Raw genomic sequence first — 57,671 nt, forward strand, 5'->3', positions numbered from 1 at the left:
GAGGGCGCTAATGGTATTCAATTAAAGCGTAACTTTGAAGGTTCAGAATCGTTATACATTCCAACAGTATATAGTGATTATAGCCGCAGTAATGTACTGGTTATGGAGCGTATTTACGGTATTCCGGTTTCGGACACTGAAGCGTTGATGGCACAAAACACCAACATGAAGTTATTAGCAGAACGCGGAGTAGAAGTGTTTTTTACTCAAGTATTCCGCGACAGTTTTTTTCATGCTGACATGCACCCGGGTAATATTTTTGTGTCACGCGAAAACCCGCATAATCCTAAATATATTGGTATAGATTGCGGTATTGTTGGAACTCTTAACAAAGAAGATAAACGCTATTTAGCTGAAAATTTCATTGCCTTTTTTAACCGCGACTACCGCCAAGTAGCACAGCTACATGTTGATTCAGGCTGGGTACCACCTGATACCAGCATTGAAGAGTTTGAATTTGCTATTCGCACCGTGTGCGAGCCTATTTTTAATAAACCACTAGCTGAAATATCATTTGGTCATGTATTGGTTAACTTATTTAATACCGCACGTCGTTTTAATATGCAGGTTCAACCGCAACTCGTATTATTACAAAAAACCTTGTTGTATGTTGAGGGCTTAGGTCGTCAGCTATACCCACAACTGGACTTGTGGAAAACAGCAAAACCATTTTTAGAAGACTGGGTTAAACAACAAGTGGGCCCGCTGTCTGTGCTAAAGCAAATGTATGCAAACTTACCGTTTTGGGCAGAAAAAATGCCTGAACTACCCGATTTAATTTATCAAAATTTAAAGCGAGCACCACACTCTCACGCACCTGAAATTAAGGTTTCACATAAACCATTGGTTTTAGGACTGTTTAGTAGTGCTGCGATGATTGTTTCAGCTTTATTTTATTTACAACACAACTTAATCGCTGCTGGCGTTGTCTTAAGCTGTGCTGTTATTGGCTTTATAGCGGCTTGGCGCCGCTCATAAACTAAGTGCTATTTGCCACTTTGGGCGTATAATCAGCACTTAACCTTATTATTTTATGGCTTAAAAGCAGGAGAAAACCATGGGTTTTGGTGGTATTAGTATTTGGCAATTATTAATTGTACTTGCAATCATTGTACTTTTATTTGGTACAAAAAAACTACGCGGTATGGGTGGTGATTTAGGTGGCGCAGTTAAAGGCTTTAAAAAAGCTATGTCTGATGACCAAAATGCTGAAAAACAAGCTAGCGAAGATAAAACTGAACAGATCCAAAAATCATCAGAATCAACACCAATCGATTCAAGTACAACTAGCAAAACTAAAGATAACGACAAGGTTTAACTAGCATGGGAATGTGGGAGCTTGTTGTGGTATTTATTGTCGGCTTGGTAGTACTAGGGCCGGAACGCTTACCTGTTGCTATTAGAACCGTAAGCCGCTGGGTTAAAACAGCCAAAGCAATGGCTAACTCAGTAAAAGCTGAAGTGAGTGAGGAGCTTCGTGTGCATGAACTACACGAAAATCTAAAAAAAGCAGAGCAACAAGGTCTTAAAGATTTAAGCCCTGACCTACAACACTCTGTTTCTGAGCTACAACAAGCGGCGCAATCAGTCACCCATAGCTATAAAAAAAGTCAAACGCCAGCATCAAATAGCCAACAAACAGATGACTCAAAGTGAACATAGCACTCTCTTTTTTTCATGCACTTAATACACGGTATAAAACACAATGACTGAGGAAGTAAAATCAGGGTTTGTCGCTCATTTAATTGAATTGCGTGACCGGCTAATTAAATCGTTATTAAGTATTTTAGTGATTTTTATTGGCTTAATTTACTTTGCAAACGATATTTATACCTTTGTAGCCGCTCCGTTAGTTGCTCATTTACCTAGTACAGCCACTATGATTGCAACGGATGTTACTGCACCGTTTTTTGCCCCTTTTAAGCTTACGTTGTTTGTTGCTTTATTTGCTGCCATTCCTTGGATTTTGCATCAAATTTGGGGGTTTATAGCCCCGGGTTTATATCAACATGAAAAGAAAATGCTGATGCCCATATTGGCTTCCAGTATTATCTTATTTTATAGTGGCATTGCTTTTTGTTACTTTGTGGTGCTACCTATAATTTTAGGGTTTTTCACCAGTGTAGGGCCGCAAATGATGACACTTGCGCCCGATATAAGTAGTTATTTAGGCTTTGTGCTCAAGCTGTTTTTCGCTTTTGGCATTGCATTTGAAATCCCAGTTGCAATTATGTTGCTCTGCTGGAGCGGTGCAACAACCACACAAAGTCTAAAAGAAAAGCGTCCCTATATAGTGGTTGGCGTATTTGTAGTGGCAATGTTTTTAACGCCACCTGATGTGCTCTCACAAACCCTATTGGCACTACCTATGCTGCTTTTATTTGAGCTTGGTTTAATTTTAGCTAAATTTTATACCGCAAAACCACAACAAGAATCTGAGGAATAATATGAACAAGCATTTACTTTCTTTACTCGCTTTAGTCAGCGTACCGGTTTTAGCCGCTACTCCTATTAATGAGCAAGCTTTGCAAGCCTGTAGTTTTATTGAAAACGACTTTAATCGTTTACTCTGCTACGACAACACCATTGCCGGAAAGTCATTAACACAACCAGCACAAAGCCAGCTAAGCAAATCGGCGCAAACAAATGTAAAAGCTGAAACTCCCGCTGCAACAGCCCCTGTGGCCACTAAAGCAAAAGAGTTTGGTTTAGAGCATAAAGAAATTGCGGAAAATGGTGAAGAGTCTATTACATCAATGATTTCATCTGTTAAAAAAGCACCTTATGGTGAGCTAATCATTACCTTAGAAAATAACCAGCAATGGCGTCAAATTGGTTCAGATAGCTTAAGATTAGACGAAGGCGATACTGTTATTATTAGCCGTGGCGTATTCAACTCTTTTTTACTTAAAAAAGCAGATCAAAACCGTTCAATTCGTGTAAAACGTACTCAGTAATGCAATACACGTTAATTGATGCTGGCGTAAATTTAACTAATCATCAATTTGATGGTCAGCATCAAGAGGTGCTCGCCAGAGCAAAAGATGCGGGCGTAAACCAGATGCTGATTATTGGCTGTGATATAACCTCCAGTGAAGAATCATTAGCACTTGCTGCGCACTATAATCAATATGCTACCGCTGGTATTCACCCTCATGACGCTAAAACAGCAACCCCTGAGCTTGAGCAACAACTTACTCAGCTCGCTCAAAATGAGCAGGTTATTGCCATAGGTGAATGCGGACTAGATTACAATCGCGACTTTTCCCCAAGAGATATACAACGTGCTGTTTTGCGTCGTCAGCTTGCATTAGCTGAAAAACTCAACTTGCCTGTTTATTTGCATGAACGTGATGCCAGTGAGGATATGCTCACTATTTTAAAAGAATTTACTGTTCGCGGTGTACTGCACTGCTTTACAGGTAATGCACAAGCACTCTCAGGTTACTTAAACTTAGGACTTTATATTGGTATTACCGGCTGGGTATGTGACGAAAGACGTGGCGAGGAGTTACAACAACTTATACCGAGTATTCCTATTGAACGTTTATTAATAGAAACCGATTCGCCTTTTTTAATTCCTCGTACAGTTAAACCAAAGCCTAAATCAAGACGAAACGAGCCAGCACTGCTGCATTATGTGTGTGACACGCTTGCTCAGCTTTATGGCATTCCGGCATCTGAAGTGGCAAAGCATACTCGTGAAAACTTTAATCGCTTATTTGGATTAGAGAAAAAATAATGCGCATCTTTAGCACCTTGCTGGCATTCATCATGGTGTTTTTTACATCCTGTTTCCCTGCAAGTGCAATCGATATAAATAGCGAATTTAGTTCAAAAAAAATAGAGTCTATTCATTATTCATTTACCCCAAATTCATTAGAAGATGCACAACAAAGCAACTTACAACAATGGCAGTTACTTAATAACAAACCGCTTAATTTAGGTCTTGAAACTCGCCCTGTGTGGATTCAATTTCAACTAAATAATTATCTTAATAAGCCAACAGAGCCAATTTTATCGTTAGATAACCCACTTCTAAACAATGTATACCTGTACCACTTTATGGGTGAGAAGCAACTAAAATCGGAACATCTTGGTGATGCTCTTCCTTTATCTAATAGAGCGATTAAAAGTGAGTCTTTGTTGGTTAAATTAACACTTCCTGCTAACAGCGAAACCACCGTTTATCTTAACGTTAATAATAATGCGGGAATCGGGCTTCGCGTCCCCCTCACCTTATGGCAACAAGATGCATTATTAGCCCATAAAAGTATGCTTAACTTGCACTATGGATTACTGATTGGATTTATTTTTTCTTTGGCTATCAGTAGTCTGGTTTTATTTGCCTTTACACGTAAACATTATTTTGCCTATGCCGGTGTTATTACACTGATGCTTAGCCTATTTTTAGCGTATTTAGGCGGGTTTGGGTTTCGTTATGCCCCCCCAAGCATAGCAGCCTTGCAACAGTTAATGCTGCCTATTTTGCTAATGCTGATCACGGTATTGTTTCTTCCTTTACAGCGCCATGTTTGCATACCCATTAAATCCAACTTAGTTAAAGGGCAAACAATAATTACCACCTTATATGCATTGGTTATTGTACTTATAGGGTTGCTGCCTACTCCAAGCGTGGCTTTGTTTGCTATTTTAAGCATTCCTGTCATTTTAAGTTATCATGTTGTCACAACATTATTTTACCTACGAAAAAACCCCACGAGCCCCAATAAATCTCTATTTATGGCACTCGGGTTCTTTTTAATTGTAGTCATTCATTTTTCCGTTGCGTTAACAGGCCTGTATACAGTCACTAGATCCAGCTTAATACTCACCTTCGCAGCCTCATTAAGCTGCTCATTTTGTTTAAGCTACACCGTCATAAAATTATTTATATTACAACGCGATGAGCAAGTCACAACACAACAGGCATTGATTGCAAAAAGTGCAGCGCAAGACGCGTTGTTAAATGAGCGGATTGAATTACAAGAGCGCACTCGTCATGAACTTGAAAACCAAGTTGATGAGCGCACCTTTGAGTTACAAGTCACGCTTAGGGAACTTGAAGATAAAAACCGTGAGCTTGAACAACTCAATATGGAAGATGCTCTAACAGGGGTAAAAAACAGACGCTTCTTTGATAAAAAAATAATCATGGAAATTCGCCGTTCACGCCGTGAGCAAACACCCTTGAGCATCATTATGCTTGATATAGATAAGTTTAAAGTAATCAACGATACGTATGGCCACTTAACCGGCGATCAGGTAATTCGAGCAGTCTGTGATGTTATTAAACAACAATTAAAACGTCCTCTTGATGAAGTGGCGCGTTATGGTGGTGAAGAATTTGTCGTCCTACTACCCAATACTAATAATCAAGGTGCGTTAGCTATTGCCGAGCAAATACGGTGCGCAATAGAAAAAAACACTGTCAGTGTTGCAGGTACTACGATTAAATACACCATTAGTGCCGGTGTTTATACTCATATTGCCGATGATGTTCATAACCCTGAAATATTTACTGAGCGTGCCGATAAGGCACTCTATCTAGCAAAACAACATGGCCGCAATCAAGTGGTTAATTTTCCAATCTCACAGTAGGAGCGTATAACTTATGGCCCAATCTGGACTAGACCTTTTCCCATATACTCGCATGCGTAGAATGCGCCGTAATGATTTCTCTCGTCGCCTTATGGCTGAAAACCAGCTGAGTGTTAATGATCTTATTTATCCTGTTTTTGTGCTTGAAGGTAAAAACCGTCGTGAAAGCATTGAATCGATGCCCGGCATTGAACGTTTATCAATTGATTTACTGCTAGAAGAAGCTAAAGAATTAGTTGATTTAGGCGTCCCTGCGCTCGCTATTTTCCCTGTTACGCCTGCAGATAAAAAGTCTCTACTCGCTGAAGAAGCGTATAACGATGATGGCTTAGCACAAAGAACTGTTCGCGCATTAAAAGAAACCTTTCCAGAGCTTGGCGTGATCACCGATGTTGCACTTGACCCATTTACTGTGCATGGTCAAGACGGCATTATTGATGATGCAGGTTATGTAATTAATGACGTCACTACCGAAATTTTAGTTAAGCAGGCGCTATCACACGCACATGCAGGTGCTGATGTTGTTGCCCCATCAGACATGATGGATGGGCGTATTGGTGCAATTCGTGAAGCCCTTGAAGCCGATGGCTTTATTCACACTCGCATTATGGCCTATTCAGCAAAGTATGCATCAAGCTACTATGGCCCATTTAGAGATGCTGTCGGTTCAGCAGGAAACTTAAAAGGCGCTGATAAAAAAACTTACCAAATGGATCCTGCCAACTCTGATGAAGCTATTCGTGAAGTAGCTCTTGATTTGCAAGAAGGCGCCGATATGGTAATGGTTAAGCCAGGTATGCCTTATTTAGACATTGTACGCCGCGTTAAAGATGAATTTGGTGTACCAACATTTGCTTATCAGGTAAGTGGTGAGTACGCGATGCATAAAGCCGCTATTGATAACGGCTGGCTGAGTGAGGAAGCCACTATTATGGAATCTTTATTAGCATTTAAACGTGCAGGTGCTGATGGCATTCTGACTTACTTTGCAAAGCAGGCAGCCCGCTATTTAAATAAGTAATAAAAGCATATTGATATAAAGGGCTTTATTGCCCTTTTTTTATGTTTAAGAACAACACATAGTTGGCATTTATGCAGCGTTACCCCCTATTTTTATAGATAGTAATCACACTACACAGGCTCTGTCTTACCTAAAACCAAACACACAACTGTACGTTCTACCTCAAAAAATAACAAAACTTAATATTGTTAACATTCTGTATTCTATTTGTAATCATTTTTCATTACACTAAGCGTCCCATTTGGGGAAACAAAAACACGGGAAAAAATAATAATGTTGAAAACAAAAATAACGCCATTGGCGCTTGTGTTAGCAAGCCTCAGTGCACCCGCTACCGCTAACCTCGTTATATCAGAATACGTAGAGGGCAGTAGCTATAATAAAGCAGTAGAACTATTTAATAATTCGACAACCCCACTGTCATTGGATGGCTACACCCTAAGTCTCTATTCAAATGGCAATACAGAGGCAAACAATACGCTCGATTTAACCGGTGAACTTGCTGCTAATAGCACGTATGTCATTGTTAATGGTAATGCTTCAGTTGAATTAAAAGAAAAAGCAGATCAACTCAGCGCCGTCACTAACTTTAATGGTGATGACGCACTGGTACTTACGCAAGGCTCAACCGTTATTGACAGCTTTGGTCAACGCGGTGTAGATCCAGGTTCATTTTGGTCTGAAGGTGGCGTACAAACGCAAAATAAAACACTGCGTCGTAAAGAAACTCAATTAAACGGACGCACTGATGCCGATGGCGCTTTTAATCCAAGTGAGCTATGGCTGCAATTTGATCAAGATGATTTTAGTGATCTAGGTATCTTTGCAGGGAATTCGTCACCTAATCCAGATCCTGAGCCAGAACCTGAAGATCCTTTACTATGTGGCGCTGATAAAACATTAATTAGCAGTATTCAAGGTGAAGGCGCAAGCAGTCCACTGGTTAACACTGTGGTTGAATTTGAAGGCGTTGTGACGGCTGATTTCCAAGCAGATGATCAGCTCAAAGGCTTTTTTGTAAATTCACTTAATAGTGATGAAGATGCAAATCCCCTTACTTCTGAAGGTGTATTTGTTTACTTTACCAATACTGATGTTAATGTTGGCGACCATGTTCGCGTACAAGGTACTGTTGAAGAGTACTTTGATGCCACCCAAATTGGTAATGTTAGCCAAGTTGCTATTTGTGATACCGGCCTTTCAGCTTATCCGACTAAAATCACTTTACCCGTTATCGATCAAAGTGAGTTAGAAGCATTTGAAGGTATGTTGGTGACCCTAGAGCAGCCATTAGTTGTCACGAATAACTATGGTTTAGGTCGTTACGGTGAATTAGAGCTTGCCACCGAACGTTTATATCAAGGGACACAAGTTGCACTTCCTGGTGCGGCAGCAAATGCGGTTGAAGCGCAAAATCTAACTAAAAAAATACTCGTAGATGATGGCTCAACTCGTCAAAATCGCGACCCTATTGCTTACCCTGTACCTGGATTATCAGCAGAGAATACGCTGCGTACTGGCGATACAGTAAATACCGTTACTGGCGCCCTAGCGTACAGTTTTAGCACTTACCGTATTCACCCAACGGTCACACCTCAGTTTATAGCAACGAATCCGCGTACCGATGCACCAGAGTTAAACCCTGACGCTGATTTACGTGTTGCCAGCTTTAACGTACTTAACTACTTTAATGGCGACGGCCAAGGCGGCGGTTTCCCAACTAGCCGAGGCGCTGACTCAGAAGTAGAATTAATTCGTCAGCAGGCCAAACTAGTTAGTGCTATCAGTGCTATGCAAGCTGATGTGATTGGCTTAATGGAAATTGAAAATGACGGCTTTGGCGAATTTAGCGCAGTTGCAAGCTTAGTAAATGCACTTAATGATGCCGACAGTCAAAATCAATATGCATTTGTGGACTTTGGCGTTGATAAAATCGGCACCGACGCTATTACTACCGCGCTTATTTATCGTGCTGATAAAGTACAGCAAGTAGGAACAGCAGCGATTACAACTGACGCGCCTTTTGACTACAGCAATCGCGCACCTATTGCGCAAAGCTTTAAGTCTTTAGAGACAGAAGAAGTCTTTACTGTTGCCGTTGCTCACTTAAAATCTAAAGGTGGTTGTGGAAGTGCAACTGGTGGAAACGCTGATCAAAATGACGGCCAAGCATGTTGGAACGAAATTCGAACTGCTGGCGCCAATGCATTTGCTGATTGGTTAAATAGCAAACCAACAGGGGTTGATGATGAAGATATCATTCTTGTTGGCGACATGAACGCCTATGCAATGGAAGATCCTATCCGTGCATTTGCTGATAAAGGCCTTAAAAATGTGGTTGCTGAGCTAGATGGCAACACTTTAGGTTACTCTTATAGCTTTTCTGGCCGAGCGGGTAGTTTAGATCACGCCCTAGTTAGTCCAAGCTTATTAAATAAAGTAGTCAGTGCAACCGATTGGCACATTAATGCCGATGAGCCTATCTCGCTTGATTATAACGTTGAGTTTAAATCTGACGCACAACAATCAACCTTATATGCTCAAGGTCCTTACAGAGCGTCAGATCATGACCCTGTTATTGTCGATATTCGCTCGACCATTATCGCGCCACCTGAGCCAGAACCTGAAGTAATTATTGGCGAAATTAATAATATTGGCGGGTGGTTTTGGTGGAAAAGCTACAGCTTTGAAATCCCACAAGGTTATGACGAGCTAACGGTTAGCCTTGACGGTGGCTGGGGTGATGCAAACTTATTTGTACGCCATAAAAGAAACCCGACTCTTTTCAGAAAAGATTGCGCCTCAATAAGCTTCGGTAATAGCGAAAGCTGTTCATTTACCAACCCTAAAGAAGGTAAGTGGCGAGTGCGTGTAAACGGCGCCATTCCTTTTGGTAATGTTAAATTAACGTACAAAGCAACAAAGTATGCTGATTAAGCTTAATTAGTCGGTTAACAATTAGGTATTGTGACCTAAAATATCTATATAGTTACTCAAAAGCCGCTTTCGCGGCTTTTTTATTTTTTATACAAATGTAATTCAGACAAGCTTCAGCAAACATTGCTTACTATCTATGCAAACCTTGATATGGCCTTTATCAAATTTCACACCTTTCATTTATTGTTTAATAAATACAAAGTGTGAAGCTGCGTTACTACACCTGCGCTAAAACGATAATTGCCCAGTCCTGCTAACCCATATAAAAACCATTGAGATAGACGTTACTCTCGCTGTAAATATATTTTTATAAAGGATTCAAAATGAAAGAACGCATTCACCTTATATCAACTTGTCAAAGGGCTTTTAAACCTTTGGTAGGGATGTTGATAGTTTTTTCACTGTGGGGAACGAACAACGCCATTGCAGCAACCTCATTAGAAGCGGCAATACCACAAGGCAGCTTATTTGATGTGATAAGTGCGCGTGCTAAAAAGCTTGCTGAGCAAGATTACATTGCACCTAAAAACATACAAATAGAGGCGCTTAATAGTATTGATTATCAAGACTACCGCTCAATCCGCTTCAAACACGATCAATCGGTATGGAAAGATGAAGGGCTTTATGAGCTGCAACTATTTCACCCAGGTTTTTTATATAAAACCCCAGTCAAAATCAATATCGTTGATCAAGATGCCAAGCTTAGCCGTCTCCCATTTAGCACAGACTTTTATCAATATGATGGAACAGCAGCACACCTAAAAGATGAAATAGCGAAAAGTGTTGAAGGTACACAGTTAGGGCATGCTGGTTTTAGATTGCACTACCCACTAAATAACGATGACTATAAAGATGAAATTATGGTGTTTCAGGGCGCTTCTTATTTTCGCCTAGTTGGACCTAATCAAGTTTATGGCTTATCAGCACGCGGATTGGCAATTGATACCGCACAAACATCTGGTGAAGAGTTTCCTTCATTCAAAGAGTTTTGGTTAGTAAAACCAACACCAGAGCAAACTAATATTACTATTTTTGCTTTACTCGATAGCCCATCGGTAGCGGGAGCCTACAAGTTTGAAATAGACCCAAACACACAGACACGAGTTAACGTCGACATGCAAATTTTTGCGCGTAAAGATGTTAAAAAGCTAGGTATAGCGCCATTAACGAGCATGTTTTATCACGGTGAAAATAGCACTAAGTTTTTTGATGATTACCGCCCTGAAGTACATGATTCAGATGGTTTGCTCACGCAGTCACAAGAGAGTAATTGGGTGTGGCGTCCGCTTAATAATCCATCCCAACTCAGTGTAACCTCTTTTTCATATGAGAATCCAAAAGGCTTTGGCCTTGTGCAGCGTGACCGTGACTTTAATAACTACTTTGATATAGAAGCGCATTACCATGACCGCCCTAGCCTTTGGATAGAACCACAAGGTGAATGGGGTAATGGCCGTGTTGAGCTAGTAGAAATTCCAACAGATACTGAAACAAACGATAATATTGTAAGTTATTGGGTTCCTGAAAAGCCGTTCAAAGCAGGAGAGGCATTAAAGTTTAGCTATAAGATGACGACGTTTAATGATTATCTAAGCCAAAATAATTTGGCCAATGTAGCTAGAACGCGTATTGGTAGTGCCGCATTACCTGGTGAAGATAATCCACCGCCAAAAAGCCATCGTCAATTTACTGTTGACTTTACCGGCCCTGATATCAATCAGTTATCAGCAAAATTAGCACTTAGCGCAGATCTTCAGCTGACTACCGGTGAAGCCCGCGATATTACAGTGCAAAAATTACCAAAATCATTAGGTTGGCGTGTTGCTTTTAAAGTCGCTCCCCAAGGTAGTGATCCTGTAGATATGCGTTTATCGCTAAAGCTACGTAATAAAGAAGTGAGCGAGGTATGGAGCTATGTTTGGTATCCAAATGACATCAAGTAAACAAAGCGCAGGCACGCCGATGCCTTTTAAAACACTCCGTGTGTGGTTATTTGCTATCGCTGCTATTGGTCTTTCAGGCTATGGCATTTCAATTATGTTTGAAATTTTAAACTCAAATGGCATGACCTTGCTTGAGTATGCACTTCTTGCTTTATTTTCTATTACTTTTGCGTGGATAGTCACCGCATTTTGTAGTGGTTGTATTGGTTTTATATTGCAGCTATTTCGGATAGATCCACTCACACTTAAAAAAATAAAGCCGGTCTCTATTAACAGTGAAGCACTATCACAGCAAAAAACAGCTGTGGTTATGCCTATATATAACGAAGATACGCACAGAGTGATTGCAGGCTTTGAAGTCAGTTTACAATCATTAAAAGCAACCGGGCAATTAAAACACTTTGATTTTTATTTACTAAGCGATACACAAGACGCAACTATTGCTAGTAATGAATTAAGTGCATGGCATGCGTTATGTGAGCGCTTAGGTGATACTGCAAAGCAGGTATTTTATCGTCGCCGTGAAGATAACAAACATCGTAAAGTAGGTAACTTAACCGACTTTTGTGAGCGCTGGGGTAGCCAATACGAGCATATGATTGTATTGGATGCCGATAGTGTGATGACGGGTCAATGCATGCTAGAACTCACTACCAGTATGCTAAATAATCCACAAGCGGGATTGATTCAGACTATCCCTATTCCTGTGCGCCAAGATACCTTTTTTGGACGCTTTTTACAGTTCGCTTCAATTCTTTATAGTCCAATGTTAGCTACCGGCTCTGCTTTTTGGCAAACCGATAAAGCCAATTACTGGGGCCATAATGCCATTATTCGCGTCAAAGCATTTATTGATTGCTGTGGCTTGCCAACACTAAAAGGTAAAGCGCCTTTTGGTGGTGAAATTTTAAGTCATGATTTTGTGGAAGCCTCTTTATTACATAGCGCGAATTGGGACGTATTATTACTTGCCGATATTGAAGGCAGTTACGAGGAAGTTCCGAGCAACATATTAGATTATGCTGTACGCGATAGACGCTGGGTTCAAGGTAATATTCAACACCTTGGCTTATTATCATCAGCAAAATTAAAGCTAATGAGTAAGCTGCATTTTTTACTGGGTGCAACCGCGTATATATCATCACTCATTTGGTTATCTATGCTGGCGTTAAGTACCATAGATGCGGTAACACGCGCTTTAAATAGCGATGTCTATTTTAATCGCGCCTATCAACTATTTCCAACTTGGCAAATAGCCAAAACAGAACTCATTGACTCATTACTTTACCTAACTATCATTATTTTATTATTGCCTAAACTCATGGGCGTGATTGTTACCTTAGTACACCGTAAGCAGCGCTTTGGTGGTGCATTAAAACTTACTTTAGGGTCTATAATTGAAACCGTATTTGCCATTATTGTGGCACCATTAATGATGGTTTTTCATGCATATTTTGTAGTCTGTGTATTTTTAGGTAAAAAAGTAAAATGGGACGCTCAACCGCGTGAAGGCAGAATGGTGCCATGGAAAGAAGCGTTTAGTTATACATTGCTTTCTTCGCTGATTGCCATTGTATGGGGTAGCGTTGCTTATTACTTTACGCCAGTCTTTTTTTGGTGGTTATCTCCTATTTTATTAGGGCTCATACTCGCTGCACCTATTGTGCGCTATTCAAGTAGTATCAAGCTAGGCGTTAAGCTCAGACAATGGGGGATTTTTCTCTGCCCGAGTGAAGTCGATAATGATGTAACATTAGCGGCACTTAAAGTACACCTCAAAGAGATAACCGTTCCACCTGCAGGGCGTTATTCAACAGCAATACCGCTGTTACCACAAGAACATAAAGTAACCATGCCTATTCAGAGCTTTAGTAGTGAATCACATCGTAAGAAGTTTAAAGCACTCATTACAAAAACAGCTAATAAGCTAAATTAATACCAATTCGCTTAATTAAGTCAGCTATTTTGAAGATTGGTATAGTCATAATAAATAAAAAAGGAGCAACTAACTGTTGCTCCTTTTTTATGACCGCACGCTTTAATTTTCGAGCTTAATAACCTTCAGACAATAAAAAACCCGCAACAAGTGCGGGTTTTTTTAAAGAGTTAAAGTGCTAATTACTTAGCTGCTTTTTTCTCTTTTTCTGCAGCGATTACTGTGTCAGCTACGTTTTGTGGACATGGTGCGTAGTGTGAGAACTCCATAGAGAACTGACCACGACCTGATGTCATTGTACGTAGTGAACCGATGTAACCGAACATTTCTGATAACGGTACGTCTGCTTTAATGCGAACGCCAGTTAAACCAGCTTCTTGGTCGCTTAACATACCACGACGACGGTTAAGGTCACCGATTACGTCACCTACGTGATCTTCTGGCGTGAACACGTCAACTTTCATGATTGGCTCAAGAAGTTGTGCACCCGCTTTAGGGATAGACTGACGGAAAGCGCCTTTAGCTGCGATTTCGAATGCGATTGCTGATGAATCCACGGCGTGGAAGCCACCGTCGAAAAGTTCAACTTCAACGTCAAGTACTGGGAAGCCAGCTAGAACACCTTCGTTCATCATTGACTTAAAGCCTTTCTCAACTGCAGGCCAGAATTCTTTAGGTACGTTACCACCAACAACTGAAGATGTGAACGTGAAACCAGAACCCACTTCGCCAGGCTTGATACGGTAATCGATTTTACCGAATTGACCAGAACCACCAGATTGTTTCTTATGCGTGTAGCTATCTTCGATTTCACGAGTGATAGTTTCACGGTAAGCAACCTGTGGTTGACCAACGATAAGGTCTACACCGTAAGTACGCTTAAGGATATCTACTTTGATATCTAAGTGAAGCTCACCCATACCTTTAAGGATAGTTTCACCTGAATCTTCATCAGTTTCAACTTGGAAAGATGGATCTTCTGCAACCATTTTACCGATAGCAACACCCATTTTCTCATTACCGCCTTTATCTTTAGGCTGTACAGCAATCGAGATTACTGGAGTTGGGAATACCATTGGCTCAAGTGTTACTGGGTGCTTAGGATCACAAAGAGTGTGACCAGTTTGCACGTTCTTCATACCAACGATAGCGATGATATCGCCCGCTTGCGCTGAAGTAAGCTCTTTACGCTCATCTGCTTGCATCTCAACCATACGGCCAACACGCTCAGTTTTACCAGTAAATGCATTAAGGATAGTGTCACCCTTGTTAAGCACACCAGAGTAGATACGTACGAATGTTAATGCACCGAAACGGTCATCCATGATCTTAAATGCTAACGCTTTGAAAGGTTCGTCAGCAGATACGATTGCATGCTCGCCGTTTTCGTTACCTTCTTCATCCATAAGAGGTTGAGGATCAACTTCTGTAGGAGCAGGTAGGTAATCTACTACTGCGTCAAGTACAAGTTGCATACCTTTGTTTTTGAATGCAGAACCACAGAATGTAGGGAAGAACGCAAGGTCACGAGTACCTTTACGGATACAACGCTTGATGTCTTCGATTGAAGGGATTTCACCTTCCATGTACGCTTCCATTAGGTCATCGTCTTGCTCTACAGCAGTTTCGATAAGCATTTCATGGTATTCATCAGTTTTCTCTACCATGTCTGCAGGAACGTCTTCAATAGTGTAGTTTTCTGGAAGACCTGTCTCATCCCAGATGTATGCTTTTTTGTTTAAAACATCAACAACACCACAGAACTCATCTTCGATACCGATTGGTAAAGTCATGATAAGTGGAGTAGCACCAAGTACTTTTTGTACTTGCGCTGTTACACGGAAAAAATCAGCACCCATACGGTCTAATTTGTTTACGAAGATGATACGTGCAACACCTGACTCATTCGCGTAGCGCCAGTTAGTTTCTGATTGTGGCTCAACACCACCAGAACCACAGAATACACCCACACCGCCATCTAATACTTTAAGTGAACGGTAAACTTCAACGGTGAAGTCAACGTGTCCAGGAGTATCGATAACGTTAAAACGGTGATCTTTCCAGAAACAGCTTACTGCCGCAGACTGGATAGTAATACCGCGCTCAGCTTCTTGATCCATGAAATCGGTAGTCGATTCACCATCATGAACCTCACCTGTTTTGTGGATAGTACCTGTAAGCTTTAGGATACGCTCAGTAGTTGTGGTTTTACCCGCATCAACGTGCGCGAAAATACCAATGTTTCTGTACTTCGATAAATCTGCCATTAATTTTACTCTTAATAAAGTCGATAAATTATTCGGCGGGAGTATAGCATTACTTAAAGCGAACATCACCATAGAAGTCGCTTAAAATGCAATCAATTTATAAAAAACTTGCTTTAAAGATATTTTGAGGTATGAGATGGGCTTAAAAGAGGCATATTATAAACTGTATTTAAACGACTTAAGTCTTTATTAGCGTCATTGTTGAACATCAAAAGCGCAACTGAGTAATGGCATGAAGCAAATACAATTATTTTGCCCCATGCAAATCGTTAGTAAAATCACTCAAAACTCATAGTTTTGACTTTGTCGCTAATAACTAAATTACCCGCAGTTTTGGCTTTGATTTCATCAATAGTCACACCGGGTGCACATTCTAATAAATGAAAAGCGCCATCTTTTATTTCTAATAGAGCCAAATCAGTAATTACTTTATTGATACAACCAACACCGGTTAACGGTAGGTTGCATTTATTCAGTAGCTTTGATTCACCGTGTTTATTAGCATGGGTCATAGTGCAAATAATGTTTTTTGCCCCCGCCACTAAATCCATCGCCCCGCCCATACCTTTGACCAATTTATTAGGGATCATCCAACTGGCAATGTTACCGCTTTGGTCCACTTCAAACGCACCCAGCACGGTTAAATCAACATGCCCACCGCGGATCATGGCAAAGCTTTCAGCAGAATTAAAAATAGCGGCACCCGTAGCTGCGGTTACTGTTTCTTTTCCTGCGTTGATCATATCGGCATCTACATTTTCAGCGCTAGGATAGGGCCCCATGCCCAGTAACCCATTTTCTGATTGCAGCATTACCTCAATGCCCTTAGGCACATAATTGGCCACCAATGTAGGTATCCCTATTCCTAAGTTAACGTAGTAGCCATCTTGTAATTCCATTGCCACGCGTTTTGCTATTTGCTCTCGTGTTAATGCCATTATGTGCTCCTTAGGACTTTGCCGCTCGAGTGGTGGTTTTTTCAATACGCTTTTCAAACTCACCTTTAATAACGCGATCGATATAAATACCTGGTGTATGAATTTGGCTTGGCTCAAGCTCTCCGGGCTCGACAATTTCTTCAACCTCTAATACGGTAATTTTACCAGCGGTGGCTGCCATAGGATTAAAGTTCATCGCTGTATGACGATAAATACAGTTACCATAGCGATCTGCCTTCCATGCTTTAACAATGGCAAAGTCACCGATTATACTGGGCTCTAATAAATATTCGCGCCCCTTGATTGAACGGGTTTCTCTACCTTCAGCCACAGGCGTACCGACACCCGTTGCGGTATAAAACGCTGGAATTCCGGCGCCGCCTGCGCGCATTTTTTCGGCTAGCGTCCCTTGTGGCGTTAGTTCAACATCTAACTCGCCACTAAGTAATTGTTGCTCGAAAAGTGCGTTTTCACCGACGTAAGAAGCGACCATTTTACTAATTTGTTTATCTTCAAGTAGTAATCCAAGCCCAAAACCATCAACACCACAATTATTAGATACTACGGTTAAATTACGTGTCCCTTGACGTTTAATTTGTGCAATCAAGCCTTCAGGAATACCACACAAACCAAAACCACCAGCAATCACGGTCATGCCATCTTCAAGCCCTGTCATAGCGTCACTGTAGCTTTTTACTACTTTATCAAAACCTGCCATTGGCTCCTCCTATTGTGCAGTCCAACCGCCATCAATAGCGATTGCTTGAGCGGTAATGTTGCGTGCAACATCTGCCATTAAAAAACTCACGGTATGCAAGATTTCGTCTAAGCCGATAAATGCCTTTTTCGGCATGGGTGCCAGCATAATGGTGTCAATTACTTGTTGCTCAGAAATACCATGCTCTTTGGCTTGTGCGGCAATTTGCTGCTCCACTAATGGCGTTTTTACATACGCTGGGCACACTGTATTAATAGTAATATTGGCATCCCCTGTTTCTAATGCCATGGTTTTAGCAAAGCCAATTAAGCCATGCTTCGCGGCGATATAAGCAGATTTATACTTAGAGGCCACCATGGCGTGAATAGAACCTATATTAATGATGCGGCCAAAATCTTGCTCACGCATGCGTGGCAGTACCGCTTTACTCATCATTGCGGGACCTACCAACATCACTTGCTGTAAAAGCAGCCACTTATCTGCAGGAAAGTCTTCTAATTTCGCTACATGCTGTATTCCTGCATTATTAATTAATACATCCACAGGTAGCGTAAAGGTGCTAAAAAAATCTTCAATCGCTTGGCTATCTGCCACATTCAATGCATAGCCCTGAGCGTTACCGCCCTGATTAACTATTTTTTGCGCGGCTTGTTGAGCTACCTGTTCATTAAGGTCGGTCACAATAATGCTATGCCCAGCTCGGGCTAGCTGCTCAGCAATGTGTAGCCCTATACCACTAGCCGCGCCGGTGATTAATACGTTTTTACTCATACTGCTACTCCTCTAAAAATTCACTGATCAGCTGCGCTTTAGGCGAGATTGAAAAAATTCCATCGAGATGCCCCCAGCCGCCTTCAATTTCAGAAAGCTGAACCTCTTTCCCCAGCGACTTCATTGACTCATATACAGTGCGCATATTTTCAGGGCGTAGCAGTAAATCATTGGTTGCAGGCAATAACAGTGTTTTAGCGCTAATTTTTTTAAGTGCTGCGCTTAAGTTGCCTTCCATACCGGCAGTAAACAGTTGTGATGCCCGTACCAAATACAATACATGATTTGCATCTTGGGTTTTTGCACGCGCCATTGCACGCTGTGCTAGTACTTGGTTTAACTTAGGCAAGGTACGAATGTCTTTTAACGCGCCTTCATCAAGTACGTTAAAGTCAGGGAAGCTAGCGTTATAAATAATTGGATGCATCGCATCTTGAGTAATATTTAGCATGGTTGCGGCAAGTCCATCTAATGGGCGCTCCTTGTCGTAGTAATTACCTTGCTGCCAGTTTTTATCTAAACGAATGGGGAGTGCCCATTTTTCAAGCGCAGCGACAGTCCATGCATCCATGGTTGCTGCACCAATAACATGGATTAGGCGTTCAACCTGATCTGGATAACGCGTTGCCCACTCTAGCGCCTGAAAAGAGCCCATAGATGCGCCCATCACGGCATGTAATTTAGTAATACCCAAACTCTCTAATAAGCGTTTTTGTACGTTAACAAAATCAGTAATAGTAACCACTGGAAAATCCAAGCCATAAGGTTTACCTGTCGCAGGGTTAATTGATGCAGGCCCCGTAGTGATTACGTGTGGGTCATGCCAATTAGCATTGACTAAGGTGTCAGAGCTGATCACAAAATACTTGTTAGTATCTATGGCTTTTCCTGGGCCAATTAACGCATCCCAGTATCCTGCTACGGCGTCGTCGGCTGAATATTTACCTGCTGCATGAGAGGTTCCTGAAAAATAATGAGTGATCAAGATTACATTATCTTTGGCTTTGTTAAGCTCACCATAACTTTCCCAACCAATATCAACCTGTGGCAACGTTGTGCCAGAAACCGTTGTGAAGTTTTCTGTGCTGAAATGTTGCTTTTCTACTAGTAACGGCTCAGCTTTATCAGCGCCAGACACCGTACTACTAAATAAAAACAGCAACCCTATTATTAATATTGTTTTCATTGCAATTCCTTAAAAAGTGATGAATAAGCTCAGCGCAAGAGCCACCCCAACCAATGGGATAACCACCGTCAATGCGGCTAATGGCCAATAAGCGCGTTGATGTGTTTCTTTACAAATGGCACGTATAGTTGTGACCACGTAACCATTATGTGGCAAGCTGTCTAATGCACCAGAACTAATAGCAACCACTCTGTGTAATTGCTCTGGATTAACCCCCATATCCAAATATCCAGGAGCTACAAGCGGTAGTGCAATCGCTTGCCCGCCGGATGCTGAACCCGTTAATCCGGCTATTACGCTCACGGCAACAGCAGCCCCCACTAACTCATTACCAGGCATATGAGTCATAGCATCAACAGCAGCAATAAACGCCGGTGATACTTTAGCCACTGCGCCAAACCCTACTACAGCAGCAGTGTTACCTATAGCAACTAAGGCGCCAGTGGTACCCATATTGATGGCATTTGCCATGTTATGAAAATACTTATAATTGATGACCACAATACTTAAAACACCACCAAGCAACGCCACAATTAGTGCGGTTTGTTGTAAAACATCATGCAACATAAATGATAAGAGTAGCACCACCAGCAAAGGAATTACGCCGGTGATTGGATGAGGGCGTTCACGCTCTAAAATAATTGGGTCATCGTCTCTTGCAGCAAAACGCTCACCTTTGGCAACCGCCTTTTTAATCATTTTATTTAGCCAAAAGTAACCGACTGTTGCCATAAAAATGGCCACCACTAAGCTTACCTCCCATGCCGCATAGGGTGAGGTACCTAAATGCTTTACGGGTATCCAATTTTGAATTTCAGGCGAGCCCGCAGAGGTCATAGTAAACGTCACTGAGCCAAACGCTAACGTTGCAGGTATAAAGCGCCGCGGCAAATCGGCATCTTTAAATAAACTGAGCGCCATCGGGTAAACCGAAAACGCCACAATAAATACACTGACTCCGCCATAAGTCAGCACGGCACAAGCAATCACCACCGCCAGCACCGCATGCTTCATACCTAACTTGCCAACAATGTAACTGGCTACGCTGTCTGCTGCACCAGTATCTTCCATAAATTTACCGAACAACGAGCCCAGTAAAAACATAAAAAACCATGCACTTAAAAATCCAGCAAAGCCATCCATGTACGCGTTAATAAAATTACTGTCGGCAGTCACCGGGAATATAGCCATCCCGCTTGTTAGTGCCACCAACAATGCACATATTGGCGCGGCAATAAATAAATTGACCCCGCGCAAAGTTAAAATTATCAGCAGTATTAAACCGCCTAACAGCCCTATCATGCTCAGCATAGACATTCCTATAATTATTGTTATTACCCAGATGAGGTGACATCGCAGTAACTGTCGTTAGTTTTATCGCTCAGCGCAAATAAAGACATAGCACTAAGGTACTATACGTTATAAAACTTACACAAAAACCATATAAGTCAAGGTGTTAAGCTTTTATAGCACTATGGTACTAATTCATTTTTTAACACTATCTTCTACATTAAGTGCAGGTGACATGAGCAAACAAATAATCAACTAATAACAACAGGAACACACCAATGATAAAGCTCAAACAAAATATCACACCCGTTACACTCGCTGTTTCACTCGCCTTATTAAGTGCAACAAGTGTGGCAGCTGAACAAGCGCCTAAAGTAAAAAAAGCAGAGTTAGAGCGAATAGAAGTAACCGCTCGCAAAACCGTTGAAAACTTACAAGAAGTTCCGGTTGCCGTAACCTCAATTGGCGCACAAGAATTAGCAGAAAACGGCATCAGCGTAATGACTGAAGTACAGCAGTTTTCACCCAACACTACGCTACAATCAAGCCGAGGCACTAACTCTACCATCACTGCGTTTATTCGCGGTGTAGGTCAGCAAGACCCGCTTTGGGGCTATGAACCTGGCGTAGGTATTTACATTGATGATGTATACATCGCCCGCCCGCAAGGTGCCGTGCTCGACTTACTTGATGTACAACAAATTGAGGTGTTACGTGGCCCACAAGGTACGCTATATGGCAAAAACACTATTGGTGGTGCAGTTAAGTATGTCACCAAAGAAATGAGCGGAGATGCAACGCTAAATATTCAAGGCACCGTAGGCAGCTACAGCCAAAAAGATTTAAAAGTCACTGGGCAGCTCCCGCTTATTGACGAAAAACTCTATGTTGGTTTTGGTTTTGCCACATTGAACCGTGATGGCTATGGTGAATTTTTAACGTCAGCGCTTGATAATCAAGACCGCGAAAACTATAACAAAGATGTTACCGCAGCACGGGTTACGTTAGAGTACACCCCTACAGATGACTTATTCTTTCGTTTAGCGTGGGATAAAACCGATGATGACTCTAACGCGAAAGGCGGGTATCGCTTACTTCCAAGCTTGTTAACGAATGCGCCTGTACCCGATAGCGTGTATGACTCTTATACTAGTTTACCTACATGGAACAAAGTAGAGCTTGAAGGTATGAGCTTAACTGCTCGTTGGGATATGAGTGCAAACACGAGTATTAAATACGTTGCAGCAACAAGAGAGAGCTATTCACCAACTAACATCGACTTTGATAATACCTCTTTACCTATTTTTGATGTTCCAGCCATTTATGACGATGAACAAACCACGCATGAGTTGCAGCTAAATCACAGTGGCGATAACTATAAAATGGTCTCAGGGCTTTATTACTATGATGGCGAATCGTGTGGCCAGTTTGAAGCAATATTAGGTGTGCTTGGTCAAAGTTTAGGTGCCCCAGGACTTACGCGTGAAGTAAGCGGTTGCAGCAATTCCACCAGTAAAGCGGCTTATATACAAGGAAGCTACGACTTTGATGAAAAATGGTCAATGACACTTGGCGCGCGCTATACCAAAGACAGCAAAGAAGCGATTGTAAATAATGGTCTTATTTTTGACATTGTTTACCCTGAATCAGGTTGGATCCCGGGTTATGTTCGCCCAGAAGGACAACTCGTGCCTACGGTACTAGATGACAGCGAAGATTGGTCACGCTTTACACCTCGTGCGGGTGTTGAATATCAATATAATAACGACATCATGTTTTTTGCTAGTTACTCGCAAGGGTTTAAGTCAGGGACATTTAATCCACGAGCTACAACAGCAGAACCTGCAGCAAGGCCCGAAGTGGTTGACTCTATTGAGTTAGGCATGAAAAGCGAATGGAATGATAATTTACGCGCAAATTTAACTGTATTCACACTTGATCATAAAGACCGTCAGTACATATCGGTATTACCCGGTGACAGCGCCGCCGATTTAAACCAGCGCTTAGGTAATATTGGCGAGTCTAAGTCTGATGGCGTTGAATTAGAACTTAGCTATGTTGCAAACGATGCACTAACTTTCGACGCGTCAATAGGTTACATCGACAGTAGTTTTGAAAATGTAATTGATACCAATCCTGATACCGGTGAAACATTTGATAAATCAGACCGTTTTAGTGTTTCAAACACCCCAGATCTAACTTTCAACTTAGGTGCTACCTATCGTTTATACACTGATATGGGCGACTTTGTTATAAACGGTAATTACTATCACCGAGGTGATTACGCACTGTTCGAAGAAGATAGCCTCTTAACACAAGACGCCTACGGATTATTAAATATTGGTGTTACTTGGTATAGCGCAGATGGCCATTGGACTGCGGGTATTTATGGTAAAAATCTAACCGATGAAGAATACATGATTGGTGGTTATCAGTTCGTGGCTCCTGACCCATCAGATCCAACTGATACCAGCAAATACACACCGGGTCTTGGTGGCGATAATACCTTAATTGGTTATTACGGTGACCCCCGCACAATATCACTCACTGTGGGCTATCGTTTTTAAAATTTAATTTAAGCGTTAAGGTTTGTCTGTATATCCCCACAGACAAACCTTGTTTCACATCGCAAAATCACATATAACTTAATGCATTGGAGACTATTTGAAATGGCTTGTGCTGTGAATACCATAATTGCTGATGACCACCCTTTATTCAGAAGTGCGCTACGTCAAGCAGCAGCGACTTCTGTACCAGAACAATATATAAAAGAAACCAGCGATATCGATGGGTTATTTAGCTTATTAAAATCACACCCCGAGATAGAGCTGATATTTTTAGATTTAACAATTCCTGGCGCCAATGGTTTACAAGCGCTCTCGCAACTAAGAAATCAATACCCTGATATATTAATTATTATGGTATCGGCTAACGAAACTCCCACTATCATAAAACAAGCCATGAGCTTAGGTGCTGCAGGCTATATTCCAAAGTCATCATCCCTTGATGTGATCAGTGAAGCCATTGAACATGTACTCAATGGAGATTCTTGGTTGCCAACAGATATTGACTTAACTGATGTGGTTGTTAATGACGAACAGAGCAATTTTGCCCGCAACCTAGAAAAACTCACTCCACAGCAATACCGTGTACTCGCGATGATAGCCGACGGGCTCTTGAACAAACAAATTGCCTTTGAAATGTCGATTCAAGAAACCACCATAAAACAACATGTATCGGCCATTTTGCGAAAGCTGAATGTGTATAACCGTACCCAAGCAGGCATTTTGTTTAATCAGCTATCTCAAGTTGGTAAGTTAGAGGCGAGCTAATATAAATTAATACACTTTAAGTATTTCTTTATAATCTTTTTTAAGGCTGTCTAACTGAAATTATTAATACATACATTAGCACTGGCAACTAGCTGGCTCATACGCGGACTGTACTGCCCACCAAACGCGCCAACCAAAAAGTTAACAAATGATGTAAAATTGCAAAAAACAAACCAAATTTAAAAAATTTCATGTTGATATTTTTATTCAATAAAAAACTAAAAAACACCGAAAAAAACCTTTTTAATGAATAACCTCCCTATATTAATGAATATTGATTTTAAAGCCACACCCACCACGCTTGATTACACCTCATTAACATGCTTTCTTGATATAAAACAATAATCAAACAAACATTCACAGGGTCAAAATGAAAAAGTTTAAAAGAAAAATTCTTGCTTGCGCAATTACAACTCAATTAATCACCTCTTATCATGCCTCAGCAGAAGAAAAGCCTAAAGTTGATAAAGAAATTGAACAGATTGAGGTTACTGCTACACGTCGCTCAGGTTCAATTCAAGAGGCTCCTATAAATATTACAGCGCTTAATAGTGATGTCATAAAGGATCAAAACATTGGTGATTTAGAAGATGTAGCTCGTTGGGTCCCAGGCCTAACAGTTTCAGATCAAGGTGGTCGTGAAGGTTCTCCAATTATTGTTCGAGGTTTAAATACTAACTCGTCAGATCGTGGCTCTGATGGGGGCACTGTAGCTACTTATGTTGGTGAAATACCGCTTAATATTAATCTTCGCTTGACTGATATTGATCGAGTCGAAGTATTAATTGGCCCGCAAGGTACCTTATATGGTGCTGGTACTTTAGGTGGTGCTATACGCTATTTATTAAAGCAACCACAATTAGACATTACTGAAGGTAGCGTGAGTGGCGATTTATTCGCAATTAATGAAAGCGATGATACTGGGGGTGAGTTTGGCCTGGTATTTAATACCCCGCTTATCGATGACGTATTAGCCGTTCGTGCCAGCGTTAATCATTATGACAGACCTGGTTATATTGATTATAAATACGTAGTACGAAACCCAGGGGTCTCAAACCCTAATCCAGATTTTACAAACCAAGATGATATTGATGAAAACTTACAACGCGTTAATGACGTTAACGATGAGCAAATCACTACGGGACGCTTTTCTGTTCGTTGGCAGCCAAACTCATCAATTGATGCAACACTCAATTACTTTTATCAAAAACAAGAAAATGGCGGCAACTCAACGTCACAATATGGCGCATTAGCAAATAGCAGCGCACTTCAAGGTACTGTAGGTAAATATGAAAACGCAGCTCGCGTGCTTGAACCGGGCGAGCAAGAAAACGATTTACTTAGCTTAGAAATCAAAGCTGATTTAGGCTTTGCTGAACTTGTATCAGCCTCTGGTTGGTCAAGCTATGAGCAGTCTGGGCAGCGAGATCAAACCGACTTACTTTATGATATTTGGACTGGTTACGCTGATTTTCCTGCATTTGTTGGTCAAACTTTAGATACTTCAGATCAAGATAACTTCACTCAAGAATTGCGTTTAGTATCGGCTTCAGAGGGCCCATTAAGTTGGATTGTAGGCGGCTACTATAATAAGCAAGAAAACTTATCAGATGACCGCGAATATACCCCAGGCTTAACTGACTTTTGGGGCGGTGGTATTGCGAACGTACAAAAAGATCTAGAATATATCGCCCTTAGTAATTCAGAAATAACAGAAAAAGCATTATTTGGTGAGGCTGGCTATAGCTTTACTGATCAGTTTGATATCACTTTGGGCGCGCGTTTATATGAATATGATATATCCACCAATGCAGGGTCAGCTACACCACTTTATTCTGGCGATTTCTCGTCTCTTGACCAAATTGAGATGGAAAATGTTAGCGCCAATGATAACGGTAATCTATTTAAGTTTAATGCAAACTATACGTTTGATTCTGGTGTACTCGCTTACTTTACTGTCAGTGAAGGGTTTCGAATTGGTGGCGGTAATGGTATTGCGCCGTGTCCAGATGTGTTACCAGAACAGCAAATTGTTTGTGCTCTTCCAAGTGAAGAAGACTATAAGGCTGATACCACGGTAAACTATGAACTTGGCTTTAAATCAACCTGGCTCAGAAATCGATTGCACTTTAATGCTGCACTCTTTAATGTTGACTGGAATGACGCCCAAGTGGGTAGCTCTACTGTTAATGGCCAAGAGCTTATTACATCAAATGCAGGCTCAGCAAACTCAAAAGGCGTAGAAATTTCATCTCGTGCAATCATTGGCGATCACTGGACAGCTTATGCGACTTACGCTTATGCAAAAGCAGAACTAACTGAAGATGCACCAGATTTATTTGGTATTGGCATTGGCGCTATGAATGGGGATCGATTACCCGGCGCCCCTGAGCATCAGTTTTCATTCGGCCTTCGTTATGAGCAAGATGTGCTAGACGATAAACTACTGAGCGTTAACTACGGTATGACTGCACAAAGCGATATGATTACCAAAGTGGGCTTAAGAGACGATGGTGAGACATTAGCTGGCTATTCATTAAGCAACTTATCAGCTAAGTTAACAGGTGATATGTGGTCAGCTACATTATATATCGACAACCTGTTCGATAAGTATGCTTTTACTTCGGTACGCCGTGATAAGTCATGGGCTGGTATGTCGACCTCTGGCGCTAATAAAGCGTTACCTGAATTACAACGCGTATACGCTCACTATACAACAACGCCTCGCACTATTGGTATGAAGTTTACTTATAACTTTGAACTATAAAACTGAGCGATAGTTAAAAGCCTTGTTGATAATCAGCAAGGCTTTATTATTACCTCTCGTTAAGGTTATTTATGCTAACAGCACATCAACATCAGTTAAAAAAACAGGTATTTACAGCAATAAACAATAACCAGTTATCCGCCGCTCACCAACTGCTAGTTAAGCAATTACAGTACGATGCGACAGACCATTTTTGCTATTACCTACTAGCCGAAGTGAATATTGCTGCAGGCGACAACTACAAAGCCATACAACTGATAGAAAAAGCCTTAACAATCAATAACCATCCCTTATATGTGCTGCATTTATCTAAGCTAATGATACTAAAGGGTGACGTAACATTGGCGACCAGTTACTATCAGGAAGCTATCAAGTATCAAGGTTATGGGCCTCTAGAGTGGGATACCTTAGCTAATATAGCGACTCGACTTGGTGACTATAAACATGCTTTAGCATGGCAAAAAATAGCTTATGAAGCCGCACCTACACACCCCAAAATTAATTACAACTTAGCCATTGCCTATAAAATAAATGGCCAATTAGATCACGCAAAAACGCTATTATTAGCGCTTATAAAACGCGAGCCAAGTTACTTACAAGCACATTACTCTCTTGCAGAACTAAATACTTCAACTGAAGCAAAAACACACATTACCGAGCTAAAAAAACGACTTAGTAGTAGCTTAACTGCAACAGAACAGCAAATGATTTATCACAGTTTGGCACTAAATCACGAACATATTGGTGATTATGAACAAGCTTTTAGTTACTTTCGTGATAGTAAATTGGCTATAAAACATCAGATAAACTATGAAGCCAGCAAACACCAAATATTTTGCCAACAATTAATAGCATTAAGTGAAAAGATTCAATTAACAGCAAAAAACGCTGACTTCTCACCCATATTTGTCATGGGTATGCCTCGCTCTGGTACCACATTAGTAGAAAAAATTATTAATCAAAGTACCGAGGTGACCGGCCTTGGGGAGCTAAATGACATTGCACAGTTACTACAAAGCACTGCGGCGTCAAAACATGTTTTAGATATCCGTATGATTGAGCAGGCATTTCAAAAGTTTACGCTTGATAATCCCTTAAATGGCTACCAATCGCGCTGCGAAGGCATGATGACTTCATCTAGGAGCTGTGACAAGCAACCCTTTAATTTTTACTTTATTGATTTTATTTTAGCTGCGTTTCCAGAGGCAAAAATAGTCTGTATGCTGCGCGATCCTGTGGATAGCTGCATTGCAAATTACAGGCAGCTATATAGCCCGCACAGTGCATTTCATCATTACAGCTATGACTTACAAGATATTGCTCATTTTTATCAAGATTATAAGTTACTTATCAACCACTTTCAGAAAAAGTATCCTAATAATGTAATGATTCAACACTATGAAGAGCTAGTAACAGATGCCACCTTGCAAACTCAAACATTATTTAATTTTTGTAATTTACAATGGCAGCCCAGCTGCTTAGCGTTTTATAAAAGCAACAGCGCCTCGGCTACTGCTAGCAAAGTGCAAATTCGCCAACCACTCAATAGTAAGAGTATTGGCTACTGGCAACATTATCAGCAAGCCTGTGATATGTTATCGAGTAAGTTTAATTAATCGATAATAATTAGCAAGTCATGCCTTTCACCCGCAATTAGTGATTCAAACATAGCTAAAAATCATGAAAAACAAGGCTCTGGTGTGTTATTAACCCACTTACCTTAAAGTAAAGTCAGTCGTTTTATCATTCTTTTTAATGCCGGTGCTTTAAGTGGTTTGTACAATAAAGGATAACCTGCATCGAGTACGCGCTCGCGTATTTGCTCATCGTGGTTTGCAGTATTAACAATGGCAGGCAGCGTCATTAATCCTGCTTGTTCAATCACCTCAAGTCCCGTTACACCATCATCCAATTGATAATCAACAATAAGTAGTTGTGGTAGTGTATTTTCTGCTTTGAGTTGCTCAAGTTCAATTAAGTTAGTGGCGGTGGCAATTTCACAGCCCCAGTTTTCTAGCAACTGTTTTAGCGCTTCAAGTACATTACGATCGTTATCCACAAGCCAAATACATAAACGACCCAATTCAGTTTCTGAATTGGCAGGTACATGCGCAGTGGCTGGTGTTTTTAAACTAGGTTTGCATGGCATGGTTAAAGTAAATTGAGTGCCTTTATTAAGCTGAGAGCCCATTACCAAAGGAATATTTAATAAATCACAAATACGTTTGGTGATAGAAAGCCCCAATCCTAATCCCTCGGCGTTAGGTTTATCGCCCAGCTGCTTAAATTCTTGATAAATACTCTGCTGATCACTGGTAGCAATGCCTATGCCTGTATCTTCAATCACAAACGATACATGATGTTCATCAAGTAAAACTTTTAAACGTACTTCACCATACTCTGTGTAGCGTATAGCATTACTAAGTAAGTTTCTTAGTACACGCTTAAGTAATGCTTTGTCGGTATAAATTCGCGCATCGCACGACTCAACGATAAAACCGAGGCCTTTTTCTTGAGCTAGTGCTAAATAATCATTACGCAGTGGCTCTATTAAACTACTCACATTAAATTCCGTTAACTGCACTTTAAACGAACCTGAATCGAGTTTAGTTAACTCTAAAATACTCGAAAGTAGCTCTTCTGCACTTGCTAAGGAATTTTTAATATTCATAGCTAGATCTTTAAGCTCAGTATCTTGGGCTTTTTCGTTCATTAGCGAACAAAATAAACTTGCAGCATTAAATGGCTGCAATAAATCGTGACTCGCTGCGGCAAAAAAACGTGTTTTACTTACTGTTGCCTGCTCTGCTACTTGCTTAGCTTTAGAAAGCGCTTGGTTAGCCTGTGTTAATGCGGCAGTGCGCGTAGCCACTTTTTCTTCAAGACTAACATTCGCTTCGGTGAGTGCTTTTTGTTGTTTTACAAACTCACTTATGTCGGTGTAGGTCGTTACAAACCCACCGCCAGGTAAAGGGTTACCTTGCATTTCAAATACTCGGCCATCACTATGTGCGCGTTGATATTTATACGCACTGCCTTGTTTTAAATAAGCTAAACGCTTATCGACTTCTGTATTAATATCCTCACCACGAAATAAGCCTCGCTCAGCGTTAAAGCGAATAATATCGGCAACGGGTCGGCCTATATATAAAGCACTATCGGGGTAATTAAACATGTGCTTATAGCCCTGATTCCAAGCGACCAAACGCAACTCACTATCTACTACGCTAATACCTTGTTGAATGTTTTCAATGGTAGATTGCAGTAAATCACGATTAAATTTAAGCACTTGGCTAGCTTCATCGACAAACTCAGCAACTTGCTCTAAAGGCTGGCGCTGCTCATTTTTCGCTACATCTAAAATTAGCCGTGCTGATGCACCACCAATAACCGCTGACATTTCACGCTCAACTAATAACTCAAGCTCAACATTAGCAATCCGTTTCCATTGGCTTTTGTCATGCGGAAAATACTGCTGCACTAAAGAATGGCTCGCGTCTTTTTCAGCAAAACGCTGTAATAATGCCCCTAAATCTTCATAATTGAGTGGCTGTAATGTGGTGTTTAATCGCGAGTCGTTTAATTGAGATATGAACTTATTGCTTTGCAACCGCTCAGCAAGCGTTGCACGACTAAATAGTGGTACAAGCAAATACACTAACGTATTAACCCCTAACGACAACAGTAATGATTGGCTAATACTTTCTAAATTCAATGAAAGTAAATTAGTGGGCGCTAACCAAGCAACTTGCCATGGCCCTTCTATTAACCAACTACTTTGGCTGCCAAAACCACTGGCTAAATTAGGTAGCAGTAAAGTGTAACCCCAAATTACAAAGCCACTTAAAATACCGAGCTGTGCACCACGACACGATGCGTGGCGCCACCATAAACCAATAATCATCGCAGGAGCAAATTGCGCAACTAAGGTAAACGACATAAGCCCAACGGTTGCAAGAGTGGTGGTTTCTGCCAGCACTCTATGAGTGAAATAGCTGAGTAATAAAATAAGTACAATTACAATTTTACGCGCATGCAATAAGTTGTTTTTATCCAATCCTCGGCTGCTTGACGTTAACTGTGAGCGACGCAAAATAAACTGATTAATAAAATCATTAGTGATCATCACCGACAGCACAATTGCCGACACAATCACCATACTTGTGGCCGCTGAAAAGCCACCTAAAAAGGCCAGTAAGGTTACCCCGCTATTATCTGTCGCCATAGGCAGCGCTAATACGAAGGTATCTTGACCAACGCTACTATCACTAAAATAAACCAGTCCAGCGTAAGCTATAGGTAAAATAAATAAGTTGATCAGTAATAAATACAACGGAAATAACCAGCGAGCGGTTGCCAGCTCATTATTATTATTGTTTTCAATAAAGCTCATATGAAACTGACGCGGCAAACATAACGTTGCCAGTATCCCCAACAAGGTATGTGCAACATAAACATAAACGGGGCTTTGAGTCGCGGCAACGTGTGTTGGTATGTTTAGCGCTTGCGCCTGTTCATACAGAGCTATAGGGCTATCAAATATAGAAAAACACACATACAAGCCCACCGCAATAAAGGCAAGTAACTTAACAATTGATTCAAAGGCGATACTGGCAATTAACCCGGGGTTATGCTCACTGGGCTTAAGCCTGCGAGCGCCAAATAAAATAGCAAATAAAGCCAGCAATAACGTAATATAAAACGTACTGTCTGCCCATACTTGGTTACTTTGAGTGGGGGCTCGGTCGGTGAGTAAATTAATACTTTGTGCGGTCGCACTAAGTTGTAAAGAAATATACGGTACAATTGCTATCACTGAAATAAGTGAGATAAGCCCTGACAAACTCGACGACTGCCCATAACGAGTGGCAATAAAGTCAGCCATAGAGGTAAGCTTTTGCTGTCGACAAATATGCGCAATACGACAATACAGCTGCCAACCAAAAATAAATAATATAATCGTGCCCGCATAGGTAGGCGCCAACCACCAGCCATTACTAGCCGCTTGTGCTGTGGTGCCGTAAAAAGCCCATGAGGTACAATAAACACCCAATGACAGCCCGTAGGTTAAACCTTTGAAAGGAAGTACCTTACGCCTATCCGCCCAGCCCGCAACTGCAAATAATATCCCTAGATACACCACAGCAATAAGGCTAATAAACCAAATTGAAAACATATTTTTGTTCTTGTTATTATTTTTATAATACTTAACTTAGCATAAGGGGATGTGTAGCAAAAAGCAGCCCTTACTTTAGTGCTATAAATGAACAAAAAGGTAAAATAAGAATTATTTGCATTTAGGTGTTGACAGTTATTTAAATCTAATTGATAATCACTATCAACAAGACGAAGCATACTTCTTGTGACGGAAAAGTTCATTTGTTTCTCGACCCTGAAACAACGTGTGGCGCACGTTAACAGCTATGGAAACCTGTTATAAACCACAACGCCCCTTGCTGTTTATGACCTGTTTCCGCCCTACTCATTTACTTGCTACATTGCTCATATCGGTGACGGTAGATATGAAACTAAAAAAGCCCTTACGGGCTTTTTTTATGTCTGTAATTTAGTGCGTAAGGCCTTAACCTGCGCTTTTATAAATTAACGACGGTTTTTTCGTGCACGTGCTCGGCGTTGTTTTTTCTCTTCTTCTTTGGCTTGCTTTTTCGCCTCTGCTGCCGCGCGCAATCCAGCCACCATTATTTCTTCTTCTTCACGCATGGCAGGTGTTTCCATGGTAATACGACCGATAATGCCATCTCGTAATTCATTAATTAGAATTTCCGACATTTTATACGTATCGATTTGGTTACCACCGCGAATACAGCCGCGCTTTTTACCCGCCATTTCAACAAACTCCCAATCGCTTTCTGGCAGTTCATCTAATTTATAGCGCGCTTTTAAAAGCTCAGGATAAGCATGCAATAAATACTCAGCGGTGTAACTTGCCACTTCTTCGTACTCAATAGCGGTATCACGTATCGCACCGGTTGCGCCTAAACGATAACCTGAGTTTTCGTTCTCTACTTTTGGCCACAGCATCCCTGGCGTATCGTAAAGCATAATGCCATCATCAAGTTTAATACGTTGCTGCGCCTTAGTAACTGCAGGCTCGTTACCCGTTTTAGCCACTATACGCCCAGCAAGCACATTTATGAGCGTCGATTTACCTACGTTAGGAATACCCATGATCATGGCTTTAATTTGCTTATCGGCACCGACTTTATGTGGCACTAACTTTTTACATAGCTCATTAATTCGATGCACTTCTGCGGCTTTATCGTTACCAAATGCAATGGCTTTTACGCCATTTTCTTGCTCAAAATAGTCTTTCCAGGTTTGCGTCATTTTAGGATCAGCTAAATCGGCTTTATTGAGAATTTTGATGACCGGCTTACCTTCACGCAGGGTAGCCACCATCGGGTTTTCGCTACTGTAAGGAATGCGCGCATCTAGCACTTCAATGATCACATCCATTTGTGGCATTATTTCTTTAATTTCATTTCGGGCTTTATTCATGTGCCCAGGGAACCACTGGATAGCCATTTTTAACTCCTAACATATAATTTGTAGCTATTTTAACTGGCAATTCATTTAATTGCGCTATACTGACGCAAATTTTTTCATATAAGACACTATGGCTCTCAAATCTACCATCATGAAGGCGCAGTTATCGCTTAGCGATATGGACCGTCACGTATACCAAGACTTTCACCTGACCTTGGCACAACACCCATCAGAAACAGATCAGCGGTTGATGATCCGCTTACTCGCTTTTGCACTTAATAGCTGTGATGGTTTAGAGTTTACCAAAGGGTTAAGCGCTGATGATGAGCCGGAGCTTTGGCATGTCAATTACAGTAAAGAAATAGAGCTGTGGATTGAGCTGGGGTTACCAGATGAAAAGCGCCTTAAAAAAGCCTGTAATAAAGCTAAAAAAGTAATTTTATATACCTATGGCGAGAATAACCAAGCTATTTGGTGGCAAAAGCATCAGCCTAAATTATATGAGTTTAAAAACTTAAGCATCTTTAGTCTTGATTATGCTGCTACTCAGCTATTAGCTGCGTTGGTTGATCGTAATATTAAATTGGCAATTACCATTCAAGATGGTGAAGTTTGGGTTAATACCGACACCACTAACATTGAGATAAAACCTCAGCAATTAATGTAACTAGAATAGGTTATACCAATTGCATTAAATTAGTTATCTATTATAGCGACAAGTAAATAAGTCGGTAACAAGGCGAAAATTGTGACATATAGTTGTTCTATATAAATAATTTTTAACGTAGGTAGCGGATTATTTAATACGCTAGAATGATCATGTTTTTAATAAAATTGGTATTAGGGGGCATATGAAAGTTAAACACGTTATTGTTTTACATGGCTTATATATGTCTGGCTTGGTGATGCGCCCGTTGTGCTCACGCTTGGAGGAGTCGGGGGTGAAAGTTTTAAACCTTACCTACAATACGCGTGACCCTAATCGGGATGCTATTTTTTCGCAAATAGATGAATTTATTGGCAACGAGCCTTCTGCTTTAGTGTGTCACTCTATGGGGGGCTTAGTTGCTCGCGCCTATTTAGAGGCAAACTCAGCGCCAAGTCATCATGTTGAAAAGGTAATCACCTTAGGAACGCCACATACTGGCAGCCATATTGCTGAAAAAATGCAGCAAAAAGGGTTCGAGCTATTATTAAAAAATAGCGTTGAGTTTTTACTCTCTAAGAATGGTGATTGGCCTTTTAAAGCCAAGCTATATAGCATTGCCGGCGACTTACCGATTGGCTTAATGCCACTCATTGTAAAAGGCAGCCGCTCTGATGGCACCGTATTATTAGATGAAACCAAGCTAAAGGGTATGGCCGAACATAAGGTATTTCACTTAAGCCATACCAGTATGATTTACTCACGCCAAGTCGTTAATTATATTCTTGAGCGCTTGAATGAGGACATTTAGTCCTCGGCTGCAGCCGCCACTTTGTAGCTGATCAAAAATATAATACCTAGCACTAAGGGCATTGGTGCAGCAATATAGCCAAAGGCATCAGAGTTTGCAAAACTTGCACCCGCTAAGTGCGCAACTAACCCTAATACAAACCCTAGCAAAGCAATACCAATAACGATGAGTTCAGCTTTATTTTCTTTACGTGTTTTAGCTTCCATAATTTCTCTCCGCATCTAATCAAGTAGCCCCTTAACTCAATAAAGTGATCTCTATCAAGTTGGGTTATAGTGATTATGCGCTTTACTTATGAGCGTTTTTTGACCTACATCAATAAATAAAATAAGTGTGCGCTGCGCCTGTCAAAAGCTTGTTTTAGATCATATTTTGTACTCACAAAATAAACAATTTCGCTGCTCAAGGTAGTATTTTTATAAACACAACCCATATCTATTGAACAGCGTTAGCTAACTTATTTAAAAAGTCGAGCTACGGTGATAGCTTTTAGCTATGACACCAATATGTATAAACGATTTTATTAATACACCATCTTAGGTAATACTGACTGTATTGAACAAGGTGTAAACAAATTCATAAAACGGTTATTTAAGGAGCAAAGTATGTCGCAAGTAAATGCAATTGGTTTAAACAGTACAAAAAGTGAAGATATTATTAAGTCACTGAATACGCTTTTAAGCAGCTATCAAATTCAATATATGAATGCGCGCGGTTTTCACTGGAATATTAAAGGCCGAAACTTTTTTGAATTACATTTAAAGTTTGAAGAAATTTATAACTTACTACTGTTAAAAGTAGATGAAATCGCAGAACGTATTTTAACGCTTGATGGTGCACCGCTGCATGCATTTTCAGATTACTTAGAAGTAAGTAAAATTAAAGAGGCAAAAGGGATCAGCGATGGCGTAACCGCAGTAGAGAACTTACTTGCCGGATACAGCAGCTTAATTAAAATGCAGCGCGATATTCTTGCACAAGCCGCTGAAGCTGATGATGAAGGTACCGCGTCATTAATGAGTGACTACATTAAAGAGCAAGAAAAACTAGTGTGGATGCTAAAAGCCTACTTAGATTAATTTTTAAAATAGAAAGCCTCAGTCATTACTGAGGCTTTTTTGTAACGATCATTTACGGGCTATGACAAAGCGATAAAAAAGGCCATCTCTAGCGCTTTTTCTTCTAAGCTTTTAAAGCGACCCGATGCCCCTCCATGCCCTGCATCCATGTCGGTTTTAAACACTAAAATATTATCATCGGTTTTATATTCACGCATTTTAGCCACCCATTTCATTGGTTCCCAATACTGTACTTGTGAGTCGTGCAAGCCAGTTGTCACCAATATATTGGGGTAGTGTTGCGCACTAATATTGTCGTACGGTGAATACGCTTCAATAATGTCGTAAAAATGGGGGTCATTTGGGTTACCCCATTCATCATACTCATTTGTTGTAAGCGGAATGCTTTCATCTAACATTGTGGTGAGCACATCTAAAAATGGCACATGGCAGCCCACTCCACAGTAAAGCTCAGGCGCTTGATTTACCACAGCTCCCATTAATAACCCCCCGGCACTGCCACCCGAGGCAAATACTTTACTTTTGTTGCCGTATCCTTGCTCAGTGAGCGCTCTGGTTACATCTATAAAGTCATTAAAGCTATTTTGTTTATGCTGTTTTTTACCGTGTTCGTACCATGATCGCCCTAGCATTTCGCTTCCACGCACATGCGCAATCGCATAGACAAAACCACGGTCGAGTAAGCTAAGTGATGTACTCGAAAAACTAGGATCTATGGTGATCCCATACGCGCCATAACCATATTGAAACAACGGATTTGAACCATCTTTTTTAAAGCTATCTTTACGATATACCAACGACACGGGTACTTTTACTCCATCTCGAGCGCTTACCATAAGCCGCTCTGACTGGTAGTCTTCTGCGTTAAAATCACCGAGTACTTTTTGTTGTTTAAGTAAGGTTTTTTCGCCTGTGGTTAAATCAACATTATAGAGCGAACCTGGCGTTGTTAAGCTTGAATAGTAAATGCGTGCATGGGTTACACTTGGCTCTGGGTTCATCGCAATAGCGGCGTAGTAACAAGGATCATCAAACTCAAGGTTCATTCGCTCGCCGTTTTTGTTAACCACAACAAAGCGTGCTTGGCCTTGTTCGCGCTCGCTAAGCACTAAAAAGTCGTTAAATAGTTCAACGCCTTCTAATAATACAGTTTCACGATGAGGGGTATGTGTTTGCCACTGGTTTTTATCAGCAATGGTGTCGCTTGTTGCGGTCATTAATCTAAAGTTTTTGGCCTGCCAGTTAGTTACTATATAAAAAATATCACCAAGCTTATCGATATCAAATTCATGCCCCTCTTCGCGCGGCATTAAAGCGGTAAACTCACCTTGCGGTTGATTGGCATCAAGCACCCACATGTCGTTAGTTTCTGTGCTCGCCAAATCAATAATAATTAAGCTTTCATCACGGCTTTTACCTAAGCCCATAAAAAAGCTGCTGTCTTGCTCTTCGTATACCAGTACATCTTGGTGTTGCTCAGTCCCTAGTTCATGTCTAAAAACTTGATAACCCAATAAGGTTTTTAAATCCTTTTTTACATAAAATACGGTTTTATTGTCGTTCGCCCAAACAACTTGCCCCTCGGTAATCTCAAGTACATCGTCGAGCATTTTATTGCTGCTTAAATCTTTAAACCGTACTGTGTATATCCGTCTGCCGTCGGTATCTTCAGAGTAAGCCATTAATTGCTCGTTGGGGCTCAGTGCCACTTCCCCTAACTCATAAAATTCATAGCCATTGGCAAGTTCATTAACATCAAGTAGTAGTTCTTTATCAGCCATTGCCATACTGCGGCTGCGATAATGACGCGCATATTCATCATCTCCGCGAACCTCTGAGTGATACCAATACTGGCCGTCTTTTACCGGTACAGTGTTATCGTCTTTTACAATACGACCTTTAAGCTCCTCAAATAATGTATTTTGTAGTGGCTTAATGGCAGCTAATTGTGCATCACAATAGGCATTTTCTTGCGCTAAATGTGCGAGTATATCGGCATTTTGTCGCTCATCATCGCGCATCCAATAATAATCATCACTGCGTGTTTTAGCATGAGTAGTCAGCGCATGAGCTTGCTTTTTAGCAACAGGGAAATTAGGTAATAAGCTTAAAGAATAATCAGAAGAAGACACAAAAAAACCGCTTAAAAAATAACAATGGCGGTCAGTTTATCATAAAAATAAAAAAGCCCACTCATAGTTGAGTGGGCTAAAGCGGTATAAATTCGATAACTAAAAACTACGAGAATTTTTATTGTTGTCGTTATACCTAAGGGAAGTTGATTTACTGTATTTGCTGCCAAGCCATCGCCCAGCTTTCACCAACGCCTGGCTCAAACATAGCGCTATTCTCATTCACACGGCAAAACTCACTAAATGGCCATGCCTTACACTGGTATATATGCCCTGTTTTTGGCTGTAATACTTTGGTGCCCGCACTGTACATATCGCCATTTTGAGGATAAACCGCATCGTATCCAAGGCTATTGACTGTGATTAATTTTTTATTTTTTTCAGCGCGATTAAAGTGAACCACCGCGCTACAAATACCACTGCTTTCAAGTGCAAATATTTTGTTATGTCGGTACGCAACCACCAATCCTTGCTCTGTCATTCTGCCAGCGCACACAAGCGGAATATGCATATTAATATGCTCAACCACCAGCAAACTCCAAGCATGCGGTTCGCCCTGCTCTGGAGAGAGTATTTCATAATCAAACGCTAGCTGAGTTAATTCGCCATGCTCATCGTAAAAGCTCACACTAACCGTATCACCAACAAAGAGCTGGCTATACTGATCGAGCCCAAGACAACCAATAGTTAACCATTCTCCACATGTTAATGATGAATGTATAAACACTGCAAAACCTTAAAGAGTCAAACGTCGCCCATAACATATGGCTTTCAACAGGCAAACTAGCTCATGAGCTAATATGCGTTAACTAAAGTATTAGGTTAAAAACCATTGTGTAATACCAATACCGACTGATTGTAATTCGCAATGTTGCAATAATCAAACAAAAGAATGTAACCAGAGTTTAAAAACAATACTAAAGTTTGCACTAATGAGCATAAAACAAAAAAGCCAACCGCTTTATAAACGGTTGGCTTTTTTCAGCTACATGATCTGGGTGATGTTAACTTACGCTCGCTTTTTTACTTGCGAACGGGCGCTTAAATAGCGCGCCTATGTCGGTTAAAATAATATACAAACACGGCACCAAAATAAGGGTGATCAGTGTTGCAAACATAACCGCAAAGCCCAGAGCTACCGCCATAGGTATTACAAATTTGGCTTGTAAACTGGTTTCAAACATAATCGGCAATACCCCTGCAAAGGTCGTAATTGAGGTAAGTAATATGGGCCTAAAACGTGCACAGCCTGCTTCAATAACCGCATCTTTTATACTGATACCAGCTCGACGCGCCTGATTAATAAAATCAGTCATCACTAAGGAGTCATTAATAACCACCCCTGCAGCAGCAATTAAACCAAAGCCCGACATTAAGCTAATATCTAAACCAAACCAAAAATGACCCCATATTGCCCCCGTTAAACTAAATGGAATAACCGACATTACAATGAGAGGTTGTGAGTAACTTTTTAACGGCACGGCAAGTAATATATAAACTAAAATCATACCACCAGCAAAAAATAACAATTGCTCATTAGCTTGCGCTTGTTGCTCTTCAATTGCGCCACCTAGTTCTGACTTAACACTTGGGTATTCGTCCAACAGTTGTGGTAGTAAATTTTCTTTTACTTGCTTAACCACTTCGCCTGGCTCAATCACTTCCTCATCAATGTTGCCATACACATAAACAGTACGATAACCACCTTCACGACGAATATAACTAATACCAGGGGTTTCAGTTAGCTCAACCACATCTCCTAGCAATACTTCTTTGCCTTGGGGCGTGGTGATAACCGCGTGTTTAAGCGATGAAAACGCTTCGCGAGTAAGCTTAGGGTAACGTACCATCACCCGTACTTCTTCACCGCGACGAATAACACGTTGCGCCTCGCCACCATAAAAACTGGCACCGACTTGATTTGCAATTGAGGCCAAATCTAACCCTAAGTCAAAGGCGACTGGTTTTAAGCTCATTTGTACTTCTTTGCTAGCAGGGTCAATGGTAGAGCTTATATCAAATAAGCCTTCTTGCTGCTGCAATAATCCAATAAAGCGACGCCCTGCTTCATTCAATGTATCGATATCAGAGCCATACAGTAAGTAACCAAACTCACCGTTACCGCCGCCACCTCCACCGCCAACATCATCCTGAATAGTTAACGATTTAACGCCCGCAATATTAGGCATCGCTTCACGCCAGCGGCGCGAAAGCTCAAAGGCATTATAAGGGCGTAAATCTTCATCAACCAATGGCGCTAATAACTGCGCCTCTGTACGACCTTGGTTAAATACCAATACATCGCGAATCATCTTTTGCCCTTCTTCGCGCTCGGTTTGCTTATCTATTTCAAGCACCATGGCTTCGATTTGGCGAATAGCATTAATAGTTTGAATGTCTGATACGTTATCGTTCATCTCAACATTAATTTGCGGGAAGTCATGCGGCACTTTAGGCGATGGGATCATTCTCACCTGATTAGACGATATTAACGCAAAGGTGAAAATTAGTAGCGCAATAAAACTAAACAGCACCGTCCAACGCCACTTTATACAATTAACAATAAACTGCCTATACGGTCCATTTACAAAGCCAAAAAAGCGCTTATTAAAGCGTGCTCGCCAACCGTCAGGGTTAATAGGTGAAAAGTGAGTATGCGCAATGTGTGCCGGTAATATCAGCTTAGATTCAATCAAGCTAAATATTAAACATAAAATCACCACCACTGAAATACCTATAAAAAAGGAACTTTCAGGGCCGCTTGAAAGCGTAAACGGCGCAAATACCGCAATGGTTGTTAGTACACCAAAGGTGGCGGGGGTTGCCACTCGTTTAGCGCCATTAACCACATTAACAACACCGCCGCCTTTTTTTTCTATTTCGGTGTAGGCACTTTCACCTATGACAATGGCATCGTCCACCACAATCCCCAGCACCATAATAAAGGCAAATAAAGACACAATATTAATTGTGATACCAAATAACGGCATCAGCATCATCGCACCTAAAAAGCACACTGGTAAACCAATCATTACCCACAGGGCGAGCTTAAAACGTAAAAATAACGAAAGCATAATAGCGACTAAAATTGCACCTTGCAGCAAATTAGCTTTCATCATGTCTAAGCGTGCATTTAGATAGTAAGTAAAGTCCATTAGCGGCTCTATACGTACACCCAATGGCAGTTCTTTATTTTTTTGATCAATATACGCTTTAACCGAATCGGCCACCGGAATAATGTTTTGATCTTCGGTGGCTTTTACCGATAAATAAACCGCGTTTTCGCCATTAAATTTAAAGTAACGCTCACCTTCAACGAACTGATCTTTGATTATTGCAATATCTTGTAGCAATACTTTGGCACCATTGGCGCCAATTTTTACCGGAATTTGCCTAAACTCTTCACCAGAGTAAAACTGATTTTCTACTCGAACCGAAATAACACCCGCATCAGTTTTTAATTGTCCGGCTGAAAAGTTAGCCGAATAACGACGTACCGCGTTCGCTACATCCGATAAGGTTAAATTATATTGGCGCAGTGTGTCGGGCTCTATTTCTATGGCAATTTCATCCAGTGGCACATCGTTTACCACTAAAGATACATTCGATAACTGCAAGAGTTCATCTTCAACCTGATTTGCGATTGGCTTAAGCTCATTTAGCGGTAGGTCGGCAACGAGCGTCATACCAATTACATCTTGGCGAAACTCTATTTGACTAATGGTAACCGGCTCCATTCCTGCAGGAAAAGTCGCGATACCATCTACTCGCAGTTTTACCTTATCGAGAACGTCGGTAAGCTCTGCGTCAGTATTAATTTCAAGGCTGGCAGAACCCCCATTACGAAAAGCGCGATATACCCCTTTTTTTATCTCAGTTATATCTTTTAGCGACTCTTCAATTTTTATTAAGATACTTTCTTCAATTTCTTGTGGCGACGCCCCCGGGTAGTTTGCATTTACAGTAATATAGTTAACTTCTATATTAGGGAACATTTGTCGCTGAATGGTAAAGTAGCTTATAAGCCCCATTACAATAATAAAAAACATCATTAAATTGGCAGCAACAGAGTTGTTAGCAAAATAAGCAATTAACCCTGTTTGTTTGGTTGTATTGGGCTGTTCTGTGTTATTCATAACTCACCCTACCTTAAAGTTTTTCAGTGGATACATTTTCTGCTGCATCTGTATTTTTAGTCTCTGTTAAACCGGCTATTTTTACTGCCATGCCTTTTTGAGGGTATTCCGGTAAGGTGGTAACGAGCTTATCGTTGGCCTGTAAGCCATCGCTAATATAAAAATATTCGCCTTCTTCACGAATCACTTTTACTTTACGCGGCTCTAACTGTTGCTCATCATTAACTATCCACACGGTTTGGTTATTTACTAACTCTTGCGGTAAACGATAAATATTATTGAGCATAGTGCCGGCAAAGTTTACTTGTACATAAGTGCCAAATTTAATTGCAGGCTGCTGATTAGTCAGTCCGTAAGGATCTTCAATTCTTATTACTAAACTGCTCATGCGAGTCGCGTTATCAACAATCCCTAAATCGCGGTCTATTACTGCTTGGCGAGTAAACCCATTGAATCCTGTTTTAATAACGGTTGCCATTACCCCTTTAACGCGCTCAGGTAAAAACACACTGTCAAAACCTGCGATCGGAATAATCACTTCAGCGGTTTCAATATTATTCAGCTCGGCAACTTGAGCGCCCATACTAACAAACTGGCCAACCCCCACATTCCGACTAACCACTAATGCATCGTAAGGTGCGGTGATTTCACAATTGTCTAAATCGCGTTGGGCTCTTTTTAATGCTGCTTGCGCCGACTTAACTGATGCTTGCGCACTCAGCACTTGTGGTTTGCGTAAAAATAAATCTGTACGTGCTTTATTTGGGAAACGTTTTGCTTCGTCTTCTGCGACTTTGGCTTGCGCTTGCTCTTCAATTAACATCGCTTGAGCGCGGGCAAGTTCAGCTTCAGCTTGCAATACCGCAGCCTCGTAGTTATCTTTTTCAATAGTAAATAAGGTTTCGCCGCGACCCACAACACCACCCGCCACAAAGCTTGGATGCCAGCTGACGACTTCACCTGACACTTGCGCTGAAAGTTGGGTATTTTCTAGTGGCTGCACTTCACCATAACTATTAATGATAACTTGATGATCGTTAGCGGAAACGGCTTCAACTTGCACCGTTGGTCGAGTGTCTATGACTTCTTTTTTGTCTGACTCTTTTGCAATCGCATTAATTGCAACAAAACCAGCAACACCTAATGCCAGTGCTACAAATGGAAAAGCCCATCTAAGTACATTACCTTGCATCTGTTTATTTCTCCCAAATTACTATTAGCACTATGATACCAAAGCTTAATGAAACATTAACGTGACATTTGTAAGCAACTGTTACAAAAAGGTATAAATAAGGTCTTCTTCAGCAAATAAAAGGTAAGTCAAAAGCACTGTTAAGCCGCTTTATAAATGTATTGTTACAATCTTTTACCATTATAAATCATAAAGCTAATCACTTTAGGTTAGTATTTATTAATCATACTGTGCGAAAAAGCATGACACACCGTACAGTAAAATTACATTAACAACTAAAAAAGACTAAACGATGAAATTAACCACACTTACCTTGGCGCTGAGTATAGCGCTTAGTGGCAGCTATGCTGTTGCAGCAGAAAAAAAAGAAGAAAAGAAACCACAAACATTAACTGAAATGATTAAAGGGCAAACCGAATTTGCGGGTATTTTTAATCTTTACCAAGATGAAAAAACCGGCGATCACTTAATGGTGATAAACGAATCACAACTCGATACGCCCTTTGTGTACTTTGCGCATACCATTGATGGTGTAACTGATGCGGGTCATTTTCGTGGGTCGTATCGTGAAACAAAGCTGATTGAATTTAGAAAATACTTTGATCGTATTGATATTATTAGTAAAACCCCTCGCTACTTATTTAACGAAAATAGCGCACTTGCCAAAGCCAGTGAAGCTAATATCAGCGAAGCCGTGCTTGCAAGTATAAAAATAGAAAAACAAGAAGAAGGTAAAATAGCCTTTAATGTAAATAAGCTTTTTTTAAGTGAAGCGCTACATAAAGTATCTCCTACGCCTAACCCGAACGATAAAAATGCTAAAAAGCGTTTTAAAGTAGGTAAATTAGACGATAAAAAATCACGCATCATCAAACAGCGTCCTTACCCTAACAATCTAGATGTGGTGGTTGACTATGTATTTACTAATAGTAGCCCAACTGTTCGAGGCTCAGGTGCGATAAGCGATCCACGAAGCGTGTCAGTAAAAGTTCAGCACTCATTTGTAGCTTTACCTGATAATAGCTACCAACCTCGTTTTGATGATGCGCGCATTGGTTATTTCACTAATCAGTTTGATAAAATGACATCAACTGACTGGGCACCATACCAAGATGTAATAAAGCGCTGGGACCTACAAAAGAAAGATCCAAACGCAGCACTTTCAGAGCCAGTAAAGCCGATTACCTGGTGGATAGAAAATACTACGCCTGTTGAGTGGCGAGATACAGTTCGTGACGCCGTACTTGCGTGGAATAGCTCATTTGAAAAGGCAGGCTTTAAAAATGCAATAGAAGTAAAAGTACAACCTGATGATGCCGATTGGGATGCCGGCGATATTAACTATAATGTACTGCGTTGGACTTCATCGCCTAAGCCACCTTTTGGTGGATATGGACCAGCATTAGCTAACCCGCTAACAGGTGAAATTTTAGGCTCAGACATTATGCTTGAGTTTGTATTTATGAAAAACCGCTGGATATACGATACGCTTTATACTCAAGGCACTATGAGCCATACACAACCAGGAAGCAACACTGAGCTTAATTGTTCTTTAGGTCATGAGTTACAACAAAACCTAATACTTGCAAAAGGCTTAGCAAATGGTGCTGATATTGAAGATACTGAAATGTTACGCCAAGGCTTAACTCAGTTGGTTTTACATGAAGTAGGGCATACTTTAGGTCTTAATCACAACATGAAATCTTCTATTTTGTGGGATGAGAAAGAAGTTCACGACAAAAGTAAAACTCAAGGTATAGTGACCGGCTCAGTAATGGACTATGCGCCAGCAAATATAGCGCCAACGGGTGTAACTCAAGGCGATATCTTCCAAACTAAACCCGGTCCATACGATGATTGGGCAATAAACTACGGCTACAGCGCAGCTCTTAAAGATGAAGCAGCAGAACAAGCTCGTCTTGATAAAATACTCGCTCGCTCAAGCGAACATGCACTTTCCTTTGGTAACGATGCCGACGACATGCGTGCCCCTGGCCGCCATATAGACCCTCGCGTGATGATAGGTGACTTGTCGTCTAACCCTGCAGCTTACGGCGCAGATAGAATGGCACTGATCAATACACTATTTTCTGAACTTAAAGACAAAGCTACAGTAAAAGGCGAGTCTTACCAACAGCTTGTTACTTCTGCTAACAGCCTATTTGGCCAATACCGTGCGCAGGCAGGTGTGGTATCTCGTCAAATTGGAGGGGTTTATGTAGAGCGTGCCGTAGTGGGCGATGAAAATGCAGCAAAGCCTTTTACACCGGTGCCACTTGAGCGTCAAACTCAAGCAATGGCTATTTTAGCTGAGTATGTGTTTGCTCCAAATGTACTGCAAAGTATGCAGCCTTTGTATAACTTTATGCAGCAACAGCGTCGTGGGTTTAATCATTACGGTAAAAACGAAGACCCTAAACCGCATAAAATGATTTTAGGCATGCAAAAAGGTGTATTAGCGCAACTACTGCATCCTGCTGTGTTACTGCGTATTTCAGATACCGCTTTATATGGTAATGAATACAGCCTTACGCAATTTATGGGGGATTTAACTGCAAGTATTTTTGTTGATAGTAAAAATGCTAATTCGATCAGTCATAATTTACAGATTGAATACGCAAATCAGCTTATTGCAATTGCAGGCTTAAAAAAAGCAAGTAAATACGATAACTTAGCAAAAACAGCTGCGCTATATCAGCTAACTCAAATAGCCGATCAAGATGTTGCATGGGGTGCAGACACCGCAACCAAAGCACATAAAAAGTATATCGATCGCTTAATTAGCAAAGCGCTAGAAGCATAAATAACACTGAGTAAACCAAGGCCACGTTTTACGTGGCCTTTTTTACATTAACTCAAAGGTAAATAGTACCTTTTAGGTACCTTACGGCATGACCCGTCAAAGTTACTGTTGTATCACCCACTTCACAGTAAAGCTTCCCGCCTCGTTGTGAGGCCTGATAAGCAATTAAAGAGTTTTTGCCAAATTGTTCTGCCCAATAAGGGGCAAGCCCGGTATGAATTGAGCCGGTCACAAAGTCTTCATCACCACCACTGGCAGGCCAAAAATAACGAGAAATAAAGTCATACTCAACACTCGGTGCTGTTGCAACCACATCTAATGGGGCTAATTTTTTTAGTTGTTCATTGGTTGTTTTCAGATCTACAACCTGCTGCTCATTATCATAAATAGCAAAATAAGCTTGGCGGTTTTGCAGCACTTTAACAGGTTGTATAGACAGGCCAGCTAATAAAGCATCAGGGATGAGCTGAACCTCTTCAGGGGCTTGTTTAGGAAAGGTCATGGCAAAGCTGCCATCGTTATTTTTATTAACAATCAGTTCGCCCACCGCCTCTGTGCTGAAGCGCACCTGCGTTATACTCTGTTGCTCACAAAGCACATAGGCCGCAGCCAATGTAGCATGGCCGCAAAAATCAATTTCCATTAACGGCGAAAACCAACGTATCGCAAAGCTTCCATCTGCCGACTGACAAGTAAAAGCGGTTTCAGACACGTTGTTTTCCGAAGCTATATTCAGCATAAGATCATCACTAAGCCAAGACTCTAGTAGGATCACGGCAGCATAATTACCTTTAAACAGTTCACTGCTGAACGCATCGATTTGATGGATAGTTAATTTCATAGTGGGCACTTTTTATTTATTGGTCACTCAAAGTGCCACAAATGAAATTAACGGTCACTATAATTTTATGCCAACACAGGACGTACGCGATAATACTGCATACACGCAAATTGCAGCGCATTAGTTAGCAATATCATAATAAACATTAATATATGCGAAGTACTTTGCACTGGCATGGCTAGCTCTGCAAACAAACCACAGATACCTGCTATAAATTGCAAACTAAAATAGCGCGCACTAAGGTTACTAATATTCCCTGTTCGCAGTGTTTTATAGGTTTGTGGCATAACCCGTACTGAACTCATAATTAAGCCCACATAAGTTAAGCCATTTAGTACAGTGGCAGTATCTAGGTTAGGGTTTAACAGCAACAAAAAAGGTAATAACGAAAAGCTAAGCATGCCAAGTAACTGCAGCTTCTGACGTTTAGCGGCATTATAACGTGCAAAAAAGTATAAAATTAAACCACTTAATAAACCTGTCGCAAAAAACGGCAAGGCAATATAAAAACGAGCAAAATAAAGATTGTAGCTAATAAAGTACACACTTTGCGCTAAACCAAATGTCATCATTAGCAGTGATACACCCGATACACTGCGGTTTTTAATAATTTTATTAAGTAACGGTAAAAAACTAAAAACCAAAATAAACACTGACAAAATAGGCAAATAATACGCCAAAGCAAACCTCGCTCGTTACATTGTTGTTAATAAAAAGGAAGAAATAAAACATTTTTTAAACATTTGTTTTTAAAGGCTTTATTTTTGTGCGCGCATTGTAGAGCTGGCTAGGTTTTATACAAGCTTCACACCTACTTTAGTTTCCTCCTGTGGCAACTTGAGTATACAAAAACCGTTGCTATAACTTCACAGTCTCACTATTTTATAATTGCAACACAAATGATAACTGTTATCATGCGCATATCTAAAAATTAACATGCAAGCTTAAGTAATGAGAAAAACACTGTTTAAAGTTCATAGTTGGTTGGCGCTAATTGCCATTATTCCGTTAATTGTTATTAGCATTACCGGCAGTGTTTTAGTGTTTAAAAGTGAAATTGATGGCTTACTGATGCCTGACAAACACTTTGTGGTACAGCAGCAAGCTGCTCGCTTACCTATGGACTCATTAATAGATAAAGCCGAAGCAGCCTTTCCTGAGTATGTAGTTGGAAGCTGGGAGCTTTTTAATAACACCACCGCCGACCGGCTTTATTTGGTTAAGCGTGGCACTGACGATTGGTATAAGTTGCATTTAGACCAATACACCGGAGAGGTTTTATCAGAACCAGTAAGCACAACTCATTATTTTACCGACTGGTTTCTAGAACTCCATTACACCTTTTTACTTAACGACTTAAAAAGCTTACCTGGGCAAACAGGTACCGTATTAGGGTTCTTTTTTGCTTTATTTTTATTAACTCTGGGCATTACAGGCTTAATTATTTACCGTAAATTTTGGCAGCGACTATTTAGCGTACGCTGGCGCGCAACTTTACAAATAGTACTCAGTGACATTCATAAGATGACCGGTGTTTTAGGCTCACCTATCCTTATCGTTTTAGCAATTACCGGTGGCTATTTTAATGGCGCAGTGTGGTATCACGAAGTAATAGAACACGCAGAAGAAGAGCACCACACTATTACAAATAAATTATATAGTGACGACATCTCTTTTGAGCGGATTCTTAATGATAGCAAACTGCAAATACCCACTTTTAATACAACTTTTTTAGTTTTTCCACGAGAGCCCGATGAAAATATTACTCTTTATGGCGAAGTAAATACCAGTAACCCACTAACCAGTGAATACGCCAATACCATAACCTATGATAAGCAAACAGGTGAACACATGGCTAACTGGGATATTCGAGAGGCTGGTGCTGGTTGGCAAGTAATAGACAGTTTTAGAAAACTACACTTTGGTTATTTTGCTGGGCTTATCAGTAAAATACTATGGTGTATTGTTGGCCTTAGCCCTGTATGGCTCGCTGGTACAGGCTTTTATTTATGGCTCACACGCCGTAAACGTAAAAAGCAATCACACAAAAATCGCTTAACTCAACAACGAAGCGCGAATGCTTGATAAAACAATCACTCCCTTGTAAAGTGAAACCAACGAGGGAGTGAGTTAATGAATATGTTCAAGGTAATAATAAGTTTAACTTTTTTATTTGTTGTGGGGTGCAGCAGCAAAATCAATACGCAAACTCAGCGCGTACAATTAAGTTCATTAATTAATCACACATTATTTGTACAACAAACCACACCTTCTGAAAAGGTTATATTTGAACTTCCCGAGGCAGAAAAAGCACGCTTTTTAGCCTTCGTAACAAAACAACAAACAGCTAATATTCGTAGTGACCGTATTATTTATAACTACCTTGAAAATCAGCTCTCTAATTTTAAGTATCATGGCGATACGCTTACATCATCTCAATCTCTCAACCTTGCACAAGGTAACTGTATCAGCCTTGCTGTTCTTACCCAAAGTTATGCACAAACATTAGGGCTTAAAACCAGCTTTCAAGAAATGACTAGCGAGCCAGTTTACGCACAGGAAGATAACTTGGTTTATGTAGCAAACCATTTTAGAACTAAAGTTTATGCCCCAGAAGAGGAACTGCCTGAAAAAGAAGAAAATGTGATCACTTTTTTTCGCCCAGGAACCTTAATAGACTACTTCCCAACCAGAGGTAGTGTGTATTCTGATAGTGCTAATTATAATGATTTAATCTCTAAATTTTATAGTAACTTAGCTGCTGACGCGCTTTTAGATAAGCAGCTTGATCAAGCGTACTCTCTTATTTTACAAGCAAATAAATACACCCCTTATGATCCTGAACTATTTAATATGGCTGGAATTTTACATCGACGAGCTGGCGATTTAAAAAGTGCACAGCTTATTTACCAAACTGCTTTAGATAATAAGCTGATAAATATAAATTTACTTAGTAATTATCAAGTTTTAGCCAAACAAATTGGTGACCAGCAACTTGTTGAACAATTAGCAAGCCGACTTGCTGAAGTAGAAAAAGATCCTTATGAACTTTTAGTTATTGCAAAAAATGATCTAGAAACAGGACGAATTAATACCGCTACAGAGCATATTGAACAAGCCATAACAAAAGCGCCGTATATTGCAGAACTTTATTTAGAGCTTGCTAAAATTCGCTATCAACAAGGAAAAAATCACCAAACACAAAAATTACTTGAGAAAGCGATAGAGCTCGAAAAAGACAAGCAAAAGTTAAATGTATATCAAGCTAAGTTACTGTCCTTAAAAGCGAGTAAGTAACTTAGCTAAATAGGCTTTTACAATGAATAGTAAAAGCTTAACCACGCGCGCATTTCATCTTCAAAGCTGTCACCTTCTACTCGCGACAACCCCATATCAAAGGTTAAGTCATTAACGCCCGCAGGCCCCATCCCGAAGCTAAAGTCACCTTGGTATTTTAAGCCGTAACTTTGTGCATAAACGTTGCTATCTAATTGATGTTGCTTGTAATAAAGCCAAGGCATTCCCTCTTTAAAGCTAATGCCACCACCATACCCTTGGTAGCGCTCAGTGGTTGCACTATAAAAAGGCAGTTCAGCAGCAAGCACAAATTCACTACTTTGCTGCTGATTAATTAAATTAGAACTAAAGCCGCCTAATGTCAGGCTACTGTCATCTCTTTGCTTTTGCTCAAAGTTAACAAAAAGTGGTATATCAAACGCTTTACCAAAAATTTTTGCTGCCAAGTCATAACCTTGCCAATGACTACTGTGATTCTGCCCATCATAAATGCTGGCATAAATACTCTGCCCAATAGCAAATGCTTGGCGGTCATGTTGCCAGCTTTGAGCAATACTCAACCGTGTCCAATTTTTATGGCTATTTTTATAATCTGTATAGTTATAGGCCAATTCTGGGGTTAAATGTAACTGGCCAAACTTCAATGGGTGGCTTACTGCAGCATAACCACCTCGGGCTTCAATATCAGCGTTTAAGCTAGGTTGATATTGATGTGATGTATCCAAATTATAATCAAATAGCGCAAGCTTAAACTTTGTATTTAACGCATTGTATTTTGCTTGTATAAAGCCGCCATGTAATGCACCGTCATGCAAATCAATGTTATAACCCGCTTGTAAATCAAGTTGTTTTAATAGGTCGCTACTTTTTATACCTACACTTAGCAAACTGGTTGACGCTGAATAATACTGAGATCCCAAGGCAAACGTCGCTTGCTGATCAAGTACTGCGTAATCGCTTTGTTCTGCTATCTCATCGGTATATATTTTTGCCGGTGGCAGAGTATGCTTATTTACCATCAACAATGGAGCTTCACTGTTTACAGCGAAATCAGTCACGGCTGTGCGGTTTTTTGTTGTAAGCGTTTTTACATCAGGGCCATCGGCATTAATAGAGAAATAAAGTAGTGAGCCATCTTCAGCCTCAATCGGGTATGCGAGCGCTTCTTGCCCGTTAGTTAAGCGGGTGAGGGTGTTATTTTTTATATGATAATTATAAATATCAGTTTTATTATTTAGGCCAGCAACAAAATAGATAGATTCCCCATCTTGACTGAAACTCGGCTGACTTAAATACTGATACCCGTTAGGCATTGGGATTGACCGCCTGGCATCACCGTTTAAGCCTTGTATATACAACTGCCAATTTTCGTTTAATGATGCTGATAAGTAAGCTAATTTTGTTTCATCGGGGTTCAGTGTCGGGTAATCATAACTTGTTTTTAAGCTCTTAGTAAAAAATGGCGTGATTGTTTGTGTATTAAGATCGACTTTTACTAATTCAGAATACCCAGCTCTTATTTGCTCACCGTAAAGTGTTTCACCATCACGGGTAACACTAAAACGACGAATACCGGCCAGCTCTGTAAGTTGCTCTATGTTGCCAGTGTCGGTGTTGTAGCTAAAAATGTCAGACACTTTGTTATAAGTTCCCGATCCTTCACTACTGTAGGCATTAAAATAAAGTGTGTTGTTATTTACCCATTGCGGGTTAGCAATACCTGCGCGATTAATTTGATTTAGTACTTGTTTTTGTTCGCGCTTAAACACGATTGGCGGGGTATCAGGAACATCTTGCTTATCGTTCTCTAGGAGCTCCTTTTGCACCTTAGTAAACTTATCTCGTGCTTTGGTGTTGTCTTCTGTACTGTAAATTATTAGTTTTGTTTTACTCTTTTCATCACGTTCAACTATCGCAATTTTGCTACCATCATTTGAAAGAGCTGGATTGCTAGCGTATAAATCAAGTTCTAACCAAAGCTTGCTATTAAGTGATGATTCGGTTTGCTCTTGTTGCATCGCTTTATAGGTATACTCTGCAATAAATCGACGATATAACCTTGCAGCGCTTTGCCCAAATACACCAGAAAATGCGTCGTCAAAATCTCGTGATTTCACTGCTCGCATACGAACCCATACATTATCGAGTAGCTGCTCTGAGTAATTTTGCTCTAACCAATATAAAAAACGACTTCCCATTAAATATGCCATAGAGCCCGCCATAAAGCCCTCATCGCTATTTAGTTGCCCATAGGTGGGAAGCGCTCCCTGCTGAGCAAACTCTCTAAGTATTGCCTCAGCATAGTTATCAAATAAGCGCCCTCGACCTGTCATTTTTGATTCAATTAAAGTGGCGTACCCTTCGGCTACCCAGCGCGGTGTATCACCATAGGTTAAATCGTATATATCCCATACACCGCGAATCTTTTGCTGCCAGTCGTTACGGGTTGGCTGCGCTAAATGGACTAAATGAATGTATTCGTGCAGCACCAACAATTGCTGCCAACCCGATGAATTTGATATCACGGTATCCGACTGCGGTGGCGTAGTAAAAAGCGCCATAACAGGATTATTAGAGGTTGGTAAGGCAAAGCCATTCGCTGCATTTAGAGGGTCAAACACCACCACATCGACGATTTTATCAAGCGCCCGATTTTGTTGCTCAAGCACTTTAGTGCGAACAATTTCCAGCTCCACAGCAGTCGATTTAGCAAAATCAGTATGCTCACTACTAAAGTGAACATTAAAATGCTCGGTATGAATGGTTTGCCAATTAGCAGCAAAGCTAGGTGCAGCCAATAATAAGGCTGATGCAATGAGTGACTTTTTCACAATAATCCCTTAAATAGTACATTTGATAATGTTTAGAGTATTATCAAATGGAAAAAACGGGCAGTAAAAAAGTGTAATAAAGCATGTGCAAATGTGTATTTACACCCGCTTTATTATTTAATCTGAGTTTTGAACAAAGGAAGTTACATCCAACTGCGAGGGTCTGACTCAGCCTGCATAAGTGTAAAATCTATAATGAAGTCAGCATCTTGCTGTTTTAAATATGGGACGTACGCACCGCCTGCAGCAAGTTGTATATACAGGCTTTTTAAGCCAGAACGACGCATAAAAAAGGTGCTCACACTGCGAGCGCTTTGTGCTTTGTACAGCTCAAATACCCGGTAATGCACACCAATCATACCTTTGCGTACCACCAAATAAAAACGCCCATCTTGTTGATGAAGGTAATACCCATAACGTTTATAAGATAAAAACACTAACGCGGCTAATACCAAGAATAATGCTAATGCAATTAATATATTAAGTTGCATAAAGCTAATAAAAAAACCAGAAGCAACGCTCGGTAGCAAAGCATAAAACACCGTGTTTTTATATAACAACGCCCTTTCTACCGCATTGAATGCCAGCTTTTTACTGTCAAACCACGGATAAATCCACTGACACACATTATCAACTTGCTCCTGCGTGAGCACAGGCAGCACTAAGGTTTGTTTATTCTTTTTCGCCATGCTTGCAGCACCGCCGCTACTGGCTTGCAAACACTCCACAGTAAAGCGTTTTAATAGCCTAGCAACTAGGTTTTGCTTAATAACGATTGACTGTACTTTGTCTAAACTAATTGATAGTTGATGACGCTCTAACAGCCCTGCAATACGTTTGAATTTATTATTTTTAAAGTAAAGCTGATAGTTATAAAAACGAATGAGCGACATAGTTACCGATAAAAGTACCGCTATAAATATCAAAATAATGATCAGAGTAATTATTGCAAACACAGCTGCATTAGCCATCAAACCGAGCTCTTGTTGATAATAACTCTCTATTTTTGTTATAAATTGCTGCTCTAAAAAGTCGATGGCCACATTCATAAAAGGGGCAATTGCCGCAAGTGCCAAAATAGCCATATTCGACATTAAACCAAACTTAGCTATTTCTTTATTTGAGATGAGTAAGCTATTTTCGCTCAGCTCTTCAATATGAGATTGCGCTGAATCAGCCACCTCAGCTGATGGTTGCTGCTGCGCTTTATAGTCAAACACTCGTTTACGCATTTGTTGCGCGTAATCTTTAGTTACCCCTGGCAAAACAGCTTCTTGAGCCACACTGCCTGCCGCATCAAAAATACAATTAACTAACCCTATGGGGGTGAAGTAAAATGGCTCCGCTATATTTACGTTTTGCACTCGAGAAAATTTTAAGGTAAGTCGCTCTTTTTTAAATACGCCTTTATTAAGTAAAATTTCATGCTCGTCAGTAATACAAAAACGAAAACTACGGTAATACAAAAAACAATAGGCAAGCAATGAGGTCAAAGCAACCGCGAGCCCAACCTGCCCCCAAAAGAGTTTATTTTCTACTTGGGTAACAAATACCACCAACACGGGCAGTAAATTAAATAAGCCGTCTTTTATGAAGCGCACACTAAAATGCATCACAAAATAAGCCAGCGCCCAGGGCGACACTTTTTGCCAATTAAGTGAAGGTGACGTTATTTGCGCAGCATCAACACTCAATGGCAGCTACCTCGCTTGCGGTTTCATCGTGGCGATAGCTTTGTACAAACTGACGAATATTTTTGCATTTTTCGTGGGTCAGGCCGCTAATTTGTAAATCGGCACTCATACCGCCGGCGCTATAAAGTCTTAAACTGGCTAAACCAAGCTTTCGCTCTATGGGCCCACGGTGTATTTCAATATGCTGCACACGCGCTAACGGTAAAATTGTCACCTGCTGCCAAATAATGCCTTTTTTAAAAGCAATATCGTGGGTACGCAACGCGCTGCCCTGTAATTTTATGCTGAACACGCTATATAACATACACAGTAAAATTAATAGCGGAACAGCAACCAATAAGTAACCTTGCGCCATAGCAGCAAAGTCTGTATTAAAATAGCAAACAGCCGCTAGTACTAAGCAAAAAGGAATGAAAAATAACAACCAATTCAATTGTGCATGCAACAATGCTTTGTCCGCAAGCGGCTCAAACACTATGCTTTTATGTTGCGGTAGGTCGGTTATTTGTTGATTAGTAAACACACTATGCTCCATTACGCTTATGGTAGGCTTAGCCAAGCCACTTAATTGTTGTTACTAGGGTATGACTTTGTTTTGGCTCAAGCGTAACCGCATCTTCAAGTACATTCGCAGCCTCTAGGCATAACATGCTTTTATAATCATCATCGGCAAAATTTGATAGTCGCTTTGATTTTTCAATCCATGGATTCCATAACACGCACGAGCGCGAGTTTTCTCTGCTAACGCTGATCATCCCTTGAGGAGTTTCAATGGTTTGCACAGCCGCGGCTTGGGTATAAACCATATCGGTTTCACGGGTAAAACCAACCACATCACTTTGCTGATAAGGCCCTTGGCCAAATTCTATGTATTGCGCTCCTTGCAGCCCTGTTACGCGAGTATTATTAATATCATCAGTTGGAAAGTAAGTATGCAGCGCCTGTGTATAACTAAATGGGGTGTTACCTAAATTACAGGTGGTTAAACGCACCTCTAACTTCTCAGATAAAATAAACTCAACCCTTAAAGAAGATTGATGAGGCCAAAAGGTAGAATCTATCTGCTTCATTGGTAATTTAAGACTAACAGTAATCTCGTTCTCGGTTTCATGCACTTCATCGGCTTGCCATACGTGCGTGCGCGCAAAACCATGTGCTGGAAAGTCTTTATTTTCATGTTGACCAAACCAAGGCCAGCAAATAGGAATACCGCCACGAATGCCCTTCCCTTCGCTAAAGGTTTCATCCCCAGACACCCACAATAGTGGCAATTTACCTTTGGGTGTAAACTCAGTTATTTGCCCACCTTGTAAAAATATCTTCGCCTTACATTGGCGACTATTAATACTAATAAATTCCAAACCGCTATGTGTACGCTCAATACATACTGAGGGTGATAATTGCATTTTATTTCCTTTAACACTGAGACTAATTTTTTAGTACTTAACCTGAGTTCAGGTTACTGTACACAAACAATAATGCATGCTTAAAGCATAAGCTACATAGAATAGTTATTTAAATTGAGTTAGTTACTATATTGTTATGCCACATCAACGGCTCAATTACGACTAAAGTTTTAAACCTGTGGCTTGCGTATCGCTTTTAACTTACGTAAGGTGCGCAGCCTTAGCAAACAGAGTGTTATTAACTTTTAATAAAATAAAGATAATAAATACCATTTTAATTACTGCTCAAATTAATAAAAACCATTAAAAACTAATAATAGCGGCGTTAAATGATATATATCATTTGAATTCAATTTATTTGATGTGTAACATTTCGTGATTACGGCAACTGATTCGCCTTTCATGAGACAAACAAATGCAAAAATATGACGAGTTACTAGTTTCTTTACGCAAGGTGATCCGTGCGATTGACTTACATTCAAAACAACTTAATAAAACAGCGGGTTTAACTGGACCACAACTGCTTATTATGCAAGAAGTGTCTCAAACTGATGGTATTACCGCCAGTCGTATTGCGCAAAACGTCAATTTAAGTCCGGCAACGGTCACAAATATTCTTGACCGAATAGAAAGCAAGAATTTGGTAACACGCGTTCGTAGTCAAATGGACAAACGCCGGGTCAGCTTATACCTTACTGAACAAGGTAAAGAATTACTCGAAAAAGCGCCTCAGCCCTTGCAAGAACACTTTATCGAAAAATTTTCAGCGCTTGCTGAATGGGAACAGAGCCTACTACTTTCATCAATGCAACGTATTGCCGCAATGATGGATGCAGATAAGCTAGATGCCTCTCCTCTTTTAGAAGTAGGCGCACTGTTTCAAACTTCTAAAGAATAAAACGCAGTATAAAAACAATAAACTAAATTAGTCTGCCATTTTCTCCTTTTTCCACACTAAGAGGCGCATCGTTGCGCCTTTATTTTTTTAATCACAATCAAAACGGCTATTATGACTAAACTCTCAAAACTAACACTCGCATTAATTTTAAGTGGTGTTGCTAGCAATTCTTATGCATCAAATCTTCAACCTCTCCAAAGCCAATTAACGCAGTTAAAGCAACAAGTAGATAAACTTGAAAGCAAACTCGCTGAAAAAAAGTCTCAGCAAGTAGAACAAGTTAGTAAACAGTTGCAAGCTACTTCTACAGACACTGCACAGCAAGAAAAGCAATCACCTGGAATAAAGGTAGGAGGTGCTATTCGCGCTAACTACGGTATAAACTCTTACGATGAAGACAATGAAGATCGCGGTGGTGACTTTGATTTTGATATTTTCCGGTTAAATGTCTCTGGCGAAATTAATGATATTTCAGTCAATGGTGAAATACGCTTTTACGATTATATGACTGTCGTAAAGTACGCTTACTTAGGGTACGAATTTATTGATGGCTGGGAAGCTCAGGCAGGCATAACAGCCGTGCCGTTTGGTAACGATCCTTATAATTCTCACAGCTACTTTTTTAGCACTAACTACTATGTGGGCCTAGAAGATGATTTTGATTTAGGTGTGGTTGCTAAGCGTAAACTTA

The 57,671-nt window shown here is 40.6% G+C and carries 42 protein-coding genes (2 of these 42 cut by a window edge); 23 read left to right on the forward strand and 19 right to left on the reverse strand.

Annotated features, from left to right (window positions below; all coding sequences use genetic code 11):
• The 11 genes from ubiB to mdoH all read left to right on the forward strand — a co-directional run.
• Positions 1–978, forward strand: partial view of a ubiquinone biosynthesis regulatory protein kinase UbiB gene (ubiB, locus tag ABZP26_RS15925; protein ID WP_290191618.1) — the 3' portion only. Its footprint begins 624 nt before the window's first position; 978 of the gene's 1,602 nt are visible here — the last part of the coding sequence; the start codon falls outside the window, past its left edge; the stop codon is at positions 976–978.
• A gap of 79 nt (positions 979–1,057) precedes the next feature.
• Positions 1,058–1,318 carry a Sec-independent protein translocase subunit TatA gene (gene tatA / locus ABZP26_RS15930; protein WP_008108546.1) on the forward strand — a complete coding sequence of 87 codons (261 nt, stop codon included), beginning with the start codon at positions 1,058–1,060 and terminating at the stop codon, positions 1,316–1,318.
• Between the two features lie 5 nt (positions 1,319–1,323).
• The gene (gene tatB, locus ABZP26_RS15935) at positions 1,324–1,656 is read left to right on the forward strand and encodes a Sec-independent protein translocase protein TatB (protein ID WP_016899064.1); all 333 of its coding nucleotides are present in this window, start codon (positions 1,324–1,326) and stop codon (positions 1,654–1,656) included.
• Between the two features lie 49 nt (positions 1,657–1,705).
• Positions 1,706–2,446: a twin-arginine translocase subunit TatC gene (tatC, locus tag ABZP26_RS15940; RefSeq protein ID WP_028834690.1), complete on the forward strand. Its 741-nt coding sequence runs from the start codon at positions 1,706–1,708 to the stop codon at positions 2,444–2,446.
• Between the two features lies 1 nt (position 2,447).
• Positions 2,448–2,957, forward strand: coding sequence for a hypothetical protein (locus ABZP26_RS15945; RefSeq protein ID WP_368485145.1), 510 nt, complete (start codon positions 2,448–2,450; stop codon positions 2,955–2,957).
• On the forward strand, positions 2,957–3,742 hold the full coding sequence (locus ABZP26_RS15950; RefSeq protein ID WP_016899061.1) for a TatD family hydrolase: 786 nt from the start codon (positions 2,957–2,959) through the stop codon (positions 3,740–3,742). The genes ABZP26_RS15945 and ABZP26_RS15950 overlap by 1 nt, the downstream gene beginning before the upstream one ends.
• Positions 3,742–5,601: a diguanylate cyclase gene (locus ABZP26_RS15955; RefSeq protein ID WP_368485146.1), complete on the forward strand. Its 1,860-nt coding sequence runs from the start codon at positions 3,742–3,744 to the stop codon at positions 5,599–5,601. Before ABZP26_RS15950 ends, ABZP26_RS15955 begins: the two co-directional genes overlap by 1 nt.
• Positions 5,602–5,614: 13 nt before the next feature.
• On the forward strand, positions 5,615–6,622 hold the full coding sequence (gene hemB / locus ABZP26_RS15960; RefSeq protein WP_008108557.1) for a porphobilinogen synthase: 1,008 nt from the start codon (positions 5,615–5,617) through the stop codon (positions 6,620–6,622).
• Positions 6,623–6,895: 273 nt separating this feature from the next.
• On the forward strand, positions 6,896–9,559 hold the full coding sequence (locus ABZP26_RS15965; protein ID WP_064662682.1) for an ExeM/NucH family extracellular endonuclease: 2,664 nt from the start codon (positions 6,896–6,898) through the stop codon (positions 9,557–9,559).
• A 323-nt stretch (positions 9,560–9,882) separates the two neighbouring features.
• Positions 9,883–11,502, forward strand: a complete 1,620-nt coding sequence (locus tag ABZP26_RS15970) for a glucan biosynthesis protein G (protein WP_064662681.1) — start codon at positions 9,883–9,885, stop codon at positions 11,500–11,502.
• Complete coding sequence (gene mdoH, locus ABZP26_RS15975) at positions 11,474–13,438, forward strand: glucans biosynthesis glucosyltransferase MdoH (RefSeq protein WP_013466208.1); 1,965 nt, start codon at positions 11,474–11,476, stop codon at positions 13,436–13,438. The genes ABZP26_RS15970 and mdoH overlap by 29 nt, the downstream gene beginning before the upstream one ends.
• A gap of 182 nt (positions 13,439–13,620) precedes the next feature.
• Here the strand turns inward: mdoH and fusA are convergent, their stop codons facing one another.
• The 6 genes from fusA to ABZP26_RS16005 all read right to left on the reverse strand — a co-directional run bounded on the left by fusA (position 13,621) and on the right by ABZP26_RS16005 (position 20,629).
• Positions 13,621–15,705 (reverse strand): elongation factor G, encoded by a 2,085-nt coding sequence (fusA, locus tag ABZP26_RS15980; RefSeq protein WP_013466210.1) that lies wholly within the window; start codon positions 15,703–15,705, stop codon positions 13,621–13,623.
• Between the two features lie 278 nt (positions 15,706–15,983).
• On the reverse strand, positions 15,984–16,643 hold the full coding sequence (locus ABZP26_RS15985) for a 3-oxoacid CoA-transferase subunit B (protein WP_368485147.1): 660 nt from the start codon (positions 16,641–16,643) through the stop codon (positions 15,984–15,986).
• Between the two features lie 10 nt (positions 16,644–16,653).
• Positions 16,654–17,361: a CoA transferase subunit A gene (locus ABZP26_RS15990; RefSeq protein ID WP_368485148.1), complete on the reverse strand. Its 708-nt coding sequence runs from the start codon at positions 17,359–17,361 to the stop codon at positions 16,654–16,656.
• A 9-nt stretch (positions 17,362–17,370) separates the two neighbouring features.
• On the reverse strand, positions 17,371–18,132 hold the full coding sequence (locus tag ABZP26_RS15995) for a 3-hydroxybutyrate dehydrogenase (protein WP_368485149.1): 762 nt from the start codon (positions 18,130–18,132) through the stop codon (positions 17,371–17,373).
• A gap of 4 nt (positions 18,133–18,136) precedes the next feature.
• On the reverse strand, positions 18,137–19,318 hold the full coding sequence (locus ABZP26_RS16000; RefSeq protein ID WP_058155376.1) for a homoserine O-acetyltransferase: 1,182 nt from the start codon (positions 19,316–19,318) through the stop codon (positions 18,137–18,139).
• Between the two features lie 9 nt (positions 19,319–19,327).
• On the reverse strand, positions 19,328–20,629 hold the full coding sequence (locus ABZP26_RS16005; protein WP_024602249.1) for a GntP family permease: 1,302 nt from the start codon (positions 20,627–20,629) through the stop codon (positions 19,328–19,330).
• Positions 20,630–20,886: 257 nt separating this feature from the next.
• On the opposite strand from ABZP26_RS16005, the gene ABZP26_RS16010 reads away from it, so the two are divergent.
• From ABZP26_RS16010 to ABZP26_RS16025, 4 genes are all read left to right on the forward strand, one after another.
• Positions 20,887–23,175 (forward strand): TonB-dependent receptor, encoded by a 2,289-nt coding sequence (locus ABZP26_RS16010; protein WP_368485150.1) that lies wholly within the window; start codon positions 20,887–20,889, stop codon positions 23,173–23,175.
• A gap of 102 nt (positions 23,176–23,277) precedes the next feature.
• Positions 23,278–23,940 (forward strand): response regulator transcription factor, encoded by a 663-nt coding sequence (locus ABZP26_RS16015; protein ID WP_010392247.1) that lies wholly within the window; start codon positions 23,278–23,280, stop codon positions 23,938–23,940.
• A gap of 370 nt (positions 23,941–24,310) precedes the next feature.
• Positions 24,311–26,707, forward strand: a complete 2,397-nt coding sequence (locus tag ABZP26_RS16020) for a TonB-dependent receptor (RefSeq protein ID WP_368485151.1) — start codon at positions 24,311–24,313, stop codon at positions 26,705–26,707.
• A 71-nt stretch (positions 26,708–26,778) separates the two neighbouring features.
• Complete coding sequence (locus ABZP26_RS16025) at positions 26,779–28,323, forward strand: sulfotransferase (protein WP_368485152.1); 1,545 nt, start codon at positions 26,779–26,781, stop codon at positions 28,321–28,323.
• Between the two features lie 104 nt (positions 28,324–28,427).
• On the opposite strand, the gene ABZP26_RS16030 is transcribed toward ABZP26_RS16025, so the two are convergent.
• Both ABZP26_RS16030 and ylqF read right to left on the reverse strand, forming a co-directional pair.
• The gene (locus tag ABZP26_RS16030; protein WP_096038853.1) at positions 28,428–31,883 is read right to left on the reverse strand and encodes a PAS domain-containing hybrid sensor histidine kinase/response regulator; all 3,456 of its coding nucleotides are present in this window, start codon (positions 31,881–31,883) and stop codon (positions 28,428–28,430) included.
• Positions 31,884–32,308: 425 nt separating this feature from the next.
• Positions 32,309–33,253: a ribosome biogenesis GTPase YlqF gene (gene ylqF, locus ABZP26_RS16035; RefSeq protein ID WP_008465001.1), complete on the reverse strand. Its 945-nt coding sequence runs from the start codon at positions 33,251–33,253 to the stop codon at positions 32,309–32,311.
• A gap of 91 nt (positions 33,254–33,344) precedes the next feature.
• On the opposite strand from ylqF, the gene ABZP26_RS16040 reads away from it, so the two are divergent.
• Together ABZP26_RS16040 and ABZP26_RS16045 are read left to right on the forward strand one after the other, a co-directional pair.
• Complete coding sequence (locus tag ABZP26_RS16040) at positions 33,345–33,881, forward strand: YaeQ family protein (RefSeq protein WP_368485153.1); 537 nt, start codon at positions 33,345–33,347, stop codon at positions 33,879–33,881.
• 184 nt (positions 33,882–34,065) lie between these two features.
• Positions 34,066–34,671, forward strand: coding sequence for an alpha/beta hydrolase (locus tag ABZP26_RS16045; protein ID WP_028834704.1), 606 nt, complete (start codon positions 34,066–34,068; stop codon positions 34,669–34,671).
• On the opposite strand, the gene ABZP26_RS16050 is transcribed toward ABZP26_RS16045, so the two are convergent.
• Positions 34,668–34,877, reverse strand: a complete 210-nt coding sequence (locus ABZP26_RS16050; protein ID WP_016899028.1) for a hypothetical protein — start codon at positions 34,875–34,877, stop codon at positions 34,668–34,670. The genes ABZP26_RS16045 and ABZP26_RS16050 overlap by 4 nt on opposite strands.
• A gap of 399 nt (positions 34,878–35,276) precedes the next feature.
• Here ABZP26_RS16050 and ABZP26_RS16055 point away from each other — a divergent pair, with 399 nt between their 5' ends.
• Entirely contained in the window at positions 35,277–35,750 is a 474-nt protein-coding gene (locus ABZP26_RS16055) for a Dps family protein (protein ID WP_368485154.1), read from the forward strand.
• Between the two features lie 59 nt (positions 35,751–35,809).
• Here ABZP26_RS16055 and ABZP26_RS16060 read toward each other — a convergent pair whose 3' ends face one another.
• The 4 genes from ABZP26_RS16060 to ABZP26_RS16075 form a co-directional block, all read right to left on the reverse strand.
• A complete protein-coding gene (locus tag ABZP26_RS16060) occupies positions 35,810–37,882 on the reverse strand; it encodes a S9 family peptidase (protein WP_368485155.1) in 2,073 nt (690 codons plus the stop codon).
• A gap of 151 nt (positions 37,883–38,033) precedes the next feature.
• Positions 38,034–38,609, reverse strand: coding sequence for a hypothetical protein (locus ABZP26_RS16065; protein ID WP_013466224.1), 576 nt, complete (start codon positions 38,607–38,609; stop codon positions 38,034–38,036).
• 277 nt (positions 38,610–38,886) lie between these two features.
• Positions 38,887–42,018, reverse strand: a complete 3,132-nt coding sequence (locus ABZP26_RS16070; RefSeq protein WP_013466226.1) for an efflux RND transporter permease subunit — start codon at positions 42,016–42,018, stop codon at positions 38,887–38,889.
• A gap of 13 nt (positions 42,019–42,031) precedes the next feature.
• Positions 42,032–43,210 carry an efflux RND transporter periplasmic adaptor subunit gene (locus tag ABZP26_RS16075; RefSeq protein WP_368485156.1) on the reverse strand — a complete coding sequence of 393 codons (1,179 nt, stop codon included), beginning with the start codon at positions 43,208–43,210 and terminating at the stop codon, positions 42,032–42,034.
• Between the two features lie 292 nt (positions 43,211–43,502).
• On the opposite strand from ABZP26_RS16075, the gene ABZP26_RS16080 reads away from it, so the two are divergent.
• Positions 43,503–46,013 carry a zinc-dependent metalloprotease gene (locus ABZP26_RS16080; protein WP_368485157.1) on the forward strand — a complete coding sequence of 837 codons (2,511 nt, stop codon included), beginning with the start codon at positions 43,503–43,505 and terminating at the stop codon, positions 46,011–46,013.
• Positions 46,014–46,065: 52 nt separating this feature from the next.
• On the opposite strand, the gene ABZP26_RS16085 is transcribed toward ABZP26_RS16080, so the two are convergent.
• Together ABZP26_RS16085 and ABZP26_RS16090 are read right to left on the reverse strand one after the other, a co-directional pair.
• Positions 46,066–46,854 carry a PhzF family phenazine biosynthesis protein gene (locus ABZP26_RS16085; RefSeq protein ID WP_368485158.1) on the reverse strand — a complete coding sequence of 263 codons (789 nt, stop codon included), beginning with the start codon at positions 46,852–46,854 and terminating at the stop codon, positions 46,066–46,068.
• Between the two features lie 65 nt (positions 46,855–46,919).
• Positions 46,920–47,534 (reverse strand): PQ-loop domain-containing transporter, encoded by a 615-nt coding sequence (locus ABZP26_RS16090; protein WP_010392228.1) that lies wholly within the window; start codon positions 47,532–47,534, stop codon positions 46,920–46,922.
• Positions 47,535–47,805: 271 nt separating this feature from the next.
• On the opposite strand from ABZP26_RS16090, the gene ABZP26_RS16095 reads away from it, so the two are divergent.
• Together ABZP26_RS16095 and ABZP26_RS16100 are read left to right on the forward strand one after the other, a co-directional pair.
• The gene (locus ABZP26_RS16095; protein ID WP_368485159.1) at positions 47,806–48,939 is read left to right on the forward strand and encodes a PepSY-associated TM helix domain-containing protein; all 1,134 of its coding nucleotides are present in this window, start codon (positions 47,806–47,808) and stop codon (positions 48,937–48,939) included.
• A gap of 48 nt (positions 48,940–48,987) precedes the next feature.
• Positions 48,988–50,151 carry a tetratricopeptide repeat protein gene (locus tag ABZP26_RS16100; protein ID WP_368485160.1) on the forward strand — a complete coding sequence of 388 codons (1,164 nt, stop codon included), beginning with the start codon at positions 48,988–48,990 and terminating at the stop codon, positions 50,149–50,151.
• A 17-nt stretch (positions 50,152–50,168) separates the two neighbouring features.
• On the opposite strand, the gene ABZP26_RS16105 is transcribed toward ABZP26_RS16100, so the two are convergent.
• The 4 genes from ABZP26_RS16105 to ABZP26_RS16120 all read right to left on the reverse strand — a co-directional run bounded on the left by ABZP26_RS16105 (position 50,169) and on the right by ABZP26_RS16120 (position 56,082).
• Positions 50,169–52,982: a PD40 domain-containing protein gene (locus tag ABZP26_RS16105; RefSeq protein ID WP_016899019.1), complete on the reverse strand. Its 2,814-nt coding sequence runs from the start codon at positions 52,980–52,982 to the stop codon at positions 50,169–50,171.
• A gap of 143 nt (positions 52,983–53,125) precedes the next feature.
• Positions 53,126–54,676: a PH domain-containing protein gene (locus tag ABZP26_RS16110; RefSeq protein WP_036957019.1), complete on the reverse strand. Its 1,551-nt coding sequence runs from the start codon at positions 54,674–54,676 to the stop codon at positions 53,126–53,128.
• On the reverse strand, positions 54,666–55,211 hold the full coding sequence (locus tag ABZP26_RS16115) for a PH domain-containing protein (RefSeq protein ID WP_058155395.1): 546 nt from the start codon (positions 55,209–55,211) through the stop codon (positions 54,666–54,668). Before ABZP26_RS16115 ends, ABZP26_RS16110 begins: the two co-directional genes overlap by 11 nt.
• A gap of 16 nt (positions 55,212–55,227) precedes the next feature.
• Entirely contained in the window at positions 55,228–56,082 is an 855-nt protein-coding gene (locus ABZP26_RS16120; protein WP_036957016.1) for a D-hexose-6-phosphate mutarotase, read from the reverse strand.
• 415 nt (positions 56,083–56,497) lie between these two features.
• Here ABZP26_RS16120 and ABZP26_RS16125 point away from each other — a divergent pair, with 415 nt between their 5' ends.
• Entirely contained in the window at positions 56,498–56,980 is a 483-nt protein-coding gene (locus tag ABZP26_RS16125; protein ID WP_016899014.1) for a MarR family winged helix-turn-helix transcriptional regulator, read from the forward strand.
• 111 nt (positions 56,981–57,091) lie between these two features.
• A protein-coding gene (locus tag ABZP26_RS16130; RefSeq protein ID WP_368485161.1) for a porin crosses the window boundary here: on the forward strand, positions 57,092–57,671 show its beginning. 707 nt of this gene lie beyond the right edge of the window; only the first 580 of its 1,287 coding nucleotides appear in the window; its start codon is at positions 57,092–57,094; the stop codon falls past the right edge of the window.

Origin of the sequence: Pseudoalteromonas sp. SD03 (assembly GCF_040937955.1) — a bacterium.
GTDB lineage: Bacteria > Pseudomonadota > Gammaproteobacteria > Enterobacterales > Alteromonadaceae > Pseudoalteromonas > Pseudoalteromonas tetraodonis.

Coding starts and splice junctions, on each gene's coding strand:
- ABZP26_RS15945 (WP_368485145.1), top strand. CDS start 2,448: ATGAACAAGCATTTACTTTCTTTACTCGCTTTAGTCAGCGTACCGGTT.
- ABZP26_RS16125 (WP_016899014.1), top strand. CDS start 56,498: ATGCAAAAATATGACGAGTTACTAGTTTCTTTACGCAAGGTGATCCGT.
- ABZP26_RS16115 (WP_058155395.1), bottom strand. CDS start 55,211: ATGGAGCATAGTGTGTTTACTAATCAACAAATAACCGACCTACCGCAA.
- ABZP26_RS16050 (WP_016899028.1), bottom strand. CDS start 34,877: ATGGAAGCTAAAACACGTAAAGAAAATAAAGCTGAACTCATCGTTATT.
- ABZP26_RS16005 (WP_024602249.1), bottom strand. CDS start 20,629: ATGCTGAGCATGATAGGGCTGTTAGGCGGTTTAATACTGCTGATAATT.
- ABZP26_RS15990 (WP_368485148.1), bottom strand. CDS start 17,361: ATGGCAGGTTTTGATAAAGTAGTAAAAAGCTACAGTGACGCTATGACA.
- ABZP26_RS16055 (WP_368485154.1), top strand. CDS start 35,277: ATGTCGCAAGTAAATGCAATTGGTTTAAACAGTACAAAAAGTGAAGAT.
- ABZP26_RS16000 (WP_058155376.1), bottom strand. CDS start 19,318: ATGAAAACAATATTAATAATAGGGTTGCTGTTTTTATTTAGTAGTACG.
- tatB (WP_016899064.1), top strand. CDS start 1,324: ATGGGAATGTGGGAGCTTGTTGTGGTATTTATTGTCGGCTTGGTAGTA.
- tatA (WP_008108546.1), top strand. CDS start 1,058: ATGGGTTTTGGTGGTATTAGTATTTGGCAATTATTAATTGTACTTGCA.
- ABZP26_RS15955 (WP_368485146.1), top strand. CDS start 3,742: ATGCGCATCTTTAGCACCTTGCTGGCATTCATCATGGTGTTTTTTACA.
- ABZP26_RS16030 (WP_096038853.1), bottom strand. CDS start 31,883: ATGTTTTCAATTTGGTTTATTAGCCTTATTGCTGTGGTGTATCTAGGG.
- ABZP26_RS15995 (WP_368485149.1), bottom strand. CDS start 18,132: ATGAGTAAAAACGTATTAATCACCGGCGCGGCTAGTGGTATAGGGCTA.
- ABZP26_RS16020 (WP_368485151.1), top strand. CDS start 24,311: ATGAAAAAGTTTAAAAGAAAAATTCTTGCTTGCGCAATTACAACTCAA.
- ABZP26_RS16025 (WP_368485152.1), top strand. CDS start 26,779: ATGCTAACAGCACATCAACATCAGTTAAAAAAACAGGTATTTACAGCA.
- ABZP26_RS16075 (WP_368485156.1), bottom strand. CDS start 43,210: ATGCAAGGTAATGTACTTAGATGGGCTTTTCCATTTGTAGCACTGGCA.
- ABZP26_RS15965 (WP_064662682.1), top strand. CDS start 6,896: ATGTTGAAAACAAAAATAACGCCATTGGCGCTTGTGTTAGCAAGCCTC.
- ABZP26_RS16010 (WP_368485150.1), top strand. CDS start 20,887: ATGATAAAGCTCAAACAAAATATCACACCCGTTACACTCGCTGTTTCA.
- ABZP26_RS16045 (WP_028834704.1), top strand. CDS start 34,066: ATGAAAGTTAAACACGTTATTGTTTTACATGGCTTATATATGTCTGGC.
- tatC (WP_028834690.1), top strand. CDS start 1,706: ATGACTGAGGAAGTAAAATCAGGGTTTGTCGCTCATTTAATTGAATTG.
- ABZP26_RS15970 (WP_064662681.1), top strand. CDS start 9,883: ATGAAAGAACGCATTCACCTTATATCAACTTGTCAAAGGGCTTTTAAA.
- ABZP26_RS16070 (WP_013466226.1), bottom strand. CDS start 42,018: ATGAATAACACAGAACAGCCCAATACAACCAAACAAACAGGGTTAATT.
- fusA (WP_013466210.1), bottom strand. CDS start 15,705: ATGGCAGATTTATCGAAGTACAGAAACATTGGTATTTTCGCGCACGTT.
- hemB (WP_008108557.1), top strand. CDS start 5,615: ATGGCCCAATCTGGACTAGACCTTTTCCCATATACTCGCATGCGTAGA.
- ABZP26_RS16015 (WP_010392247.1), top strand. CDS start 23,278: ATGGCTTGTGCTGTGAATACCATAATTGCTGATGACCACCCTTTATTC.
- ABZP26_RS16085 (WP_368485158.1), bottom strand. CDS start 46,854: ATGAAATTAACTATCCATCAAATCGATGCGTTCAGCAGTGAACTGTTT.
- ABZP26_RS16040 (WP_368485153.1), top strand. CDS start 33,345: ATGGCTCTCAAATCTACCATCATGAAGGCGCAGTTATCGCTTAGCGAT.
- ABZP26_RS16100 (WP_368485160.1), top strand. CDS start 48,988: ATGAATATGTTCAAGGTAATAATAAGTTTAACTTTTTTATTTGTTGTG.
- ABZP26_RS15985 (WP_368485147.1), bottom strand. CDS start 16,643: ATGGCATTAACACGAGAGCAAATAGCAAAACGCGTGGCAATGGAATTA.
- ABZP26_RS16120 (WP_036957016.1), bottom strand. CDS start 56,082: ATGCAATTATCACCCTCAGTATGTATTGAGCGTACACATAGCGGTTTG.
- mdoH (WP_013466208.1), top strand. CDS start 11,474: ATGTTTGGTATCCAAATGACATCAAGTAAACAAAGCGCAGGCACGCCG.
- ABZP26_RS16095 (WP_368485159.1), top strand. CDS start 47,806: ATGAGAAAAACACTGTTTAAAGTTCATAGTTGGTTGGCGCTAATTGCC.
- ylqF (WP_008465001.1), bottom strand. CDS start 33,253: ATGGCTATCCAGTGGTTCCCTGGGCACATGAATAAAGCCCGAAATGAA.
- ABZP26_RS16080 (WP_368485157.1), top strand. CDS start 43,503: ATGAAATTAACCACACTTACCTTGGCGCTGAGTATAGCGCTTAGTGGC.
- ABZP26_RS15950 (WP_016899061.1), top strand. CDS start 2,957: ATGCAATACACGTTAATTGATGCTGGCGTAAATTTAACTAATCATCAA.